The sequence below is a fragment of the Stenotrophomonas maltophilia group sp. SKK55 genome, assembly GCF_057179845.1.
In genome coordinates this window covers 55,478-109,987 of record NZ_JBXUHP010000003.1, presented here as the reverse complement: position 1 = coordinate 109,987, position 54,510 = coordinate 55,478, and the positions used below count along the sequence as shown (strand labels likewise).

Sequence of the window (54,510 nt, the reverse complement as noted above, 5' to 3'; positions counted from 1 at the left end):
GATACGCCGCTCGAAATGTCCCCAGCTCTCGCCGTTCGGCGGCGGGAACGCATGCGGATCGGCGTGGAAGGCGGCCAGCGCATCTTCCGGCAGGTCGAACAGCGACTGCCCGTCCCAATCGCCGAAATCCAGCTCTTCCCATTCCTCGTCCGCTTCGACGTCCAGCCCGCGTGGGGTGGCCAGCGCCATCGCCGTGTGCAGCGCGCGCAACCGCGGTGAACTGATCACCCGCTCCCAGCGTTGCTCGGCATAGGCCTCGACCAGCTCTTGCGGCAGGCCGGCCAGCTGCGGTGGATCGCTGCGGCCATCAAGGAACTCATCGCGACCGTTGCCGGCGTGGCGGACCAGGTCGAGGATCATGCGTGCGTCCCGGACGGGCGGCGCAGGTACAGCGGAGAACGGGCAGACATCGGTAACGGCACCACGGGATCGAGCAACCATTCTAAAGGCACAGCAAAGGCAGCCGCGCAGGCGCGACGCAACGGGACGGCCTGCGATGCCGTAGACTGCGCGCACTTCCAGGTGACCTGCGGCCGTGGCCGGCAGGTTGAAACGGGAAGCCGGTGACGCGTGATGCCACGCCAGGCCGGCGCTGCCCCCGCAACGGTAAGCACGTCAGTTCCAGGCAACACCGCCACTGTGCCGCAGGCATGGGAAGGCGCCTGGACGGTGGCCTCGCGCCACCCGGCGGCAAGCCCGGAGACCGGCCCGGAAGCCTCAGGTCGCGATGCGGTGGGCATGGCGCTGGATGACCGTGGCGTGCGCTGCGGCATCGGCGCGTGCCTGCCTTCGCGGCTCCTCCCCTTCGCCACGCGGGCGTGCGTGGCACCTGGAGTCCCCCCATGAAGCTGCAGTCCCGAATGCTGTCCCTGGCCGTACTGGCCGCCCTGCCCGCGCTGGCACAGGCCGCCGATGACACCACCGCGCTCGACCAGATCCTGGTCACCGCCACGCGCACCCCGATCGCCCTGCAGGACAGCATCGCGCCGGCCCAGGTGATCGACCGCGCGCAGATCGAATCCAGCCAGGCCACCTCGCTGCAGGAACTGCTGCGCGGCCGCGCCGGCATCAACCTGGCCAATGTCGGTGGGCTCGGCAAGCAGAGCTCGCTGTTCCTGCGCGGCACCAACTCGGGCCACACCGTGGTGCTGGTCGACGGCGTGCGCATCAACAGTGCCGACCTCGGCCTGGCGATGTACCAGGACCTGCCGCTGGCGCAGATCGAGCGCGTGGAAATCGTGCGTGGCCCGCAGTCGAGCCTGTACGGCGCCGATGCCATTGGCGGCGTGATCCAGATCTTCACCCGCCGCAACCAGGGTGATTTCGCCCCGCACTTCCAGCTCGGTGGCGGCAGCAACGGCCTGCGCGAAGCCAGCGGCGGGATCGGTGGCGGGACTGAACGCGGCTGGTTCGGCGCCGACATCGCCTACCAGCATTCCGATGGCATCGATGCCTGCCGCGGCTCGGCAACGCTGTTCACCGGCTGCTTTGCCGACGAACATGACCGCGATGGCTACCGCAACCTGTCCAAGAGCCTGCGCGGTGGCTACACCTTCAACGACCAATGGAACGTGGAAGGCAGTGCATTGCGTGCCGACGGAAAGAACCATTACGACGGCTACTACAACTATTCGGAAACCCGCCAGCAGGTGCTGGCCGGCAAGGTGCGCTACACCCCGTCCGAACGCCTGGCGTTCACCGCCAATGTCGGGCGCGGTGACAACGAGTCGGACAACTTCGGTGACTTCGGTGCCCGTGGCAGCGCTCAGACCCACCGCGACAGTGCCTCGCTGCAGGGTGACTTCGCCTTGGCCGAAGGCCAGCTGCTGAGCACCGGCGTGGACTGGAGCGAAGACAACCTGGATGGCAGCAGTGCCGGATATCGGGTCGACAGCCGCCGCAACACCGGCGTGTTCGTGCAGTACCAGGGACGCTTCGGCCGCCACCAGCTGCAGGCCAGCGCGCGCAACGACGACAACCAGCAGTTCGGCAATCACGCCACGGGCAGCCTCGGCTGGGCGATGGAACTCGGCCACGGCCTGCGTGTCAATGCCAGTTACGGCACCGCGTTCAAGGCGCCGACCTTCAGCGACCTGTATGACCCGTGGAGCGGTGTGCCGACGTTGAACCCGGAGAAGTCCAAGAGCGCCAACCTGGGCGTTTCGCAGCAGGGACAGGGCTGGCACTGGGGCCTGGACGTCTATGAAACCCGCATCGATGATCTGATCACCTACGATGCGGCGACCTTCAGGATGCAGCAGGTGGAGAAGGCGCGCATCCGCGGTGCCGAACTGACCGGTGGCGTGCTGCTGGCCGGCTTCGACATCAACGCCCAGCTGAGCTACACCGACCCACGCAACCGCACCGGCGGCAGCACGCAGTTCGACAACTGGCTGCCGCGTCGTGCACAGCACACCGCGCGCTTTGACATCGACCGGCGTTTCGGGGACTTCCGCGCAGGCCTGACGGTTCAGGGTGCGGGCAAGCGCTATGACGATGCCGCCAACGCGGTGAAGGTGGGGGGGTACGGCACGCTGGATCTGCGCGCCGAGTACGCGCTGACGCCGTCGTGGTCGCTGCTGGCGCGTGCCGCCAACGTGTTCGACCGCAGGTATGAGACGGTGGCGTGGTTCAACCAGCCGGGCCGTGAGTACCAGTTGAGTGTGCGTTACCAGGCGAAATGAAAGAGGGCGCCGGGCATTGCCCGGCGCTTTCTCTGTAGAGCCGAGCCCATGCTCGGCTCAGGCAGCAAAGCAGCCGAGCATGGGCTCGGCTCTACACCGGGACGCCGGCGGTCAACCCCGGCAGTTCACGCAGGTCGTCGATCACCGCCACCGCATGCGCGGTGGCCAGGTCCAGGCCGCGCGGATAGCCGTAGCGCACCAGCGCGATCGGCATGCCCGCAGCTTCGGCGGCGCGGTAGTCGGTCAACGAATCTCCCACCATCAGGCACGCCTGCACCGGCAGCCCGAAGTGCGCAGCGATATGCCGCAGCGGTTCGCCGCTGGGCTTGCGCTGCGGCAGTGAATCGCCGCCCAGTACCAGCGCGAACGCATCACCGATGCCCAGGTGCTGCAGCAGCGGCGGCACCAGTGCTTCGGGCTTGTTGGTGCAGATCGCCAGTGGCACGTCGCGCGCGCGCAGCTGCGCCAGTGCGTCGGCCACGCCATCGAACAGGCGCGGGCTGCGCAGCAGGCATTCACGGTAGTGCACCATGAACACCGGCATCACCTCGGCCAGGTCGACCTCACGACCGGCGGCGTGCACGGCCTGTTCGACCAGGCGGCGCACCCCGTCGCCGATCCAGCCGAGCACGGTGGCTTCCGGCACGCGCGCCATGCCGATGGCTTCCAGCGTGCGGTTCAGCGCTTCGGCGATGTCAGCTGCGCTGTCGACCAGCGTGCCATCGAGATCGAATACGACCAGCGGATAGGGATACGACAAGGGACGACGCCTGTACAACGTGGGGCGGCCATTGTACGCCGCGTTTTTTTCCAGGATCCGCCTCAGCCGATCCTGCGTGCGCGGGTGGCCAGAAAGGTGGGCAGGTAACGGTCGATCAGGAAGCGCGGCTTCGGCTGCCAGTCTTCCATGAACCGATCAATCACGAAGCCTGCATCCAGCTGCCCGCCGATCAGTTCGGTCAGGCTGTGGCCAAAGGCCAGCGCATCACCGCGGGCGAGTTTCGCCTCACGCTCTGCGGCGGGCAGGTCTTCCAGGTCCGAATAGGGAATGGCGTACTGCGGCCGGATCAAACCCTGTGCGTCCAGCTGCGGATCACGTGCACCGACGAACAGCACCGGGTTGTAGAAACTGGCCATCAACATGCCATCGCGCGCCAGCACGCGGCGGCATTCGGTCCACACCGGGCGCACGTCGGGCACGTACAGGTTGGAGATCGGATGGAACACCACGTCGAAACTGTCGTTGGCGAATACGTGCAGGTCGCGCATGTCGCCCTGCACCGTGCGCAGCTGCAGTCCATCACGCGCAGCGACCCGGCGGTCCTGTTCCAGCTGCCCGTCGGACAGGTCGAACACGGTGACGTCGGCGCCCGCAGCGGCCAGCACGGGGGCCTGCTGGCCACCACCCGAGGCCAGGCACAGGATGCGGCGGCCGCGCACGTCGCCCAGCCAGTCCAGTGGCAGCGCGCGTGGGGTCAGGTGCACCTGCCAGCGGCCTTCGCGCGCGGCGGCAATGGTTGAACTCTCCACCGGGCGCGACCATTCGCGCACTTCGCTGGCCTGGCGGTCCCAGGCAGCACGGTTGTGGTCGATCAAGGCCTGTCCATGGTTCATGTGTTCTCCTTGCCCGGTGGGCGCCAATCCAGATCCTGGAAGGCCGGGCTGGCGAAACACTCGGCCAGGTAATCCAGGAATCGCCGCATGATAGCGGGCTGCTGGCGCCGTGACGCGTACACGGCATGAATGCCGAGCTCGTCCAGACTGAATCCGGGCAGCAGTTCGATCAGCTCGCCGCTGCGCAGCAGTGGCGCCACCTGGTAGGTCGGCAGCATGGCGATCCCGGCACCGGCGCGTACCGCCTCCAGCAGCAGCGAGGCCTCGTTGGCGCTGATGTTGCCGCCCACCGCCACCGACAGCGAACGGCCATCGCGGTGCAGCTGCCACAGGCTCTTGCCGACGTAGTGGTGGGTCAGGCAGTTGTGCGCGGCCAGGTGCTCCGGCGCGGTCGGCGTGCCACGCGCCTGCAGGTACGACGGCGTCGCGCACAGCACCGAGCGGCAGGTAGCCAGCCGCCGCGCGATCAGGCTGGGGTCGATCTGGCGCGCGATGCGCACGGCCAGGTCCACGCGCTCCTCGACCAGGTTCACCGTGCGGTCGACCAGCAGCAGCTCGATGCGCGCCGCCGGATGGCGCGCGACGAAACCGGCCACCGCCCGTGCCAGGTGGCTCTGCCCGAACGACACGCTGGCGGTCACCCGCAGCGTACCGTGCGGCTCGGGATCATCACTGGCCAGCTCCCCCTGCAGTTCTTCGCCGATCGCCAGCATCTGCCGGAAGCGCGCCAACGCCGCCTCGCCCGGGCCGGTCAGGCTGACCCGGCGCGTGGTCCGGTGCAGCAGGCGTGCACCCAGCCAGCCCTCGACCTCGGCCAGGTAGCGGCTGACCATCGCCCGCGACATGTCCAGCACTTCCGCGGCGGCGGTGAGGCTGCCGCGCTCGGCCACCTCGACAAACACGGTCATGGCGGTCAATCGGTCCATATGCTCGATCCACGCAACAAACAAGCGCGTTATACGCTGTTTTTCGAGCGACTGCAGCGGCCTAGAGTGGCCCCATTCCCAGCCCACATCGCCCCACGGAGTCCTGCCATGAAGATCGCCCTCGTTGGTTCCACCGGCAACATCGGCCGCCAGATCGCCCGCCACGCGCTGGCCCACGGCCACGAACTCACCGTCATCGTGCGCAGCGCGCAGGACCTTCCGGCCGAACTGGCCGGTGCCCATCCGGTGATCGCCTCGTTGGATGACCAGGACGCGCTGGTCGCCGCCATCGCTGGCCACGACGTGCTGGCCAGCGCCTACGGCCCGCGTCCGGGCGATGACATCGGCCGCGTGGGCGAGATCGCCGCGCAGCTGGCGGCCGCCGCGCGCAAGGCCGGCGTACCGCGCCTGGTGGTGGTGGGTGGCGCCGGCAGCCTGGAAGTCGCGCCGGGCGTGCAGCTGGTCGATACCCCCAACTTCCCGGAAGCCTACAAGCCGTACGCGCTGGCCCATCGTGAGGCATTCAACCGCCTGCAGGCAGTGGACGACCTGGACTGGACATTCTTCTCGCCGGCCGCCGAAATCGGCCCGGGCGAAGAGCGCGGCCAGTACCGTGTGCAGCCCAAGGCCTTCCTGGCCGACGCCAGCGGCCACAGCCGCATCAGTTATGCCGACTACGGCGCCGCGTTCGTCGCCGAGCTGGAAGCGCACCAGTACCCGAAGCAGATCATCACGGCCGCGTATTGATCGACGCGCGAGCCCTGTAGGGCCAAGCCCACGCTCGGCTCCCTATCCGACACAAGGAATTCCCCATGCGTACCGCTGCCCTGCTGCTTCCCCTCGCCCTGGCCGCCACGTTCACCAGTGCGCCGCTGCTGGCCGCACCGGCCACCGCGGCGCCGACCACCGCGACGAAATCACGACTGCACCTGCAGACCTTCCATCCCGGCCCGCAGGCGATGTTCTCGGTATCCTCGGTGCTGATCGAAGGCCGCCATGACGCGATCCTGGTCAACGCGCAGTTCGGCGCCAGCGACGCGCGCAAGCTGGTCGAACGGATCCGCGCCAGTGGCAAGCAGCTGACCACGATCTACATCAGCCACGGCGATCCGGACTACTACTTCGGCCTGGCCACCCTGCAGGATGCCTTCCCGCAGGCACGCATCGTCGCCACTGCGCAGACCGTCGCCCACATCCAGCAGACCCAGGCCGGCAAGCTGGCCTACTGGGGACCGAAGATGGGCGCCGACGTGCCGGCACGCATCGTGGTGCCGCAGGTACTGGACGGCGATGCCCTGCAGCTGGAAGGCCAGCGCCTGCCGTTGATCGGCCTGGATGGCCCGACCCCGGACCGCACGGTGCTGTGGGTACCGTCGCTGCGCGCGATCGTCGGCGGCATTCCGGTGGTAGCAGGTGAGCACGTGTGGATGGCCGACACGCAGACGCCGAAGTCGCACACTGACTGGCTGCAGACCCTGCAGCGGTTGCAGGCACTGAAGCCGAAGGTGGTGGTACCGGGGCATTACGCGCCGGGTGCGGCGCTGGATGCCAGTGCGCTGCGCTTCACTGCGGACTACATCCGCGCGTTCGACGCCGAGGCGGCAAAGGCCAAGGACAGTGCGGCACTGGTGAAGGCGATGCAGGCGCGCTACCCGACGCTGGCCGGTGTGGCGTCGCTGGAGCTGAGTGCGAAGGTAGCCAAGGGCGAGATGCAGTGGCCATGAGGTAGGGAGTTTTCTTTTGCAGGGCTGCGCCCTGCACCTGCCCAATGCAACGGCAACAGCCGAAGCAACAGCAAAAGCTGGTCTCCTGAGGGTTGGCGGGGTGGGTCCGGTTGCGGGGGCGCTGCAAGTACGTCCATGTAAGCTCGGTCGCCGCATCCATGCGGCTCACGCCCCCGCAACCGGACCCACCCCGCCTTCGACAGTTTCCCGCTATCTGTCGGAACCTGCTGCTGATGGTGGGTGCCGACCGTTGGTCGGCACGGGGTCAGAGCCCGTTGCTGCGCAACGGGCTCTGACCCCACTGTTTGATGATTAGGTATCTGTGGGTTTGTTCATGTCGTGCTCGAACAATTCCCCCTGCACCACCGGCTCCTTTTCGCGGAAGCCACCCAGCCCGACACCCACCAGCCGATAGCGCGTCTCCGCCGGCAGGTCGACGCGGGCGCGCAGGGCCAGTGCGATGTCGCGCAGTTCTTCCATCGACTCCGGCGGACGTTCCGGGGTGAAGCTGCGGGTGAGAATGCGGAACTGCGCGGTTTTCAACTTCAGCACCACGGTATGGCCGACACGCTCGGTCTTGCGGGTCGCCTTCCAGGTCTTCTCTGCCAGCTGCACGATGGCCTCGGTCAGGTCTTCCAGCAGCAGGTCTTCGGCGAAGGTGTCCTCCGAGGAAATCGACTGCACCTGCTGGTCCGGTTCCACCGGCCGCTCGTCGATGCCGCGTGCGCGGTTGTACAGGCTGCGGCCGAAACTGCCGAACGCTTCTTCCAGATCGATCAGTGCCCACTGCCGCAGGTCGCCGCAGGTGGCGATGCCGCGCGCGGCCAGCTTGCCTTCCATCACCTTGCCGACGCCAGGCACCCGGCTTACCGGCAACGGCAGCAGGAAGGCGTCCACCCGCTGCGGTGGAATCACGAACTGGCCATCGGGCTTGCGCCAGTCCGAGGCGATCTTGGCCAGGAACTTGTTCGGCGCGATCCCAGCTGAAGCAGTCAGGTTGGTCTCCTCACGGATCTGCATGCGGATGGTACGGGCGATGTCGGTCGCCAGTTCGATGCCGCTCTTCGGCTCGGTCACGTCCAGGTAGGCTTCATCCAGTGACAACGGTTCAACCAGGTCGGTGTGGCGCAGGAAGATCTCGCGCACCTGGCGTGACACCGCCTTGTAACGTGCGAAGTCGGGCGGCACGAAGATCGCATCCGGGCACAGGCGTTCGGCCCGCACTGCCGGCATGGCCGAACGCACACCGAACACGCGTGCCTCGTACGATGCCGCGCACACCACCGAGCGTGCGCCGCGCCATGCCACAACCACCGGCTTGCCGCGCAGTGACGGATCGTCGCGCTGCTCCACCGACGCGTAGAACGCGTCCATGTCAACGTGGATGATCTTGCGCAGTCGGGTCATGTCAGGTGGAAAAGGCGGGGCCGGGCCGGGTGGGCCACACGCCGAAGTATGGTCGTTGCACATCAACAGGATGCGCGTATTCCCTTGAAAACACTACGGTTGCGTACGGTTGAAATGTTTGATCGGCGCAGTTTCCACGGGCATTCTCGGGCGCTTGTTTCCCTGTTCTCCGCTTCCAGGATTGTGCTTCATGACCCGTCTCCACGCGTTCAACCGCGAACAGCTGCTGGCCAGCGCACGCGGTGAACTGTTCGGCACCGCCGCCGGCCGTTTGCCCAACGACCCGATGCTGATGTTCGACCGCATCACCGACATCCGAGAGGACGGCGGACCGCATGGCAAGGGCATGGTACGCGCCGAACTGGATATCCGCCCGGACCTGTGGTTCTTCGGCTGCCACTTCATCGGCGACCCGGTGATGCCAGGCTGCCTGGGCCTGGATGCCATGTGGCAGCTGACCGGCTTCTTCCTGACCTGGCTGGGTGCACCCGGCAAGGGCCGCGCGCTGGGCTGTGGCGAGGTGAAGTTCACCGGCCAGGTACTGCCGGACGCCAAGCTCGTACGCTACGAGATCGACATCAGCCGGGTCATCAACCGCAAGCTGGTGATGGCCCAGTCGGACGCCCGCATGTACGTGGACGACCGCGAAATCTACAGCGCGCGCGACCTGCGCGTCGGCCTGTTCACCGAAACCGGGAGCTTCTGATGCGTCGCGTCGTCATCACCGGCATGGGCATCACGTCCTGCCTCGGCAATGATCTGGATACCGTTTCGGCCGCGCTGCGTGAAGGACGCTCGGGCATCACCGCATTGGCCGACCACGCCGAAGCAGGCCTGCGCAGCCAGGTCGGTGGCCGCGTCGACCTCGACCTGGACGCCTTGATCGACCGCAAGCAGAAGCGCTTCATGAGCGACGCGGCGGCCTTCGCCTACCTGGCCATGCGCGATGCCATCGCCGATGCCGGGCTCAGCCCCGAGCAGGTCAGCAGCCTGCGCACCGGCCTGATCGCCGGTTCCGGTGGCGGCTCCAGCGAATGGCAGATCGGTGCCGTCGACCTGCTGCGCGAACGTGGCGTGCGCAAGGTCGGCCCATACATGGTGCCGCGCACGATGTGCTCGACGGTCTCGGCCTGCCTGGCCACGGCCTACCAGATCAAGGGCGTCAGCTACTCGCTGTCGGCTGCCTGCGCGACCTCGGCGCATTGCATCGGCGCCGCTGCGGACATGATCCGGCACGGTGCGCAGGACATCATGTTCGCCGGCGGTGGCGAAGACCTGCACTGGTCGATGAGTGTGATGTTCGATGCGATGGGTGCCCTGTCGACCAGCTTCAACGAAACCCCGGCCAGCGCCTCGCGCCCGTACGACAAGGACCGCGACGGCTTCGTCATCGCTGGTGGCGGCGGCATGCTGGTGCTGGAGGATTACGACCACGCCGTCGCACGCGGTGCCCACATCCATGCCGAGCTGATCGGCTATGGCGTCACCTCCGACGGTGCCGACATGGTGGCGCCCTCCGGCGAAGGTGCGGTGCGCTGCATGAAGATGGCGCTGCAGGGTGTCGATCGCCCGCTGGACTACCTGAACACCCACGGCACCTCGACCCCGCTGGGCGATGTCACCGAGCTCAACGCGATCCGCGAAGTGTTCGGCGATGCGGTGCCGCCGCTGTCCTCGACCAAGGCGTTGTCCGGGCACTCGCTCGGTGCAGCCAGCGTGCACGAGGCGATCTACTGCCTGCTGATGATGCGCGATGGCTTCGTTGCCGGTTCGGCCAACATCGGCGAGCTGGACCCGAAGGTGGAGAGCTTCCCGATCCTGCGCGAGAGCCGCGAGCAGAAACTGGATACGGTGATGTCCAACAGCTTCGGCTTCGGTGGCACAAACGCCGCCTTGGTGTTCGGACGGGTGTGATGGGGCAGGTGTGCCGACCAACGGTCGGCACCCACCCACGGATGTAGAGCCGCGCCATGCTCGGCTCAGTGCCAACCAAGGTTGGCACCTACCGGGGCACTGGGCCGACCAACGGTCGGCACCCACCGTTACCCCGGCAGCAACGGCAGCAGCAGCGCGTGCGCGTCCACCAGGGATCCAACGATGCGGTGTCCCAGGGCACGCAGCTCTTCATCCGGATGCACCAGGTCAGGCACCTGGATCACGGTCATGCCGGCCGCCAGCGCCGCGCGCGTACCGGCCGGTGAATCCTCCAGCGCCAGGCAACGCCCGGGCACCTGCCCCAATCGCTGCGCGGCCAGCAGGTAGATATCCGGCGCCGGCTTCGGCCGCGCCACGTCGCCACTGGTGATCACCGCATCGAAATACGGCAGCAGGCCAGCAGCGGCCAGCTTGCGGTTGGCCCGCGGCTGCCGCGTGGTGGTGGCCACCGCCCGCGGTACCGCGTGCACTTTCAGCAGCTCCAGCAGTTCCAGGATGCCCGGACGCAACGGCAACCCGGTCTGTGTGCGTGCCTCGTACAGGTCGTGGCAACGTGCGGCCACCGCATCGATCACGCTGTCCTCGATGCCCTGCGCGCGCAGCAGCGCGTGCGAATCGCGGTCGCCGAGGCCGACCATGCGCAGGAACACCGCCTCGTCCAGGCCCAGCCCGAATTCATCGGCGGCCTGGCCCCAGCAGGCCAGCGAGACACGCTCGCTGTCGATCATCAGGCCGTCCATGTCAAAGATGACGGCGTCGGGAAGAAACGGCAGCGCAGCGATGGGGGTCATGGAGCGAACAGCGTATCCAGGTCGGTAGGGGTGAGCTGCCGCCATTGCCCTTCGTCCAGCCCCTGCAGGTCCAGCCCGCCGACGCGGCTGCGGTGCAGGGCCTGCACGTGGTTGCCGGTGGCGGCGAACATGCGGCGTACCTGATGGTAGCGGCCTTCGTGCAGCACCAGCCGCGCACGGCGCGCATCCAGCACTTCCAGTTCAGCCGGCAGCAGGGGCGTCTTCTCCGATTCCAGCATCAGCGTGCCGCTGGCGAACAGCGCCACCTCGTTGCCGCGCAGGTCCTCGCTCAACTCGACCTCATAGACTTTCGGCAGCTTCGACTTCGGCGAGATGATCCGGTGCAGCAGGCCACCATCGTCGGTCAGCAACAGCAGGCCACTGGTCTCGCGGTCGAGGCGGCCAACCGTGGACAGCACCGGATCGCGGTCGCGGAAGCGCGGCGGCAACAGGTCGTAGATCAGGCGCCCGGTGTCCTTGGTCGAACAGGTGTAGCCAGCCGGCTTGTGCAGCGCGATCGACAGCCCCGGCGGTGGGTCCAGCGGCTCGCCATCGACCCGGATGGCGTCATGCGGCACCTGGTCGTCGGCATACAGCACCTCGCCATCGGCGTCGGTGACGCGGCCTTCGCGGAACATCCATTGCACCTGCTTGCGGCTGCCATAGCCCAGGTTGGCGATGTGCTTGACCAGCTTCACTTGCCCTTCCCCTTCACGGCTTCCACCAGCTTGAAACCGTCGCGCTCGGCGATTACGCGCACCGCGCCGAAGCTGTCGTTGAGGGTGTGCTCGTAAGGCAGGTGGCGGTTGGCCACCACGTACAGGCGCCCGCCCGGGCGCAACGCCTGCGCAGCCACGGCGATGAAGCGCTGGCCGATGTCCGGGCGGTCAGCGCGCGAAGGCGTGTGGAACGGCGGGTTGCTGATGATGACGTCGTAGCCCGGCTCGATGCCGGCGGTGACGTCCTGCCACAGGAAACGCAGCGGCAGCGGTCGCGGCGGCGGCGCCAGATTGAGCTCGGCCAGCGCCAGTGCGCGCTGCTCGGCCTCGTACAGGTCCAGCGCGGTGATCTTCGGGCAGCGTTCCAGAAGTTCGCGCGACAGATAGCCGTAGCCGGCACCGAGGTCGGCGGCGCGTCCGGCCAGGTCGGCCGGCAGGTGCTCGGCCAGCAGCGCCGACGCCGGATCGATGCGATCCCAGGCGAACACGCCCGGGCGGCTGAGGAAGCGACCGCCCACGATCGGACGCACCGCATCCAGCGCCGACCAGCGCTTGGCCAGGTCAACGTCGTGCTGGCCCTGCAGCGGGGCGGTCCAGTACACGCGGCAGTGGTTCTTGGTCAGGCAGCCACCGAGGCCGGCCAACTGCTTGAGGTCGCCCTCGCCCGAACGCGCACCTTCGTTGTTGGACTGGCAGGCAACGATGCGGCCGCCATCGGCGACCAGCGCCAGCGCACGGGCGAACAGCGCACGGGCTTCTTCGCGCTGGCGCGGCGGCAGCACCAGCACCAACGGGTAGCGGCCCTTGCCGGCCGCGTCATCCAGCTGGCCGCTGACGGTCCAGCCGGCAGCCTGCTGCAGCGGTTGCGCGAACGGGGCGAAGCTCTGTTCGCAGTGCACCTCGCGGTTGCCGGCCACTTCGCGCAATGGCCAGCCATCGCGGGCACGCAGGAAGGCCACCGGGCCCTCCGGCCAGCGCAGGGCGCCTTGGGAGAACGGCAGGAGCAGGGTCTGCAGGGGGGCGTCGTCGCTGGAGGCCATCGGCGCGGGTACTTCAAGCGTGAGGGCCGTCCATTGTACCGGCTTGGCCGGGCCGGCCCCGGCGGCCCGCTTTGCGAAACCCGAACGGGGCCTTGATCCGCCAGAAACATTGAAACGTTCAGGGTAGAGGCTCCCCCCGGAAACCCAGGAGAACCTGCATGCGAGCCTTGTTCGTCGGTGGCGTGGTCGACAACAGTGAAATGGACCTGGAAGGCAGCCATCCGCCCGTGCACTACCCCGAGGATACCGGCGGCGGCCACTCGCGCTACCGGCTGCACCAGATCGGTCATGGTGCCGACGGCAGCGTGGCCTATGCGGTGTACGGCGCGCCGGACCTGGCTGATGACGAGGTGGCGAGGGTTGCAGAGGAGCGGGCGTACGCACGTCGATTCGAGGCGACGCCGACGTTGTTCGAGCACTGACACATCTGTAGCGCCCGAGCCCACGCTCGGGCGACGGCGCAGCCGCGCAGACCACAGCCGAGCGTGGGCTCGGCTCTACATCAGGATCAAACCGGCGGTTCGAGGCCACGCCGACGGCGTTTCGGATCAAGGCGCCTTGGGTGGCAGGCGGTTGATACTGGCGATTTCATCCAGCCACACATGGTGCTGCTGCACCGGCGTGTCGTAGTCATCCAGGCGCAACTGGCCGTTGCTGCCTTCATCACCAGCGGCGTTGCGGTATTGCTGCACAGTTGGCCTCACCGCCACCGTGCCGAGCAGGCGGCGGCCATCGTGCAGAATCAGTTCCACCTGCGTTTCGCCATCCAGCTGCGGCAGCAGGGCTTCCAGGCGCGCGATCTGCGCCGGATCGGTGTGGATACGTGGAGCTATACGGGACATCGGCGACCTCCTGACTGCAGGGTCGCCGATCGGCCGTGAATGTTCAGTGCAGCGCGCTGTCCGCGCGCGGCACCTGCACTTTGCGCACGGCAGCCACCAGCTGCGCTACCGAGTACGGCTTGGCCACATGCTCCTGGAAGCCCGAGGCCAGCGCGCGGCGACGGTCGTCGGCACGCGCCAGTGCAGTCACCGCCACCGCAGGCAAGGTCGCCGCATCCACGCCCATGTCCTCGCGCAAGGTGCGCACCAGCCCATAGCCATCCATGCCCGGCATGCCGATGTCGGTCAGCAGCACGTGGTATTGCAGGTGGCCGGTGTCGGCCAGCAATGCCAGCGCTTCGCCGGCCGAGCTGGCCGCAGACACGCTGGCGCCCTGCTCTTCCAGCATGCGCCGCAAGTACTCCAGCACTTCCGGCTGGTCTTCCACCGCCAGCACATGCATGCCGCGCAGCGGATACGGCTCGACGATCACCGGCTCCAGGATCGGCCCGCTGATCACTTCGCGCAGCGGCCGCCGTTCGGCATCGGGAACATGCTGGGGCAGGCGCACGGTGAAGGTCGCGCCGTGGCCGTGGCCCTCGCTGGCCGCAGTGACCGTGCCACCATGCAGTTCGACCAGCTGCTGCACGATCGCAAGGCCCAGGCCCAGGCCGCCATGGCGGCGGGTGGTGGTGCCGTCGGCCTGGCGGAAGCGGCTGAACAGATGATTGAGGAATTCGGGTGCGATGCCATCACCGCTGTCACGCACGGTGATCTCCCAGTAGTTGCCGTCGGCCCGCAGCTGCAGGTCGATGCGGCCTTCAGCCGGGGTGAACTTGATCGCGTTCGAGAGCAGGTTCCAGAACACCTGCTGCAGGCGCGTGGCGTCGCCCAGCACCAGGCTGGGTTGCGTGGGCAGCTGCAGGTGCACGTCCAGCGCCTTGCCTTCGGCCACCAGTTCCTGCGCGCCGATCGCCTCACCCAGCACCGCGCACAGGTCCAGCACTTCCACCTCCAGCTGCACCTTGCCCAGCAGCATGCTGCTGAGGTCGAGCATGTCCGAGATCAGCCGCTTCTGCGCACCGGCGCTGTTGGCGATCACGTTCAGGCCCTTGTACAGCGGACTGGTGTTGTCCACGCGCTGCAGAAGCAATTCGCTCCAGCCGAGGATGGTGGTCAACGGCGTACGCAGCTCATGCGACAGCGTGGCCAGGAATTCATCCTTCAGCCGCGCCATGTTTTCCGCAGCACTGCGCGCGGCACGCTCGGACTGCAGCAGTTCCTCGCGGGCCAGCTCGATCTCGCGGCGTTCGGTCACGTCCGGGCTGCTGCCGGCCAGGCCGATGAAGCGGCCCATGCGCGAGAAGCGCGGGCGGGCGTTCATCTCCAGCCAGCGCCACTGGCCATCGGCACGGCGTGCGCGCACGAGCGCGTGCATCGAGCGCTGCGCCTTCAATGCTTCCTGCAGTTCGTACTCGAAGACCGATGCGTCGTCCGGATGCACCAGGCCGCGCCAGACGTCCTCCGGCACGCGCGTCTCGTCACCGCCAAAGAACTCGCTGAAGGCACTGTTGACGAAACGGGCATGGCCGCGCTCGTCCAGCACCCACACCGGCATCGGCAGGCCGTCGGCCAGCGCGCTGAAGCGGGCTTCGCTTTCGCCCAGCTCCACTTCCATCTGCTTGCGTGCGGTGATGTCGAAGAACAGGATGCCGACCTTGTCCTCGCCCGGCCGGCCCACGCGCACCGCATCCACCGCGAACGAGCGGCCCAGCGCACGCGCCTCCATCTCGAACTGGGCCGGGCGGCCGCTGCGTGCGACCTCGCCATAGATGCGGAACCAGTCCTGCTCATGGCCGGGCTCCAGCGCCGTCATGCGCTTTCCACGCGCATCCTTCAGCCCGGTGTGGCGCTCGAAGGCATCGTTGACTTCGATGAAGCGGTAGTCGACCGCACGATCACCCTCGAACAGCACCTGGATCACGCAGAAACCGGCGTTGATGCGCTCAAGCACGCCATGATGCAGGTCGGGTTCGGGCGCCGGCACCGTCATCGGTGGGCGCTCCACGAGGGGCGGCAGTGTGGACAAGGGTGTCTGTGCAGGCCAGGTTGGAGGCACAGCATGTTCCAAAGGGCGTATTCACAGCGTCAAGCGCCGTCAGTCATGGTTGACGTCGATGAATTGGCGGCAACCGCTCTTGCAGACGACGCATGCGGCCATTGCCGATACCGGGAAGCAGGATCACACTCGATCTGTGATCAACATCGCCCCCATCGAGGGGACGCAGGAGACCGTGATGAAACGCTCACTCGCGATTGCCCTGTTGGCAGGCGCCCTGGCGGCGGGCGGCGCCAGCGCGGCCCCGCGCACCGTGACCGACCCGGAAGCTCCCCGCGCATTGCAGGCCGATGGCCCGGTCAGCGTGAAGTGGGACGATCCGGCCCAATTCACCGAGATCCGGCAGAGTACCAACCGCTTCGAAGCCGAGCGTGGCGACTGGGTGCAGCAGCTGGCACGCTACCTGCAGACCGCTGCCGCCAAACCGCTGCAACCGGGACAGACGCTTGATGTGACCCTGGTCGACATCAAGCGCGCCGGTGACTACGAGCCGTGGCACGGCCCGCGCGGTCGCGACATCCGGATCATGCGCGACATCTACCCACCGCGGATCAGCCTGCAGTACACGCTGAAGGACGCCAGCGGCCGCATCGTCAGCGAGGGCGACGCGCGCCTGAGCGATACCGGCTACCTGCACAACATCGGCCTGAAGAGCGACAGCGATCCACTGCGCTACGAGAAGCGCCTGATCGACGACTGGGTGAAGCGGCAGCTGACAGCGCAGGCCACCGCAGCACGGTAGGCCGTAGGCCCATCGGCAGGTGTCGACCTTGGTCGACACGGATTCACAGCGCCGACCAGGGTCGGCCGCTACGGAAGCCGAGCGTGGGTTCGGCTCTACACGTACACCTTCGCCACGCGCTTGACCGCGCACGGCAGCTGGTAGGCACTGACGCCACAGCGCGGCGCCAGCTCTGACAGCGTCGGCGCGGAACCCCACAGCTCCACCACGCTGCCGATGCCGGCCTGCGGATGCGCGGTCAGGTCCACCGTCAACATGTCCATCGACACGCGCCCGATCAGCCCGCCGGGCTGGCCGTCGATCAGCACCGGGGTGCCGTTCGGGGCGAACTGCGGGTAACCGTCGGCATAGCCAAGCGCGACCACGCCCACGCGGGTGCGCGCCTTGGCCACGAAGCGCGCGCCATATCCCACTGGTTCACCGGCTTCAATCCAGCGATCGGCGATCACCTTGGACTGCATCGTCATCACCGGGCGCAGTCGCGCGGTCAACGCGGTGTCATCCGGCAGCGGGTTGGCGCCGTACAGCATCAGGCCCGGGCGCACCCAATCGCTGCGCACCTCCGGCCAGCCCAGCAGCGCGGGCGAGTTGCACACGCTGGTCTCGCCCTCCAATCCATCAATGGCGCGCGCGAAGGTTGCGGCCTGCTCGCGGGTGCGCTCGCTGTCCAGTTCGTCGGCACGTGCCAGGTGGGTCATCAGCACGATGCGCTCGACCTGCGGCAGCGCCGACAGGCGTGCATGCGCGGCGCGGAAGCTGTCCACGTCCAGGCCGAGGCGGTGCATGCCGCTGTCCAGCTTCAGCCACACCGTCAACGGGCGCGGGCTGTCGAACGCCGCCAGTGCCTCCACTTGCCACGGCGAACCGACGGCGAACCAGAAGTCATGCTCGGCCACCAGCGCCATGTCGCTGGGCTCGAAGATGCCTTCCAGCAGCAGGATCGGCGCACGGATGCCGGCCTTGCGCAGCTCCAGTGCCTCTTCGATGGTGGCCACGCCGAATCCATCGGCCTCGCCCTCCAGCGCCTGCGCACAGCGCACCGCGCCATGCCCATAGGCATCAGCCTTGATGATCGCCAGGGCCTTGCCACCGCCCAGTTCACGGGCGAGCCGGTAGTTGCTGCGCAGGGCGTCCAGATCGATCAGCGCGCGGGCAGGACGCATGTGCGGTTCTCGTGTTGCGGCGCGTGACCGTACTGGCCGTAGCGGAAAATATCCAGGCCTTCGGTGCTGATCTGCGGCTGTCGCGCGCTCATCAGGTCGGCCAGGTAGCGGCCTGAGCCGCAGGCCATGGTCCAGCCCAGCGTGCCGTGTCCGGTGTTGAGGTACAGGTTGCGGAACGGCGTGACGCCGATCACCGGCGTACCGTCCGGCGTAGCCGGGCGCAGGCCGGTCCAGAACTGCGCGCGCGACAGGTCGCCGCCCTTCGGATAGAGATCCCTGACCACCAGTTCCAGGGTCTCGCGGCGGCGCTGCGACAGCGACAGGTCGAAGCCGGCCACTTCGGCCATGCCACCGACACGGATGCGGTCGTCGAAGCGGGTCACCGCCACCTTGTAGCTCTCATCGAGGATGGTCGAGGTCGGCGCCATCGCCGGGTCGGTGATCGGCAGGGTCAGCGAGTAACCCTTCAGCGGGTACACCGGCAGGCGCATGCCCAGCGGTGCGACCAGCGCCGGTGAGTAGCTGCCGAGCGCAACCACGAAGCGGTCGGCGGTTTCCAGCTTGCCGTCGATGCGCACGCCGGTGATGCGGTCGCCATCGAACTCCAGGCCGGTGATGTCCTGGTCGAAGCGGAATTCAACGCCGGCATCCACGCACATCTGCGCCAGGCGGCGGGTGAACAGCTGGCAGTCGCCGGTCTGGTCACGCGGCAGGCGCAGCGCGCCGACCAGGCCATCGACGTGGGCCAGGGCCGGTTCGGCCTGGATGATGCCGGCCCGGTCCAGCACCTCGTACGGCACGCCGTACTGGGCCAGGATCTCGATGTCCTGCGCCGAGGCATCCAGCTGCTGCTGGGTGCGGAACAACTGGGTGGTGCCCAGGTCGCGGCCTTCGAATTCGATGCCGATCTGCGCGCGCAGCTCGTTCAGGCAGTCGCGACTGTACTCGGACATGCGCACCATGCGCGCCTTGTTGATCGCATAACGCTCGTGGGTACAGTTGCGCAGCATCTGCCACAGCCAGCGGTACTGGGCCAGGTCCATGCCCGGCTTGATCGCCAGCGGCGCGTGTTTCTCGAACAGCCAGCCGATCGCCTTCTTCGGCACGCCCGGCGCCGCCCACGGCGAGGTGTAGCCGAACGACAGCTGGCCGGCATTGGCGAAGCTGGTCTCCAGCGCTGGGCCGGGCTGGCGGTCGATGACCGTGACTTCAAACCCGGCCTGTCGCAGGTACCAGGCACTGGTAGTGCCGATCACGCCGCTGCCGAGAACTAGGACTCGCATGGGACTTCTCCAACCCGATCATTCCCTGCACTGGAGCGTGCCGGGGCCATAATTGGGGAAGTATAGACAGCCAATACCAGTTGATTTGCCTGAATTGAAATCAACCGGCAGGATGTTCTCCTGCAATTCATTCCCCAAGGTTGACGGCCATGGCCACCCGTACCCGCGAACTGGACAAGATCGACCGCAAGATCCTGCGCATCCTGCAGGCCGAAGGCCGCATCTCCTTCACCGAGCTGGGCGAGCGGGTCGGCCTGTCGACCACCCCGTGCACCGAGCGGGTACGCCGCCTGGAACGCGAAGGGGTAATCACCGGCTATCACGCCCACCTCGACCCGGCCGCGGTAAAGGCCAGCCTGCTGGTGTTCGTGGAGATCAGCCTGGCCTACAAGTCCGGCGACATCTTCGAGGAATTCCGCCGCGCCGCGCTGAAGCTGCCCAACGTGCTGGAATGCCACCTGGTGTCGGGCGACTTCGATTACCTGCTGAAAGCACGGATCAGTGAAATGGCCTCCTACCGAAAGCTGCTCGGCAGCACGTTGCTGACACTGCCGCATGTACGTGAGTCGAAGAGCTACATCGTGATGGAAGAGGTGAAGGAGACGCTGAGCCTGCCGATTCCGGATTGAAGCCGGCGATCAGGTCAGAGCCCGCAACGCGGGCTCCGACGCCGGATCCGTCAGCGTTGCTGCGGATGCTTCTGCGAGCGCTGCTCCTGCTGCTTGCCGCCCTTGTGCGGCAGCTGCGGCTCCATCTGTTGCTGTTGCTGTTGCTGCTGCGGGTTGCGGCCCTGCGGTTCCTTGCCGGGATGACGGTTCTGCTGGTTTTTCATGGTCGCGATCCAGTGGACGAAGGACATGCGGCGGCGGGATGCCGACGCAGGGCCACGGTGGTCCCGGAACGGTTAATCGCAGGCGAAAAAGCAGTGATCGGCTGGATGTTGTTTTCGTGCGTTCAGCCCGCTCAGCGCCAGGTAGCAGCCAACCTTGGTGGCCCCGGACTCAGCGCTTGATCTGTTGCCCATCGCCGGCCGGCACGCTGTCGTAATAGCGGCCGGTGCGAGAATCGAACACGCGGTTCGGGCCGGCCGGGCGCACGCCCGGAACGATGCGGCCATTGCGGTCATAGACCTTGTCGGCCGGCTTGGGCACCGGCGCCGGCGCGACCCGGGCCGGACCGGTGGATCTGATCGGCTGCGCCGGCTGCGGCGACGGCAGCACCTGCGGTTGCGGGCGGGCAGCCTGTGGCGGTGGTGCCACGGGTTGCGGCGCCACGGTGGTCGCGCTGCGGGTCGCAGTCGGGTCGACGGTCGGCACCTGCGCCGGCGCCACGATGGGCAACAGGGCCAGCAACAGGGGAAGGATCGGTTTCATGGCGCGCTCCGGCGTGGATCGCGTTCACCTTGCGCCTGCCCCTGTGTGCCGCCCATGAACGGCCATCACACTTGCAAGGTCGCGTCTTCACCCCCACGTTTTCCGCCATCCCCAGGCCATCGACCCCACGGAGCGCCGCCATGACTGCCTTCGACCTGACGCCCCCCACTGCCACCCAGACCGAGGCGCTGATCGCCGGCCTCAGCAGCGAGGAGCGCCGCGTGCTGCTGCAGCACGGCACCGAGGCGCCGTTCTGCGGCGTGTTCCTCGACAACAAGCGTGAGGGCGTCTACTGCTGCAGGCTGTGCGCGCTGCCGCTGTTCCGCTCCAGCACCAAGTTCGATTCCGGCACCGGCTGGCCCAGCTTCTTTGCGCCGTTTGACCCGGCGCACGTGCGCGAGATCCGTGATACCAGCCATGGCATGGTCCGCACCGAGATCACCTGCGCGCGCTGCGGCAGCCACTTGGGCCACGTGTTCCCGGACGGCCCGCCGCCCACCTACGAGCGCCACTGCCTGAACTCCGTCTCACTTTCGTTCACCGGCAATGGCGAGCCCTGGCCCGATCCGTTGCAGCGTGGCGGCGCCGAAAGCGGCGTGGCGGGCTGAAACACCCCGCTGACCGATTTCACAGAATTCCCTCTTCAGAAAACCGGGCGACGGGCCGACAAGGAGATATCCCCTCTCCTTGCGTCACCCCATGCTCATCATCGTTGGATTCCTGGTCGTCATCATCAGCGTGATCGGGGGCTACCTCGGTGCCCACGGCCGCCTGGGTGCCCTCTGGCAGCCCTATGAGCTGGTCATCATCGGCGGCGCCGCGCTCGGCGCCTTCCTGGTCGGTACCCCGGCCAAGACGGTCAAGCAGACCCTGCAGGCTATGGTGGGTGTGTTCAAGGGCCCGCGCTACAAGCAGCAGGACTACATTGATGTGCTCAGCCTGCTCTATGAACTGCTCAACAAGGCCCGCCGCGAGGGCTTCATGGCGTTGGAAGACCATGTCGAGCGCCCGGCCGAAAGCGCGCTGTTCGGCAATTACCCCAAGGTGCAGGCCGACCACCACCTGATCGACTTCATCACCGACTGCCTGCGCCTGATGATCGGCAGCAACATCGAGCCGCATGAGCTGGAGCCGCTGCTGGAACTGGAGCTGGAAAAGCACCACGCCGAGGCCATGGCACCCTCACAGGTGCTGACCAAGGTCGCCGACGGGCTGCCCGGTTTCGGCATCGTGGCCGCGGTGCTGGGCATCGTCATCACCATGGGTTCGATCGGCGGCGACATCGTCGAGGTCGGTGGCCACGTGGCCGGTGCGCTGGTCGGCACCTTCCTGGGCATCCTGCTTGGCTACGGCTTCGTCGGCCCGATGGCAGCGGCGATGGAGGCCCGCGCCGAGCAGGACAGCCGCATCTACGAATCGGTCAAGACCGCCCTGCTGGCCTGCCTGCGCGGCTACAACCCGAAGATCGCGTTGGAATTTGCCCGCAAGACGCTGCCGTCGAACGTGCGCCCGGCCTTCTCCGATTTCGAGCAGCACCTGAAGACGGTCAAGTAAGCCATGGCCGAGACCAAGCCCACCGTCATCGTCCGCCGGGTCAGGAAGGCCGGCCACGCCGCCCATCATGGTGGTTCGTGGAAGGTGGCCTATGCCGACTTCGTGACCGCGATGATGGCGTTCTTCCTGGTGCTGTGGCTGATGGCCACCACCAACAAGAACGACCGTGCGGCCATTTCCGAGTACTTCCGCAACCCCAGCCCGCTCAGTGGGCAGAACGCCACGCCGGCGCCCGGCATGGCCGGCCCGGGCGGCGCCAGCACCTCGATGATCAAGCTGGGGGGTGCCACCGACATCTCGCGTGGCAGCAGCAACGACCCGTTCCAGAACCAGAAGGAAGCGGTACCGCAGCCGGTGGACCAGCAGCAGCGCGACAAGCAGCAGCTGGAAGCGCTGATGAAGGAACTGCAGGAGGCGATCAGCAAGAGCCAGGCGCTGGAGCCGTTCAAGGACCAGCTGCTGCTGGACCTGACCCCGGAAGGCCTGCGCATCCAGATCGTGGACAAGCAGAACCGGCCGATGTTCGACCTCGGCAGCGCCACGCTGAAACCGTACACGCAGCAGATCCTGCACGAGCTGGCCAACTACCTGAACCACGTGCCGAACCGGATCAGCCTGACCGGCCACACCGACATCACCGCCTATTCGGCTGCACGTGGCTACGGTAACTGGGAACTGAGCGCCGATCGTGCCAATGCCGCCCGCCGCGCGCTGGTGGACGGCGGCCTGGAGGACAACAAGATCACCCGCGTGGTCGGCCTGTCTTCATCGGTGCTGTTCGACAAGGCCGACCCGCAGAACCCGATCAACCGCCGCATCAGCATCGTGGTGATGACCCAGGCCGCCGAAGCGGCCGCTCTGGCCGGCGCCGGCCCGCAGGTCGGGCTGTCGGCACCTGCCGCTGACCCCGACGTGCAGGCCGCGCAGGGTGAGGCGCACTGAACCGGGGTCAGATCCCTTTCCCCTGGAAAGGGATCTGACCCCACCTGCGTGCGGCCGCTACAATGGCGGTCTTTCCGTTTCCAGGTGACCCCACCCCATGTCCCAGAACTCCAAGGCCAAGCGCGACAAGCGCAAGAAGCAGCAGGGCAAGCGCCCGTTCCTGCGCCTGAATGCCCAGCAGCAGGTGCAGAACCATGCCGTGCTGACCAACGAAGACGGCCAGGTGGTCGCCGCCATCGGCCTGCAGGGCCGCGAATGGCTGCTGGCCATCGGTGGCCAGACCATGGGCAACGCCGAGAACCCGGTGCCGATGCTGGCCATGCTCAAGCACCTGTCCAACGTGCAGGAAAAGGAAGGCCGCAAGGTCAACCTGGAGTATTCCGAGCTGCTGCAGAAGCTGCTGGACACCCTGGCCGCTGAATCCGGCCAGACCGCTGACGAGTATCTGGACAAGCTGGTGTCCGAGTTCGAGACCGTGGAAGCCGAAGAAGGCGAAGAAGCCACTGAGGCCGCCGAAGGCGATGTGGTTGAAGCTGCTGCCGACGCCGAGGCCAGCCCGGCCGCTGACAGCGACAGCAAGCCGCAGGCCTGAACCGGCCGCGGCGGTGACGGTCTACGTCGATGACGCGGTGCATCCCTGGCGCGGACAGCGCTGGGCGCACCTGATGGCCGACACCCTGGCCGAGCTGCACGCGATGGCGGCGCAGCTCGGCATCCCCCCGCGGGCCTTCCAGAACAAGGCCAGCGGTGCCCATTACGATGTCACGGTCGAGCTGCGCGCGCAGGCGATCGCGCTTGGCGCGCGAGCGATTTCCCGGCACACCGAGCGCGAACTGGTCAAGGCGGTGATCGCCAACGCCCGGGCGCAATACCGGCCATAGGCTCGGCTGCCGTTTGCCTCCTGTAGAGCCGGGCCGATGCTCGGCTGCTCTTCGCGGACTGCAGCCGAGCGCGGGCTCGGCTCTACAGGCCCGATCAGAACGGGTCGCTGCCCAGGCGGATTTCCACGTTCAGCAGCGAGCACAGCGCCAGCATCGCGTCGTCGTCACGGGTCAGCGCCATCACCCCGGTGAAGCCGTCGCTGCCGGCATCCACGCTCCACAGCGTGTAGTTGTGCTCGCGCAGGCGGTCGAAGGCGGTGGCCATCAGCTGCACGCCGTCCAGGCCTTCGGCAAAGTCCTCGTCGTCCAGGTCGCCACCCCAGTCCAGCTGCAGGTTGAAGCGCGCCGACAGCTCGTTGACCGCCGACTGCAGCGATTCCAGGTCGTCGCGCTCCACATCGAAACCGGACTGCCAGGCGATGGCGGTGAACAGCGCCGGCAGCCAGTCGCTGTCCGCTTCCAGCGGCTGCCCGTCCTCGGACAGGTGCTCGCGCCAGCGGTTGAACTGCTGCAGGGCCAACTCTTCGTCGCCCGGGTTGATCAGCACCAGCAGGTTCCAGACCCGCGCCTCGAATCCATCCTCGTCGAAGTCGTGGATGTCTTCCTCGAAGTCGAAATAGTCGCTGTTGTCGGGCATGGCGGAACGTCCTCTGGGGCAGGCCGGCATTCTACGGTTTATCCTGTGCCGCTGAAGCCGGCCTTGGTGGCCGTCACTGTGAATGAAGCGATGAGCGATACCCCTCCCGACCACCTGGCGATCAACCCGGCCAGCCCCTTCCATGATGCACAGGCGCTGGAGCGCGGCGTCGGCGTGCGTTTCAACGACGTCGAGCGCGACAACGTCGAGGAATACTCGGTCAGCGAAGGCTGGATCCGCGTGCAGGCCGGCAAGGCCCGCGACCGCCGTGGCAACCCGATGACCATCAAGGTCAAGGGCAAGGTCGAGGTGTATTTCCTGGACCAGAAGCCGGAATAACCGGCACCGGCATGTAGAGCCGAGCCTGTGCTCGGCTGCTTTTCGTTCCGGGTTCATGACGCCTGAAGCAAGCGCAGCCGAGCATGGGCTCGGCTCTACATGCCAGGGCGGAATCCGCGTCAGCGTCTGCAACGCCCGGTCCCAGGCGTCATTCGCGCTTGCGCGATTCCAGCAGGTCCAGGTTGCGGATCAGGCGCCGCGAGATCTCGTCGGAGATCACCCCGCGCCGGGTCAACCGGAACAGTTCCTCGCGCTCGGCATTGAGGCCGGCGCTGCGCAGCTGGCGGTAGCCCAGTTCCATGCGCCGCACCTTCTCCGGGTCCACATCGGGCCCGTCGCTGTCCTTCTCCAGGTGGCGCTGGTACAGCAGGCTGACCCGCGAGGCGGCGTCGTTGTACAGCTGCACGTTCTCGGTGTTCTGGTTCATCACCAGCTGCTGGCGCATGCGCTCGACCCCGGCCAGCGCGGCCTTGGACGACAGCCGGCGTGCCAGGTCCTCTTCCTTGCGCTCGCCCGAATCGGCCGGCAGCTGCAGGCCCTTCAGCAGCTGCGGCAGCGCCACGCTGGCGCCGACCAGCGAGAACAGGATCACCGCCGCGGCCAGGAAGATCACCAGGTCGCGCGCCGGGAACGCGCTGCCATCAGGCAGGAACAACGGCAGGGTCAGCACGCCGGCCAGGGTGATCGCGCCGCGCACGCCGGCCACCGAGGTCGCCACCACGATGCGCCAGTTCGGTGCCTCGCCGCGTTCCAGGCCTCGGCGACGTGCACGCAGCAGGTTCCAGCGCAGCGACAGCCATACCCACAGCAGGCGCAACAGGATCAGCGCCAGGTTGATCACCACCACGTACACCAGCAGCCACCATGCACTCTGGTGGCCGGACTCGTTCATGGTGGTTGTGGCGCGTTCGACGATGCCGGGCAGCTGCTCGCCCAGCAGCACGAACATGATGCCGTTGAAGCTGAACTGCAGCATGTTCCAGACGCCCGCGCGCTGTACGCGCATGCTGCCGGAGACACGGCCGGTCAGCTCGACGTAGCTCATCGCGATGCCGGCCGCCACGGCAGCCAGGATGCCCGAGGCATGGATCTCTTCGGCCAGCAGATAGGCCGCGAACGGGATCAGCAGGTTGACCAGCATCGCCGCACCCGGTTCCTCGCCGAAGCGGCGCCACAGCCAGCGCTGGAACGTGGACACGCCGAGGGTAACCGCCACGCCCACGGCCAGGCCGGCCACCGCCACCCACACGAAGGTCAGCGAGGCCGTGGCCAGCGAGAAGGAACCGGTCATCACCGCCGCCACCGCGAAGCGGAAGCAGACCAGGCCGGACGCATCGTTGAGCAGCGACTCGCCTTCCAGGATGTGCATCAGTCGCTTGGGAATCGGTGCCTTGGAAGCGATCGCGCCGACCGCCACCGGATCGGTCGGCGAGACGATGGCGGCCAGCGCGAAGCACACCGCCAGCGGCATCACCGGAATCATCCAGTGGATCAGCAGGCCGGCACCGATGACGGTGAACACCACCAGGCCGAACGCCAGTTCGAGGATCGCGCCCTTGTCGCGGAACAGGCCCTGCTTGGGGATGCGCCAGCCATCAAGGAACAGCAGCGGCGGCAGGAACAGCAGGAAGAACACTTCCGGCTCCAGCGCGTGGCCGCGGTTGAACACCCCGGCGATGACCGCGCCCAGGCCGATCTGCACCAGCGGCAGCGGCAACGAGAACGGGAGGACGCGAACCAGGTAGCCGCTGGCGACAACGGCCACCAGCATCGCCAGGACGACTTCAATGGTATGCATGCTTCTTCCAGGAAGCGGCGCGCGGGGAGGCTCGAAGGCCAGCGCCGGAAACCCGGAAAAAACTACCACATGCGGCCATGAGCGCGACGGCCGGGGCGGTCGCGCGTCAGCCCCGGCTCATGCCCCGTCGAAGCGGTACAGGTCCATGGCGAGGAAGCCGGCGTCGATGCCGGCATCGATGCGCCGCGCACCGAAGCTGTCCTCGCCGGCTGCGCCCATCGCGAAGAACAGCGGCAGCAGGTGCTCGTCGGTCGGGTGCGCGCGGTCGGCGAACGGCGCCTGCCGGCGGTAGTCGAACAGGGCCTGGCGATCATCGGCGGCCAGGCGCTGCTCGACCCACTCGATGAAGGGCCGCACGTACGGCGCTTCCTTGCCGTCCTGGTAGTCGCCCCAGTCGTGCAGGTTGTGGGTGATGCTGCCCGAGCCGACCAGCAGCACGCCCTGCTCTCGCAGTGGCGCCAGCGCGCGGCCCAGCGCGAACTGGTGCCCGGGGCCGAGCAGCGGCTGGATCGACAGCGGCACCACCGGGATGTCGGCTTGCGGGCGCAGCAGCCGCAGCGGCACCCACGCGCCATGGTCGAGGCCACGCTGAGGGTCGAGCGCCACCGGCAGGCCGGCAGCGGCGATGCGGCCGGCCACTTCTTCGGCCAGCGCCGAATCGCCCGGCGCCGGGTACTGCAGTTCGAACAGTGCGCGCGGGAAGCCGCCGAAGTCATGGATCGTCGGCGGCTGCGGATGCGCGCCGACCTGCGGCTGCCGGCCCAGCCAGTGCGCCGAGGCCATCACGATGGCGCGCGGGGTTGGCAGATCCTGCGCCAGCTCGGCCAGGCGCACGCCGACCTGGCCCGGATGCAGGGCGGTCATCGGCGAACCATGGGAGATGTACAGCGAAGGCAGGCGGGACATGGAATCCTCCGGTTGCAGGGTCAGGCGGCGATCAGCGCGAGCGCAGGGTCCACTTGCCATCGCCGACCAGGAACAGCACCACCAGCGCCAGCGCCCAGAACGCCGGGTATTCCCAGCCGCCGCCGGCATTGGCGAAACCGAAGCCGTTGGCGCCGTGCACGGTGACGATGGTGCCCAGCAGCAACGGGACGCCGGCCAGGCCCACCCAGCGCGCGTAGATGCCCAGCAGCAGCGCAGTGGTGATCACCAGCTCGGCGCCGATGGTGAGGTAAGCCAGCACGCCGGGCAGGCCCAGCGATTCGAAAAATGCCGCCGTACCGGCCGGGGTGAATACCAGCAGCTTGATCAGCGCATGGACCAGGAACAGCACGCCCAGGGCCAGGCGCAGCAGGGTGGCACCGTACGGGGCCAGCGGCGAGACAGGAGCGGTCGTGGTGTGCATGGCAAAGCACCTTGAAGGGAGTGGAGACAGGTTATTGCGCCTTTACGAGCCGATAAATACGATCGCTTGACCGTATTTATTTCAGAAGACGCAACAATGGACACCCTCGAGGCGATGCGCGTGTTCGTAGCGGTGGTCGAGCGCAACGGCTTCAGTGCCGCGGCACACGCCCTGGACATGTCGACCGCCGGCGTCACCCGCCAGGTCGCGGCACTGGAAAAGCGCCTGTCCACCCGCCTGCTCCACCGCACCACGCGGCGGGTCAGCCCCACCAGCACCGGCGCCGCCTATTACGCCCAGTGCGTGCGCCTGCTGGCCGAGTTCGACGCGCTGGAGGCCAGCATCGGCGCGCAGGCGCTGGAACCCTCCGGCACGCTGCGCATCAACGCACCGGTCAGCTGGGGCATCGCCCGCCTTGGCCCGTTGCTGGCCAGCTACCGCGAGCGCTTCCCGCAGGTGGAACTGGACCTGGCCCTGTCCGACCGCCTGGTGGACATGGTCGAGGAAGGCTACGACGTGGCCATCCGCATCACCCGCGAGCCGAGCCCGGCGCTGATCGCGCGCCGGCTGGGCGAATCGCGGGTGAGCCTGTGCGCGGCGCCGTCCTACCTGGCTGCACGCGGTACCCCACAGACGCCGCAGGACCTGCAGAATCACGCGTGCCTGAGCTACAGCTACTGGGCCGCTGGCGACCACTGGCCGCTGCAGGGACCCGGCGGTGAAGTGAAGGTGGCGGTGAACAGCCTGCTGCACGCCAACAACGGCGACGTGCTGCGCGAAGCGGCGATCGCCGGCATGGGGGTGATCCTGCAACCCGACTTCCTGCTGGAAGACGCGCTGGCCGATGGCCGCCTGGTGCGCGTGCTACCGGAATGGGAGGCCTCGCCGATCGGCATCTTCGCGGTGTATGCCAGCCGTAGCCACCTGGCGCCGAAGGTGCGCAGTTTCATCGACCACCTGGTGGAGGCCGGGGTGTAGCCGAGTCTCGCGCTGGCCGGCAAATACGAAGCCCCGATCAGGCAGGGACTTCATCCAGCGCGTCGATGATCCGCTCCAGCGGCGCCGGCCGCCCCAGCAGATAGCCCTGCACCTGGTCACAGCCGTGCGCGGCCAGCCAGTCCAGCTGCCCCGGCGTTTCCACGCCCTCGGCGATGATGGTCAGGCCCATGCTGTGCCCCAGCGACAACAGCGCGCGGCAGATCGAGGCATTGCGTGGGTTGGTTTCCACGTCGGCGACGAAACTGCGATCGATCTTCAGGATGTCCAGCGGCAGGTGCTGCAGGTAGGACATGCTGGAATAGCCGGTGCCGAAATCGTCCAGCGACACGCTGATGCCCTGCTCGTGCAGGCGTTGCATGGTCTGCATCGCCTGCGCCGGCTTGCGCATCAGGCTGCTCTCGGTCAGCTCCACGTGCAGTGCGCCGCGGGCCAGTCCGAACTCCTGCTGGACGCGGGTGAATTCGGCCACCAGGTCGCTGTTGAAGAACTGCACTGCCGACACGTTGACCGCGATCGGCAGCTCGCCCCAACCGGCCTCGACCAACCGGCGCTGTGCCTTCGCCGCAGCGCGGATCACCCAGCGGCCCAGTGCCAGGATCAACCCGGTGTCCTCGCACAGCTGGATGAACTCGTTGGGCGGGATGAAGCTGCCATCGGCCTGCGGCCAGCGCAGCAGGGCCTCCAGCGCGGCCGGGCTGCCATCGCTGGCGTGCCGGATCGGCTGGAAGTACAGCTGGAACTCGTTGTCGATGGCGGCGTGGATGCGCCCGGCCAGGCGCAGGCGGTCGGCCAGCCGCGTGGTCACTGCCGCATCGAACCAGACCACCACGTTGCCCTCGGCACGCGCCGCGTGCGCGGCCTGTGCGGCCATGCCGATCACCTGCTCGGCGCTGTGGCCGTCGCCGGCAGTGTGCACGGCCACACCGATGCGCGGTTCGAACTGGTGCAGTGAATCCTTGCCACGCATCGGCGCTGACACGATCTGCAGCAGGTCATCCAGCACGCGCTGGGTATCGTGCTCGGCCCCGATCGCGAACACGAAGTCTTCCGCCGGCTGGAATGCCAGCGTGCCGCAACGCGCCCCCAGTCCACCGAGCCGGGTCGCCATCGACTGCAGCACCGCATCGCCGATCTCGCGGCCCAGCGTATCGGCCACAAGCTGCAGGCCACGCAACTGCACGAAGGCGATGGTGTAGCCCTGCTGCTGCTCGTCCAGCTGTTCGGTCAGGGCGCGCACGTTGAGCAGGCCAGTGGCCGGGTTGTGCCGTGCCCGATAGGCCAGGTCACGCTCGTAGGCCAGCCGTTCGCTCACATCCTCGGCCAGCACGAGGCACGCCGGCTGTCCATCGAAATCGAGTTTGGACAGGTGTGCGCGCACCTCGAACACACTACCGTCCTTGCGCCGGTGCAGGCGCACGGTCGCGTCCGGAGGATCGCCCACCTGTGCGCGCTGGATGGCACCACGCACTTCGTCCCAGCCTTCGCGCGGGCGGATGTCGAGGATGCTCATCGCCAGGAACTCGTCGCGGCTGTAGCCGTACTGGCGCACCGCAGCGTCGTTGACCTCGATGAAGCGCAGCGTATCCGGGTCGAACACCCAGAACGGTGCAGGATTGCGGTCGAACAGCAGCCGGAAGCGCCGTTCCACTTCGCTCACCTGCTCGCGCGCCTGGTAACGCTCGCTCAGGTCGGTCAGCGCGCCGATCATGCGCCGCTCGCTGTCGGCCACTTCCACCCGCTGCCCACGCGCGCCCACCCAGCGCACCTCGCCCCCGGGCAATACCAGGCGGAACACCTGGTCGAGCACGGCGCCGCCGGCGAATGCCTGGTCAAAGGCATGCTGCAGGCGCGCGGCATCGTCGCGGTGCACGCGTGCGAAGAAATCGGCCACCGGCAGCGCATCGGTCTGCACGCCAAAGATCTCGCGCGCCAGCGGCGACCAGCGCAGCAATGCGGCGTCCTCATCCACATACCAGGTACAGACACGACCGACCTGGTGCGCAAGACGCAGCTCCGCGTGGCCTGTTTTCAGCTCCTCGGCCATCGCCTGCTGGCTGCGGGTGCTGCGCCGCACGGCGTACAGCAGCACCAGCAACACCGCGATGTAAGCCAGTACGATCGCCACCGACGCCTGCAGGTACGGCCACCACGGCGCCAGTACGTCTTCGTCGGCCAGGCCGACCTGCACCGCCAGCGGGCTGTGTTCCAGCGTGCTGATGGTCATGATGCGCGGTACGCCGTCGACCACACCCGGCACGCTGCCCAGCTCGACCACCGCCTGCGTGCCGAGCAGGTCACGGCGCGGCAGGCCGTAGCGGCGGCCCACCGTGCCGTGCGGATCAGGCACGCGGGCCAGCATGTAACCCTCGGCATCGCTGATCGAGACCAGTCCGTTGGGGCCGACATCGAGGCCGCCGACGATGCGTTGCAGTTCGCCACAGCGCAGCCGTGCCAGCAGCCAGCGTTCGCCGGCCATCGGCAGCGCCAACGGCACCACCCAACCGCCATCGCTGGCCCGCTGCGGCGGGCCGATGTACAGGGCGCTGCCCTGGCCACGACGCTGCGGGTCGGTCCACAGCGGCAGCTGCAGGTCGCCCTCGCCGGCCGTCAACGGTCGGCCATGGCGGTCGAGCACGGCGATGCTGTGCAGTTCGGCATGCCGGCCCAGCACCCCGCCGATGGAGGCATCCATCAAGGCCGGCGCCTGCGCCGGCACGCTGCGGAACAGCTCGGCGGCGTCGGCCGCGATGCCGGACATGGCGCGCTCCAGGTTGCGCAGTTCCAGCGCCAGCAGGCGCTCGCTGCCCACCGCCAGCGCCCGGCTCTGCCGCTGTGCCGCTTCCAGGCGGCGGTGGTAGTCATTGACCAGCATGAGGGTCAGGCCGGTTACCAGCAGCACGCCCAGCAGCACTCCGCCCCAGGTAATGGCGCGCAGCGGGCGGGCCAACGCGCGTTTCAGCGCGGGCATCGGCGGGTGTTCCTTGTGCAGTCGGCTGGCTTCATGCGCGAACGAATCCTCCACGTCCCCGACCTCAACGGCCGGTGGACGCCATTCTTGACGCCTGACCCGCCCCCGCATGGCCACCTCCCCGTGTCCGCGCAGGGCTCCAGGGTCCAGCATGCACCACCCCGGTGACGGCGTGAAGATCGCGTCTGCGCGTTCAGCCAGATCCTGCACAGGACGGGCGGCGCAAGGACGCGGCCAGTGGCGCCGGAGCGGATTAGACTTGGGGTTTTCCGCTGCAAGAGAAGTCCATGTCCAAGCTGCGCCGTCCCACCCTGGCGCTGGCCATCGTTGCCAGCCTGTCCCTGGCCGCCTGTGACCGCCCGGCCGAACCGGCCGCCGGTGCCACCGCGCCGGCCGATGCCGCCCCCGCTGCGGCCAAGCCGATGCTGGGCAGTTTCGGCTTCGATGCCAGCGGCATGGATCGCAGCATCGCCGCCGGCGACGACTTCTTCGGCTTCGCCAATGGCGCCTGGGTGAAGAACACCGAGATTCCGGCCGACCGCTCGCGCTTCGGCAGCTTCAACGTCATTGCCGAGAAGACCCTGGCCGATACCCGCGCCATCCTTGAAGGGGCGGCGGGCAACACCAAGGCCAGCGGTGACGACAAGCTGATCGGCGACTACTACGCTGCCTACATGGACGAAGCCGGCATCGAGCAGCGCGGCGTTGCACCCGTGGAGCCGCAGCTGAAGGCGATCGATGCGATCGCCGACAAGGCCGGCCTGGCCCGCGCCCTCGGCGGCGACCTGCGCGCCGACGTCGACCTGCTCAATGCCACCAACTTCTACACCGACCGCCTGTTCGGCCTGTGGGTGTCGGTGGACCTGCTGCAGCCGGACCGCACCGCGCCGTACCTGGTGCAGGGCGGGCTGGGCATGCCTGACCGCGATTTCTACCTGGGCGGCGGCCGCATGGCCGAGCTGCGCAAGCAGTACCAGGCCTACATCGCGCAGATGCTGCAGCTGGCCGGTGTGGCCGATCCGGCCGGCAAGGCACAACGCATCCTGGCGCTGGAGACGAAGATCGCGCAGGCGCATGCCACCCAGGAAGAAACCAATGATGTGACCAAGGGTGCCAATCCGTGGACCCAGGCCGACTTCAACGCCAAGGCGCCGGGCATGGACTGGAACGCCTTCCTTGACGCGGCCGCGCTGGGCAATCAGCAGGACTTCATCGTGTGGCAGCCCAAGGCCGTGGCCGGCCTGTCCAGGCTGGTCGCCACCGAGCCACTGGAGGTGTGGAAGGACTACCTGGCCTTCCACGCGCTGGACCGTGCCGCCGCCTACCTGCCGAAGAAGTTCGCCGATGCCCGCTTCGCCTTCCATGGCACCGCGCTGAGCGGCACGCCGCAGCAGAGCGACCGCTGGAAGCGCGCCGTGGACGATGCCAACCATGCCGTCGGCGAAGCCATCGGCAAGCGCTATGTCGAGAAGCACTTCGACGCGAAGACCAAGGAACGCGCGGACGAGATGGCAAAGAACATCATTGCCGCCTTCGCCAAGCGCATCGACGCGCTGTCGTGGATGTCGCCGCAGACCAAGGCGAGCGCCAAGGCGAAGGTGGCCGGCCTGACCGTGGGCATGGGCTATCCGGAAAAGTGGCGCGACTACACTGGCCTTGAGATCCGCCGTGATGACCCGCTGGGCAATGCGCAGCGCGCCGAGCTGTTCGAGTACCAGCGCAACATCGCCAAGCTGGGCAAGCCGGTCGACCACAGCGAGTGGGCGATGCTGCCGCAGACCATCAACGCGATGAACGTACCGCTGGAGAATCGCCTGGTGTTCCCGGCCGCGATCCTGCAGCCGCCGTTCTTCGACGGCGCCGCCGACGACGCGGTGAACTACGGTGCGATCGGCGCGGTGATCGGCCACGAGATCAGCCATGGCTTCGACAACGCCGGTGCGCTGTTCGATGAAACCGGCAAGCTGCACAACTGGTGGACCGCCGAGGACCTGAAGCAGTTCAACGCCGCCGGTGATGCGCTGGCCGCGCAGTTCAGCAGCTACGAGCCGTTCCCGGGCGTGCATGTGAACGGCAAGCTGACCCTAGGCGAGAACATCGCCGACGTGGCCGGCCTGGGCACCGCCTACGATGCCTACCAGCTGTCGCTGCAGGGCAAGCCGGGCCAGACCCTGGAAGGCTTTACCCCGGACCAGCGCTTCTTCCTCGGCTTCGCCCAGGCGTGGCGCAGCAAGAGCCGCGAGCAGGCGCTGCGCAACTCGCTGCTGACCGATGTGCATGCACCGGGCCAGTTCCGCGCACTGACCGTGCGCAACATCGACGCCTGGTACCCGGCGTTCGAGGTGAAGGAAGGCCAGAAGCTGTACCTGGCCCCGGACAAGCGGGTCAAGGTGTGGTGATGTAACCGGAACGGGCGCCGCAAGGCGCCCGTTTCACTTGCGGGTAGCTGCCAACCTTGGTTGGCGCTTCCGCGGCACCGCGAAAAGCGTGCCAACCAAGGTTGGCACCTACCAGGCAACCGCGGGCCACTCGCACAGGATCTCCACCGGCGCGCCCATGCGTGCACAGGCGCGGCTGGCCAAGCCGTCGGGCAGCGCACGGCGGAACAGCGGCGCCATGCCCTGCATCAGCTTCGCAGACGCCGCAGCCTGGGCGCGCTGACGGCCACTGCGTGCAAGCATGCCTTCGGCCCAGTCCGGCAGCAGCGCCGCGCCCGCACCGAGGAACACCTCGCGCGACAGCCCCGGCACCGGTACCGGCAGGCGCACGCCGGACAGCACCTCCAGCACCTCGCGCGAGCGCTCATCCACACGCAGCTCCGGCTGACGTGCACAGAAGTACGCCGCCACTTCCGCTTCGCTGCGCGGCACATCCACCGCGCCCAGTGCCTCGGCCACGCAACGGTACTCGTCGTAATAGCGATCGGCGATGTGCGCCGGCACCTCGCGCCCGTAGCGTCGGAACCCCTGCAGGAAACCGAAGGCTTCGGTAACGTGCACCCAGGTCAGCAACTGCGGATCGTCGGCGGCGTAAGGCTCGCCCTGCGCGGTCTGGCCGCGGATCTGCGCATGGATGCGGCGCACCCTGGCCACCAGCGCCTCCACCTCGCCGCTGGGCGCATAGCTGGTGCCGGCAACGAAGGCCGTGGTGCGGCGCAGCCGACCCACCAGGTCCTGGCGGAAATTGGAGTGGTCATAGACCCCGGCCAGCGCACGTGGGTGCAGGGTCTGCAGCATCAGCGCGCACAGGCCACCGGCGAGCATCGAGGGAAATTCGGCGTGCAGCCGCCAGGTGACGCTGTCCGGGCCGAACCAGCCCGGGTCGCCCTGCGGATGGTCGTAGTCGATACCACTCTGGCCGCGCGGGAAGGCGTCCAGTACCCAGCGTCGGATCGGCGCCGTGACGGGGCGGGAGAGTCGCTGCAGCAAAGCCGGCATCACAGGTCCAGGAGAGGCGGAAGAACAGTCGCGTCTTGCGCGGTTGGCTCCGATTCTCGGCGATCACGCCTCCGGCGGCGAGCCTCCCCGCTCAGCGACGGTTTCATGTGCGGCCGCAGCACGTTTCACCCTGCGACATCCTGTCGCAGGCCGTGACTGCGATGCTGCATCGCATCAATTTTCACTCCCACCGGTCAAACCCTTGCGCCGCTTGGCATTGCCCCCATTGCACGGCTCGCTGGAAGTGCTAGAACTGGATCCGCCACACCGTCCAATGCTGATCGACGCACGTTCCACAAGGAGCCAGCCATGATTGCCTTGTTCAAGGGTTTGGGAATTCTGCTTCGCGACAACGAGCTCTACAGCAGCCCGTTCGACAAACAGGTGGCGCACTGGCGCAACCTCAGCGAGCAGCAGATCCGCGATGAAGTGGCTGTGCTGGCCCAGGCCAAGTGCCAGTGGCTGATCGCCTCGATCGTCGGCTGGCAGGCGGCCTCGCTGCTGATCCTGGGCCTGATCGCCAACTACCTGTGGCGCGACGACTTCCATATCACCTTCACCCGCGTGGTGATCGTGTTCGGCTCGTGGGTGTCGATCCTGTTCGTGATCTGGTTCATGGCCAACATGTTCGATCAGCAGGCCGGCTTCGAGCGCTGGATGAAGGCGTTCAACAGCCGCGCCCGCATCAGTTCCAAGGCCGACAGCGTGGAGCACGTGGCCGAGGCGCTGGACCTGGCCGAGCACTACCCGGAAGTGCTGGACTACAAGCAGGCGGTCACCGCCAAGCGCGAACTGCGCCACGAGGACATCCGCATCATGACCGAGATCGGCCGGATGAAGCAGCACTCCGAACTGGTCGGCCGCCTCAACCATGTGGGCGAGACCGAGCACCATCACGACCTGACACTGCAACCTGCCTACTGAGCCTTCAGGGAAGCGGGGGGACCCACACTGCCACCGTGATCACTCACGGTGGCAGTGTTCCATCGGGTCCTGGCTGACGCACTGGCGGAAGCCGTCGGGTAGCCCACGCATGGCCTCGGTCTTGCCTGCTGCAACGGCGAACCGGCGCAGCGGCGGTGTGGTGCACGCGGCATCGGAGCTGCACGCTGGGTCCAGCACCAGGTAATGGCAGTGGCCACTGCTGCTGGCAATGCACTGGAAGCGCGCCTCGCCATCGACCACCGTACTCTTGCTGTACAGCGTGTCCACGCCGTTGGCATGGGTGCGGGTGATCGAGGTGTTGCGGGATTTTTCGCAGCCGGCCAGTGCCAGCACGGCCACGCACGCAATCAGCAGACGGGACATGTTCATTCCTCGGTGCAGGGGGATGCGGCTGCGGCTACATGCCGCGGAACAGGCTCATGAACGGCTGGCTGACCACCAGCGTCTCCGTCCGCCCGCGCAGGCGCAGCACGCCGCGCCCGGTATCGTCGCGGCTGACCGCCGCCACTGCCTTCATGTTGACGATGGTCGAACGATGGATCTGGCGGAAGTGCTGCGCATCAAGCACTTCCAGCAGCTCGCGCAATGGCGTGCGCAGCAGGCTTTCGCCGCTGGCGGTGACCACGGTGGTGTACTTGTTGTCCGCGCGGAAGTACGCCACGTCTTCCAGCATGATCAGCTGCGTCTCGCGGCCGTTGCTGGCGGTGATCCAGGCCAGTGGCGGGCGCTCGGCTGCGCCCTGCGATGGGCCCAACCGCTGCAGCAGGCGCTCCAGCACGGCATCGTCCTGGCGCGTCGATGGCAGCCGCGACAGGATGCGTTCGCGGGTGGCCAGCAGGCGCTCGTCGCTGACCGGCTTCAACAGGTAATCCATCGCGCCCTGCTCGAACGCATCGATGGCGTACTGGTCGTAGGCGGTGACGAACACTACCTGGGTGCGCGGGCTCAGCTCGGACAGCGAGCGTGCCACCTCGATGCCGCTGATGCCAGGCATGCGGATATCGAGAAAGGCGATGTCCGGCTGCTTCTCGGCCAGCTGCTCCAGCGCGCTGGCGCCGTCCTCGCACTCGGCCACCAGCTTCAGGTCCGGCCACAGCCGGCGAAGTTGCTCCACCAGCGACTGCCGCAGCAGTTCTTCGTCTTCAGCGATCAGTGCCTCAAGCGGCATGGCTGCGCTCCTTGTGCGACTGCGGCAGGGTCATGGTCGCTGCCACGCCGCTGGGGAAGTTGGCGACGATCGCCACGCCGGCCTGCTCACCACAGGTCAGGCGCAGACGCTCGCGCAGGTTCTTCAGGCCGATGCCGGTACCACTGGTGCCCTGGCCGAAGCCGAGCCCATCGTCGGCCACGGTCACCGTCACGTGGTCATCGAAGCCGCGCGCCAGGATCCAGATCGTGCCTCCGCCGGGCTTGGGTTCAAGGCCATGCTTGATCGCGTTTTCCACCAGCGTCTGCAGCGCCATCGCCGGCAGGTGCACGCCATGCAGTTCGTTGGGCACCTGCACTTCCACCGCCAGCCGTGCGCCCATGCGGATGCGCAGGATCTCCAGGTAGGCGCGGGTGCGTTCCAGCTCCACGCCCAGCGTGGACACCGATTCGTCCACCTGTGGCAACGAGCTGCGCAGGTACTGGATCAGGTGGCCGAGCATCTGCTCGGCCCGTGCCGGGTCGGTGCGGGTCAATACCTGCGCGTTGGCCAGCGTGTTGTAGAGGAAGTGCGGTTCCACCTGCGCATGCAGCAGGTTCAGCCGCGCCACCGACAGTTCCTTTTCCACCTGGGTCTGTTCGGCTGCAGCCTGTTCGTCGCGGCGCTGGTCGGCGACGCGGCGACTGATCGCACGGGTGACTGCTTCGGCGTTCTCGAAGTTGCTGCCCTCGTCCAGCGCCAGCAGGTCGGCCCACCAGCCGGCATCGGGTTCGAACAGCAGGGTAACGGTGCTGGTGCCCTGCCCCGGCGTGACCGTTGCCAGCACGCTGTTGCGCTTGATCGCCAGCCGCGCAGGCAGGTTCCAGCGCGACGGCTGGCGGCCATTCCAGAGATCGACCCGGCGCACATAGGCGCGCACCTGCAGGCTGCCGGCCGAGCTTTCCACGTCTTCCACGCGGGGTAGTTCGGAGATCGCCGCCTCCACCACCGAGAAGGCGTGGCCGGCGTCCATCGGCAGTTCGATCTGGCGGCGCTGGCGACCGGACAGGGTGGTGGCGTCCAGGCGACCGGCCACCAGCCAGACCCGGCGGATGTGGGTGATGGCACTGCCCAGCGCGGAAATGATCAGGAACATCGCCAGCAGGCCGAAAATCCAGCCTGGGCCATCGTTCATGCCACTGAAGATGCCGCTCCAGACCATGCCAGCGACGAACAGCGCCGCAGCCCAGGCCAGCAGGTGACGGAACAGAAGTGAGAGGCTGGCGAACACGGCGGCGCCTTGGAGGAAGGGGGTGAGCCGAGCATAGGGCGGCCGGCCGGGCAAGCAAGCGGCCTGCGACGAAGGGCCGGAAAGCGGGGATGGAAGCCTTCAGTGCAACGCCGGGCATGGCCCGGCGCTACCAGGGCTGGCGGGGCAGCGCGCCCCGCATTCCCTTATTTGCGCTGGTCGGCGCTGGCGTCGCGTACGGCGCGGAACGACTCGTCCTTGCTCCAGTTCGGCCAGGCACGGGAGTTGGCCAGCTGGTTGCCCAGCGTGTACAGCACTTCCAGGTCGCGGGCGGCACCGGCGAACACCCAGTCCGGCTGCCATTCGTCGCCCTGCTGGTGGTAACGCTTGGCGGTGTAGTCCTCGGAGGCCTTCTTGCCTGCGGCGACGCCACCGTCCACCCAGTCCTGGCCGGCCGACCAGGACAGCGCCGGCACGCCACGCTTGGCGAACGGGAAGTGATCGGAGCGGAAGAACAGGCCCGCTTCCGGCTTCGGGTCCGGCGTGTAGCGGATGTCCCAGCCCTTGGCCACGTCCTTCAGCTGGTCCAGCAGCTCGAAACGCGCGGCGCCGTAGATGCCGAAGTCACGCGACGGGCCGAACGGCGCCATGCCGTCCATGTTGATCACCGCCACGGTCTTTTCCAGCGGGTACAGCGGATGGGTGGCGTAGTACTCCGACCCCAGCAGGCCCTTTTCCTCGGCGGTGACCGCCAGGAACAGCAGCGAGCGCTGCGGGCGCTTTTCCTTGGCGAAGCCACGGGCAAGCTCGATCAGCGAGGCGGTACCGCTGGCGTTGTCCAGTGCGCCGTTGAAGATGCGGTCGCCGCGCGCGTCCGGCTCGCCCACGCCGATGTGGTCCCAGTGCGCGCTGTAGATGATCGTCTCGTCCGGGTGGCGGCTGCCTTCCAGGCGTGCGGCCACGTTGTGCGAGGTGATCACTTCGGTCTTCACCGCGTACTTGGCGTCCAGGCTGGCGCCGATCAGCGGCACCGGGGTGAAGTCGCGCTGCTGCGCCTTCTTCTTCAGCGCCTCGAAGTCCTGCCCGGCGGAGCGGAACAGCTCCACCGCCAGGTCGCGCTGGATCCAGCCTTCCAGCAGCGGGTGGCTTTCGGCCGGGTTGTCGCGCACCACGTCGAACATGGTGTTGGTGTTGGAACCGGCCACGGTGGCCCAGCCATAGGAGGCCGGTGCGGTCTCGTGCACGATCAGCACGCCCAGTGCCCCCTGGCGCGCGCCTTCCTCGTACTTGTAGGTCCAGCGGCCGTAATAGGTCATGCCCTTGCCGTCGAAATCACCCTGGCCGGTCTCAAAGTCCGGATCGTTGATCAGTACGACGGCGATCTTGCCCTTCAGGTCCACGCCCTTGAAGTCGTCCCAGTTGCGCTCCGGCGCTTTCACGCCATAGCCGAGGAACACCAGCGGGGCCTTGCTGATGTCGACGTTGCTGGCGCCGTTCATGGCGGCGCGCACGGCAATCTGCTTGCCCTGCTCCAGCGCAACGGTCTTGCCGCCCTGGTGCAGCGCCAGCTGCGGTGTGCCGACGATATCGCCCTTGCGCAGCGGAACGGCCTGGGTCCACAGGCGCTTGCCGTCCTTGAGGTCGCCGCCCGGCTGCAGCCCGGCATCGGCGAACTGCTTGCTGAGATAGGCGATGGTCTTCTCTTCGCCGGCGGTGGCCGGCGAGCGGCCTTCGTAGGCGTCGGAGGCCAGTTCCTTGACGTCGGCGGAGATCCGCGCGCCATCGAATTTCGGGGTGGCCGCCATCAGTGCGCTCGACACCGACAGGGCCAGCACGCCCAGTACCACTCGTTTCATTGCTCTCTCCAGCAGGGAAATCCTTCTGGAGTGTAATGGGATTCGGCAGGGCTGCGCCCTGCGCCTGCGGTAGTGCCGGCCGCTGGCGGCGACCTCGGAAGCCACAGCCAAGACCCTGGTCGACACGCCGCTGTTGGCAGGTATCGACCTTGGTCGACACGGACGGAAACAAGAAGGGGCCAGATCCCTTTCCCGGCAGGAAAGGGCTCTGACCCCATCTGTGTGTTGCTTGGGCGTGTTACCAGTTCGGGTCTTCGGCCGGGGCGGCAGCAGGCTTGGGCTTCGGCTTGGCCATCGGGCGCGCGGCGGTAGCCGGTGCTGCCGAGGCCGTTGCGCCAGCAGCAGCGGCAGCCGGCTTGCTGCCCAGCTTCTGGCGCAGTTCGATCTGGCCCGGACGGAAGCCGCCGCGCATCGCGTCAACGCCATCTTCGATGGTGCCGTACGAGGTCTGCGCAGCCACGCGGTCGATGCGGATGGTGCAGCACGGGTGTTCGCTGCGGCCCAGCGAACGGCCGGTCTGCGGGTCCTTCAGTTCCTCGCCCAGGCGCACGGCCTGCCAGCGCTGGCCGGCCTGCACGGTGTCACCGCCCTGGCTCAGCACCACCTGGTCACCGTCCACCGACACCACCGATACCGGGAACAGCGTGGTGACGATGCTGGTGCCGATCTGGCCGGACAGCGATTCCATCATCGCCGCGGCCATGTTGCGGCCGTTCACCACACGCGGCAGCGTGCTCGGGCCGGTCGAGGCCAACTGGTGGTCGAAGCTGTCGGACATCACCACCTGGCCGGTGGTGGCGTTGACCAGGCGCAGGGTGATGCGGCCGCCACCGGAGTATGAGGTCACCTGACGGTCGGACATGCGCAGGTTGCGCACGCTGCGCGGGTACTCGAAGCGTTCGATGGTCGGGATCAGGATCAGGTCGGTCGCCAGCTGCTGGCCGACGCGGGCAGTGTCCTGCAAACGCACGTTGCCGCTGTTGATGTGGTCGATCTCGGCCTGCAGTTCGTCGCCGAACTCGCGATCCAGCACGATGAAGCGCTGGGTCTGGGTCAACGTGTCGGACAGGCGTGCGCGGATCGCGTCGGCCACTTCATCGGCGCTCACACGGCCGTCGCCCACGGCATAGCTGCCGGCCTTGGTACGCGGCAGCGCGACCACGATCTTCGGCTTGCCCTGCTCGTCCGGTGCGCGGTACTGGGCGATCTGGGCACGCACGCGTACCTTCCAGTAGCTGCGCATGCTGCGGTGGGTCACGTCGGAATCGAACGAGCTTGCGCCACGCTTGGCATCGACGCTGACCTTCTCGTCGTAGCGCTCCTTGACACTGGCCGAGGCACCGCCGCCCTTGGCCGTGGCTTCGCCAGAGGCGCTGGCAGAGGCCGAACCCTTGAAGCTCCAGCCTTCATCGCTGGCGCGCACGCGGGCGATGGTTTCCTCGTCCAGCTGCCGCACTTCGTCCTGCGACAGGATTTCATAGCCCAGCACCGCGCCCTGCGAGCCGGCGATCATCTGCTGGGTGAACGCGTCGGCGCGGATATCGCCGACGTGTTCATCATCCACGTCCACATGCAGGCCTGCGCGCAGGCTCTGCATCTGGCTGGCCACGCGTACGCCGTTGACCTGCGCCACCGCCGACTGCAGCGCCGCCAGCACCGCCAGTTCCGGGGTGCTGCCGATGCCGTCGGCCTCGCGCGCGACCTGGGTGGTGCCGCCGAAATCCGGCGTGCCACGCAGGGGCGCGGCTTCCACCGGCGCATTGCTGGCCAGTGCACTGGTTGCCTTGTCCTTGGCGGGTGTGGGCGCATCGGCGGCCGGGGTGTCCTGCTTGCCGCAGGCTGCAAGCAGCACGGCAGCCAGGCCCAGGCCGATCAAACGGGAGGTCGTACGCATGGGGTTGATCCTCGGATCAGATCGAGTCGAGCATCGAATCGGCGTTCGACGGCACCTTCACCTTGCTCTTCTTGGCGAAGGTCACGGCCGACTTGGTCGAGCCGTACAGGCCCTGGATGAAGCCCGGCGATTCCTTGGCCACCCATGCACCGGCAGCCAGCTTGCGGCCGACGGTGGCCATCTGGGTGGCGCCCAGGTTCTTCATGCCGGCGGTGAAGTTGCTGGCTTCGCCGCCCAGCTTCTGCGCTTCGGCAGCCGACGCCAGCAGCGAGACCAGGCCTTCGGCGTAGTGCTGCTTGGATTCAGCGTTCAGCTCCGGCTGCGCGGCCTGGCGCTCGTCGATCGCGGCCTGGGCGGCTTCGCTGACCGACACCGACTTCTTCATCGCATCGACGCTGACCGAACCCGACGACAGCGCCTGGCGCTCGGCTTCCAGCAGCTGCACCTGCTCGGCCAGGCCGAAGGCACGGGCGAACGAGGTCTGGGCCTGCAGCGAGTGCGACTGCGAGCTGACGAAACGACGCACCAGTGCTTCCTGCGCGGCTTCATCCGGTGCGGCGGCGCTGGAGGCGCTGCTGCTGGAGGTACCGGTGGCGGCGCCGGCCAGGTCCTTCAGCTTGCCCAGGCCAGCGTGCGCCGGCATCGACAGGGTGGCGGCCGCGATGGCCAGGACAAGAGCGGTATTGCGGATCATGTGAGAGTCCTTTGGGAGAGACGGCCGCGGTGCGGCACGTGGGGAATCGGTAACCCCGGTGGATGCCGAGCGCGCTCGGTACCCACCGGGGTGGCGGATCAGCGGACCGCCTTGACGTTCAGTTCGTTGATCATCTGCTGGGCGGCCTTTTCGGCAGCCAGCTGCAGGGCATTGGTACGGGCCACGGTTTCATTCGGGCCGGTACCGGAGAACTGCACCGGGCCGACCGACGACACGGTGCGCGGGAAACGACCGGTCACATCCAGCACCTTGCCGGTGACGGTGACGAACACGCGGGTGTTGCCACTGGCCGGATCACGGTCGCGCATGCCGATGTCGAGGGTGCCGACGGCGATGTACGGAATGTTGGCCGCACGGATGCCGTTGGCGGTGTCGCGCAGGGTGGCCGGGGCCAGGTCGTTGCCGGTGCTGAAGTCCTTGCGGATGCGCTCGATGCTGAGCAGGCCACGCGACTCGCCTTCCACGTATTCGGCTTCAACCACTTCGTAGCCGGCGGCGCTGAAGGCCCCGGTCATCGCGGTGTTGACCTCGGCGGCGTTGGCCACCTTCCAGGTGATGTTGTCGGCGCGCGCGGTGGTGCTGCCGCCGCTGGTGACCGACACCGAACCATTCTGGTTGATGCTGCCGTTGGTGCTGACCGAGTTGCCGCGGAAGCTGTCACCCTCACGGGTGTTCTCGCTGTAGCTGCTGCTGGCGTCGACGCGGCGGTATTCCTTGTCCTGGAACGACTGCACGGTGTCCTGCGAGCGCGCCATGAACAGGAAGGTCAGCAGCGAGCGCTGCGCGGCGGTGGCACCGGCCACGGCCGAACCCGCATCCAGCTTGGTCTGCAGCAGGGTGGTGTTGATCTCGGCACGGACGGTGACGGTGTAGGTCTTGGCCTTCTTGTCTTCGGTGTCCGACAGCGGCACGGCACTGAGCACGTAGCGGTCGATCTCGCCGATGAACTCGGCGCGACGCGCTTCGAACAGGCGCAGCTTGGCCGCACCGGTTTCGGCGATGTACGCCTCCAGGGCATTGACCTTGGCCTTGTTCAGGGCCTGGGCACGGGTATCGGCACTCAGGCGCAGGCCGTAGCTGGCCGAGCCGGTGCCGCGCGAACTCGCGGTCTGTGCAGCGACCGGCGAGGCCACCACCAGCGCGATGAGGATGAGCAGGATGGTACGCATCAACGACATGACTTGATCAACTCCTGGAGGGCTTGGGTCTGCTGTTGCAACGGGCGGCCGCCCGGCTTCTGTTCGTCCAGCCAGGCGCGCGAATCGGCACGCTTGGCGGCGGCGCCGGCGAAGGCGTCGAGCCCGGCCAGCAGGGTTTCGTAGCTGGCCGACCACTGGTCGACCTGCCACTGCGTGGCCGGCACCACCTTGGTGGCGCCCTTGCGCAGCGGCTGTTCGAAATAGACCTTCCCCGAGAACGGCTCAGTCACCCTGGCGGTGAAGAAGGCGCCGAACAGCATCGTCTTCATCGCCGGGGTTTCCTGGATCACGCCGTTCTTCAGCGCATCGACCTGCAGGTTGATGACGTAGTCGGGCTCGGGAATCTTCAGCTGGTAGACCTTGCCGTCGGCAAAGCGGGCAGCCATCGCGCCACCGATCGCCTGGCCCGAGGCCGGCGGCAGCAGCCCGACGCCGGTGTTGGACGACAGCGTCTTGGACAGTTCATGGGCCAGGGTGGCGCGCAGCGGCGCTTCCCACTTCGGGTCGGGCAGCTTGGCGCGCACCGCGTCGGACAGCGTTACACCACCGACCTGCAGACGGCGCACCGCCGCGTCGGGCAACCTGGCCTGGGCAAGGCTGGCCGCCAGCACCTGCGACAGGCTGGTATCGGCCCCGCCATACAGCAGATCGGCGACGATCGCGTCGATATCGTCGTTGTCCGGTCGGTAATCCTGCACGTCGATGCGCTGCAGCGTGAGCGGATAGGACGCGATCACCTGGCGCTCGCGGAAGTCGAAGAACAACGCCTGCAGCGCCACTTCCACCAGCACTTTGTACTGGTCACCGATCGGCTCGACCGAGACCAGTTCGCGGTCCAGCGCGGCGGCCAGCACGGTGGCGCTGGTGGTGCCGTCGAGCATCGCCACCGGCTGGTCGATCAGCTCCAGGTGGGCCGGTGCGCGGCGCTTGAGCGACTGCGCCAGCGTCTGGTTCAGCGGGACCAGGCCACGCCGTTCCAGCACCGCATGCGCATGCGGGGTGGTCGCCTGCACGGCGGCAGCATCAGCGGTATAGGCAAAACCGGCCCAATAGGCCTGCTGCGATTTGTCCGCGGCCTGCACGGCCATCGGCCATACGGCCAGGCACAGGGCACAGGCAAGCAGGCGCGCAAAAGCGCGCGATGCGCTCTTCGTCCTTGAATACATCCAACCGCTCCTCGGTCAATACGCACGGAACGCGGGCGCTGATGCGTCCGCTGGGCGCGAAACATAGCCGCTAAGGCGCGCGGCGACAAGTGCTGTCCTTGTCGGCTCAGTCCGTGGGGGGCAGGCCCGCCCGTTGCCGCAACAGTCCGCGCTCGGCCTGGTTCTGGCTGAGCCGAGCCGCCTCGCCAAAAGCGTCACGCGCATCCTGCTCGCGCCCCAGTGCCTGCAACAGCTCGCCACGCACCACCTGCAGCGGCGCGTAGTCACGCAGGCGCGCGTCGACCAGCAAGGGCTGCAGCTGCGCCCAGGCGGCAAAGGGACCGTCGCTGCGCAGGATCGCCACCACCCGGTTCAATGCCACCACTGGCGAAGGCTGCACCTGCAGAAGCTGTGCATAGAGCGCAGCAATGCGCGGCCAATCGGTATCCTCGGGGCGGCGCGCCGCTGCATGGCAGGCCGCAATGCGCGCCTGCAGCACGTAGGGATCGTCGCCACCACCCGCGGCCAGCGCACGCGCCAGCACCTGCTGCCCACGTTCGATCTGCAGCCAATCCCAGCGTGCGCGGTTCTGCTGGTCCAGCAGCACCGGCACGCCCTGCGCGTCCACCCGCGCCGCTGCGCGCGAGGCGTGCAGCTCCATCAGCGCCAGCAGGCCCAGTACCGGCGGCACCGGCAACCGATGGGCCAGGATGCGGGCCAGCCGCAGCGCTTCCTCGCACAGCGCCGGGCGCATCCAGTCGTCGCCGGCGCTGGCCGCATAGCCTTCGTTGAACACCAGGTAGATCGCCTCCAGCACCGAGGCCAGGCGCTCCGGCATCGCCTCCGCGCGCGGCACTTCATAGGGCACCTGCTTCTGCGTCAGGGTGCGCTTGGCGCGCACGATGCGCTGGGCGATGGTCGGTTCCGGCTGCAGGAACGCGCGCGCGATCTCCACGGTGGTCAGGCCACCGAGCAGGCGCAGGGTGAGCGCCACGCGCGCATCGGCCGGCAGCACGGGATGGCAGGCCACGAACATCAGCCGCAGCAGGTCATCGCCCAGGTCGTCCTCCAACGCCTGGCTGTCATCGGGTGCCGGCAGCGCCGCCGGATGCAGTTCCTCGCCCCATTGCGCGTGCTGCTGAGCCACGCGCTGGTGCTGGCGCAGCACATCGATGGCACGGTTGCGCGCGGTGGTCATCAGCCAGGCTCCGGGGTTGTCCGGGATGCCCTGCTCCGGCCAACGCTCCAGCGCGGCCAGCCAGGTGTCCTGGGCCAGTTCCTCGGCACGGCCGACATCGCCACCGAGCAGCCGCGCCAGGCGCGCGATCAGCACTGGCGACTCCATCCGCCAGAGGGTTTCCAGACGCTGCGTCAGTGCGGGCTCGAGCATGCGCCGATCACAGCACGCACGCCCGGCCCGCACAAGCGCCGCAGCTCACGCTTCAACAATCGGCTTGAAGCCGCCCCAGAACATGCGCTTCGTATCGAACGGCATGTCCTTCGGGCCCAGCGACGCCAGTCGCGGGTCGGCCATCACCTTTGCGTTGATGCGGTCGCGTGCCGCGCGCGAGCGGAACACCACGAAGGCGACGATCACCGTCTCGCCCGGTTTCGCCTTGACCGCGCGCGGGAACGAGGTGCTCTTGCCCGGTTCCACATCGTCGGCCACGCATTCCATGTACTGCAGCGCGCCATGGTCCTTCCACACCGCGCCGGCCTTGCGGGCAAGGCGGCGGTAGGCCGCCACCTTGTCCTGCGGGCACGGCAGCACGTAAGCGTCCACGTAAGCCATACGGATTCTCCTGCGGCGGCCGTCAGCCCGGCTCGCCATCCATGTGTGCGATCTCCCAGAGATGGCCGTCCAGGTCCTGGAAGCCACGCTGGTACATGAAGCCGTAGTCGCGCGCCGGCTGCGGTTCGCTGGCGCCGGCGGCCAGGGCCTTGTCCACCAACTCGTCAACGGCCTTGCGACTGGGTGCCGAGAGTGCGTTGATCACTTCGGTGTGGGTGTGCGCGTCGGCAATCGGCTTGTTGGTGAACTGCTGGAAAAAGGGCTGGGTCAGCAGCATCACGTAGATGCTTTCGCTGATGACCATGCCGGCCGCGTCGTCGTTGGTGTAGGTCGGATTGAAGCTGTAGCCCAGCGCGGTGAAGAACGCCTTGGACTTCTCCAGGTCCTGCACGGGCAGGTTGACGAAGATCATCTGCGGTTGTGGTGCACTCATCGTTGAAGCTCCTTGTGGATGACAGAGGCGGGATCAGGGCTGCTTCATGCAGTTGACCATCCACGGCTTGCCGTAACGGTCGATCAGCATGCCCCAGCGATGTGCCCAGAACGTTTCGCCGATCGGCATCTGTACCTGGCCACCTTCGGCCAGCGCGGCGAACACGCGTTCGGCTTCTTCGATGCTGTCGACATCGACATTGATGGTGGTCGAGCCTCCCTCGCCACCGCCGGGGCCGTCGGCTGCCATCAGGATGGCGTTGCCGATCTCGAGCTGGCTGTGCGCGACGTGGTCGAGGGTTTCCGGCGGCATTTCGTTGCAGCCCGGCGAGCCATCGGAGGGCGGCATGTCGCGGTACTTCATTTCCGAGGTGACCTGGCCACCGAGTGCCTTGGCATAGAACGCCATTGCCTCGTGGGCCTGGCCGCTGAAGCCGAGGAAGGGAATCAGTCTCATGGCAATACTCCGTTGTGCGGTTCAGGGTGGTAGTGCCGGGGCGTGCCCGGTTGGGAGAGGAATCGGGTCAGCCTTCCAGCTGTGCACGCAGACGCTGTTCCTGCTGCTGTAATTCGGGGGTGAAGGCTTCACCAAAGTCTTCTGCGGAGATCAGGGGACGCAGTTCCAGCGTGCCGCCCTCGCCGAACGGCGCACGGCTGGCCCATTCAACGGCCTCGTCCAGCGACCGCACCTCCCACAGCCAGAAGCCGGCGATCTGTTCGCTGGCAGGACCGAACGGACCGGCCTCGACCCTGGGTGCCCCAGCGCCGAAATGAATGCGACGGCCGCGCTGGGTGGCGTGCAGGCCTTCACCGGCCAGCATGATGCCGGCGGCCACCAGTTGTTCGTTGAAGGCGCCCATTTCGGACAGTTCCTGTTCGCTGGGCATGCGGCCGGCTTCGGAGTCGGCGTTGGCCTTCACGATCACCATCACTTTCATTTTGGTCTCCCGTGGGACGCGTGGTGCGTGCCCTTCACTGGGTACAACGAACCAGGGGACTGGGAATCGACACGTCTGTTGGAATTTTTTTTCTTCCGCGGAAAGCACGCCTTCGGCGGGAGTCGGCGAACGGCGGAGCCCCTCCGTGGTGGGGTGGGTTGGTCGCTGAAAGCTCGGTTCATGGGTTTGGCCCGGCCCTGGACAGTTTCCAGCCTCCGGTACCCACCACGGGAAGATCAAGAGAAAAGGCAACAGCAACAGCAATGGCGGTTGGCTGGCGGGCTCGGCTTTGCGAGCGAAGCGACCCGCTTTTGCTCTTGTTGTTGATTTCCCGTGGTGGATCGGCCGCCGGAATCTGTCTGGGGCCGGGCGGGTGGGGTTGGCGGGGTATCCGCGCCATGGATGGCGCGGCTAAGCCTCCAGGGACGGATTCACGGCGTCCCCGCCAATCCCACCCGCTCGGCCCACCCTCAGGAAACCCGCTTTCAGCGACCAACCCCACTCCACCACGGAGGGGCTCCGCCGTTCGCCGATCCCCGCCGAAGGCGCGCTTCTGCGCTGCAACATGCCCGTGCGCAATCCTGCGCGATCATGGACCCCCGCCCCCGCCAGGACCATGCCATGCAGCAGTACCTGCTTCTGATCTACATCGAGCCTGCCCTGCTGCAGGCCCTGCCCACCGAAGAATTCAACGCGCTGATGCGCGACTGCCTGGCCCACGCCGACAAGCTGCAGGCCGAAGGCAACCTGCTGGCCGCACAGAAACTGCAGCCGGTCGACACCGCGCAGACCCTGCGCGTGCGTGATGGCCACAGCCGCGTACTGGATGGCCCCTTCGCCGAGACCCGCGAACTGCTGGCCGGCTTCAACCTGATCGTCGCCCGCGACCGCGACGAAGCCATGCGCATCGCCCGCGATTTCCCGTGGGCGCGCTTCGGCAGCATCGAAGTGCGGCCGCTGGAAGACATGGACGCCGAGCGCGAACGCTGCGGCGCCCCGGCTGCGGCTATGGCAGCAGCCGTACCCTGATCTCGCGCGGGCCGACGCCTTCGTTGCCGCTGTAGTCGCGCACGCTGGCGCGCACGACGTACTCGCCCGGCGGCAACGCCGCCGGCTGCCAGCGTCCGGTTTCCATCAGGCCATCACGCACGGTGTTGGTGGCCAAGTAGCGGAACCGGGTCACCGCGCTGCCATGCACGGTGATGCCGCTGTCCGGTGCGTAGGCCACGCGCACTGCTTCCCGCTGCGGCGGCATGCGGTTGAACACGATGTTCCAGCGCGGCTGCTCGTAGCCCTGCAGCGGTTGTCCCGTAGCATCGAGGATCTGGTAACCCACCTGGTACATGCCCAGGCGGCGGCGTGGCAGATTGTTGTCGACCTGGTCCCAGGCCTCCACCACGATCTGCACGCCACGCCCCTGCCGCGCAACCATCACCACGCCACCGCTGCCTGCGGCCATCGGCTGGTCGTTGTCGTCCAGCAGTGCTACATCAGTGATGCGCGGTGCGAAGTGATCGGCGTAGTTATGGAAGCCAAGCGCCACCGCATTGGTCTCGAACCCCCCGGTGCCCACCGCCAGGTGCACGTGCGCCTGGTTGTTGATGCTGCCCAGGCGGTCACCCACGTGGATGCGCATGCCACGGCGCACGCGCATCCGCTGCAGCTTGCCCTGCTCGTCGTACAGCGCCTGCCAGCGCGCGTCGAACGGCACGTCGCGCGGGGTGCGGCCGACGCGCATGTGGATGTACTTGAGGCGGTCCACCGCAAGGCCCTCGGCCTGCTCGCCCAGGTTCCAGGCCGCCACCGGGCTGCTGATCTTGCCATCGGCAATCGCCAGCACGGTCTGGCCCACATCACCGCGCACGTCGAAGCCGCCATGCAGGTGGTGGCGGCTCTCACCGCTGAAGTTGCCGCGCACTTCGCCCAGGGTGCCGACCACTTCGTGCCAGCCGTCCTGCGGTGCGAGCGGCCAACGGCCCCCCGTCTTCGGCAGCGCGGCATCAGCGGCCGGGCCGACCAGTGCCGGTGCCGGCAGTTCGCCCACCGGCAGCGGGCGCAGGCGATGCAGGCGGTAGCCTGCGGCGTCGGCCACCAGCACGCTGCCATCGGCATCCATCGCCAATCCACTGGGGCGGGCCAGGCGCGGCAGGCGACCATTGCCGACCAGCGCGATCTGGTGGCCCTGCGGCGTCACCTGCACGATGCGGCCATCCAGATCACCCACGTACAGCACGCCGTCGTGGGTGGTGGCCAGCGACAGCGGCCCATTGATCACGCCACCGGCGGCGACCACGGTGCTGACCGTGCCATCGGCCCCCACCCGGCGCACGGCGTTGTTGAACAGATCGGCCACCAGCAACGCACCCTGCGCGTCGAAGGCCAGCGCCACCGGCGTATCGAAACGCGCAGCGGCGCCCACGCCATCGGCAAAGCCTGGCCGATCACCACCAGCCAGGGTGCGCACACTGCCATCGGTACCGATCACCCGGATGCGGTCATTGAACGTGTCCGCCACGTAGACCTGGCCCTGCGCGTCCACCGCAACGCCCATCGGTGCATCGAAGCGGGCCTGCGTGGCCGGGCCGTCGGCGTGGCCCTGTTCGCCACCGGCCAGCGTGGTCACCTGGCCATCGGTGCCGATGCGGCGGATCGCATGGTTGCCGGTGTCGGCCACGTACAGGTTGCCCTGCGCATCGCCGGCAATGCCCGAGGGCGTATTGAAGCTGGCCTGCAGCGCAGGACCATCGACACGGCCCTCACCCTGCCCGGCCACGGTTTCAACGCGGCCATCGGGCAGGCGGCGGCGGATCCGGTTGTTGTCACCGGCATCGGTGAAATAGACACTGCCATCGGTGCCGCGCAGCAGTGCATACGGGTCGGCGAAGCGCGCCTGCGCGGACGTACCGTCGCGGTCGCCGGGGTGACCATCGCCGGCCAGCGGCTCGATCTGCGCGGTCCAGGCCAGTGGCGTGGGCACCGGGCCGGCAGGGCCGGCCAGCGTTTTCAGCGGGGGGTCCCACCAGGTTGCAGCCAAGCCCACCGCCGTTGCCAACGCCACCCCTGCCGCCATCCATTGCCACCGTGCCATCGTGTTGCGCTGCCTCTGCCTGCCGCTTGAAGAGGCACCGACAATAGACGCTGCGCGTGCGATCCGCCACGGCCGATCATGCGGCTGAAGGCCAGATTCGCTTCGTCGTGCTTGTCCTCGCTGGCCGTAGCAGGTTCAATGCGGTTCCCACGGATGGAGATTCTCCATGCCCCGCGCTCTCCCCCTCACCGCACTGCTGCTGGCCGCATTGGCCAGTGCACCCGCCTCCGCTTCGATCACGGTGGCCCCGCAGAAGCCATCGGCCACCGCCGATGCACTACACGCGGCGTACGCCACGCGCTGGGATGAAGCCATCCAGCAGGCACGCGGCGGCAACACGCTGGGTGCACTGATCAGCATGGAGCGGCTGATGGAGGATCCTTTGCTGGACGACTTCGATGCCGAGCGTCGCGGCCGCGCCTCGCAGGTCGCCGGCTGGACCGCTCTGATGCAGAAGAAGCCGGATCAGGCCCGCCGCTACCTGCAGCGGGCGCAGGAGGCCCTGCCGGAGGATGCACAGATCCTGCTCACCCTGGTGTCGGTGGAACTGTCGGACAACCAGCCGGCCGCAGCCACCACCTTGCTGGTGAAGGCACTGCAGCACGCCGACGCGCCCCTGCCGATCGATCACCACGCGGTCAACTACCTGCAGTACCGCCTGCGTGACCAGCCGCAGAAGCGCATGGACCTGCTGCAGGCGCTGTTTGACAACGGCTGGAAGAGTGGCGGCCTGGAACCCACCGGGCTGTGGCTGGCGCTGGCCACGCTGCAGGCCGACAACGGCCGTGGCGCCAGCATTCCGGCCACGCTGGCGCGCATCGACAGCCCGGCCGAGATCATCCGCCTGCGCAGCGACAAGCGCTTCGATCGCTATGTCGATCGCGGTGACGCGCGTTTCGATCCAGTGCAGGCGGCACAGCGCCACCTCGATGAACTGCGTGTTTCCGGCCTGCTCGACCGCGCACTGGACGCGCGCATGGCCGAGTTCAGCACCACCTTGCTGATGCTGGACCGCAACGAGGAAGTGCTGTCGTTGACCGAGGGCATGGCCGCTGCCGCCAGCAACGGCGAATCGCCTGCCGCCACAGAAGCGGAATGGGTGGCCTGGCTGCTCAACAGCCGGCTCACCGCACTGCGCCGGCTGGGCCGCAACGATGAGGCACTGGCCACGGCGAAGCAGGCCGCCCGCATCGGCGCGCTCGGCCCGGATGGTGTCGAGCACCAGATGAATGTCGGCTTCGTGTTCAGTTCGCTGGGGCGCATGCAGGACGCTGCGCAGGCAGTGAATGACATGCCGGGCCTCGCCGGTTACGGCAAGGCCGCACAGGCGCTGCTGCAGTTTGCCGCCGCCCGCGAGCGCGGTGATGCCAAGGCGCGCGATGCAGCACGCGCGGTGATCCTGGCCCAGCGCGACGATGCCCGCCTGTTCCACCGCGAAATGCTGCTGGAAGAAGGCGACCTGGACGGTGCCGCCGCCGTGCTGATCGAACAGCTGCGCTCGCCGGTTGAACGCGGTGAAACCCTGGCCAGCCTGCAGGACATGCGCACCTATCCGTCATTGCCGGGCGATGTGCGCATCGATGCCGCGTGGCGTGCACTCAAGCAGCGTGCCGACGTGCAGGCCGAAGTGGCACGCGTCGGCCGCATCGAGCGCTACGACCTGGTCAGCACTTCCACCTCGCGCTGAGCGGCTTTTGTGTAGAGCCGAGCCGATGCTCGGCTGCAATTGGCGCAGCCGAGCGTCGGCTCGGCTCTACAACGCCACGTGCAGGCAGCACCGTCCGCTAGCGGGCTGGCACTTCGGTGCGGATGCCCATCGCTTCGCGGTAGCGCGCATACAGCGCCATCACCTTGTCCACATAGGCCAGGGTTTCGGCGTAGGGCGGCACGCCCTTGTAGCGGGTGACCGCACCGATGCCCGCGTTGTAGGCAGCCGCCGCCAACGGGCGATCGCCGTTGTAACGGCGCAGCAGCGCGCGCATGTAGCGCGCGCCGCCCTCGATCGACTGCTGTGGCGAGAACGGATCGCGCACGCCGTATTCCTGTGCGGTCTCCGGCATCAACTGCATCACGCCCTGTGCGCCCTTGGTCGAGACCGCCAGCGGATCGAAATTGCTTTCGGCATGGGCGATCGCACGCAGCCAGGCATCGTCGACGCCGGTAGCTTTGGCCGCGGCCTTGAACTGCCTGGCGTGCTGCGCGAGCTGCGGCTTGCCGACCTTGCCCAGGCCCTCATGCGCCGGCTCGCCCGGCGGCGTGGCCACGGTGAACTTCAGGAATACCCGCGAGCCGGGCAGGTTGCGGGTGGAATAGACCAGCACGCCGTCCTGCTCGCGCTCGTACAGCACACCACTGAACACGCCCATGTTGCCCCACAGGTTCGGGGCCTGGATGGCGTTGTCGTCGATCTCCTTCGGCGTGCACCGCGATCCCGGCTCCGGTGCGGTGGCCAGGCTGACGGTGTTGCCCTGCACGCAGCGATAGACCGTGCGCGCGGCAGCCATCCCGGGCCACAGGGTGGGCAGCAGCACCAGTGCAAGCAGGAGAGGTCGATGGGACATGGCGGCCGGATGATCCGGCCGCGCCCGCGAATGTTGGGTGAACGGGGGTCGGCAGGGCTGCGCCCTGCACCTGCAGAGGCCAGATCAAGAGCAACAGCAGTTGGCTGAAGGATGGCGGGGTGGGTCCGGCTGTGGGGGACGCTGCAAGTACGTCCATGTAAGCTCGGTCGCCGCATCCATGCGGCTCACGCCCCCACAACCGGACCCACCCCGCCTTCGACAGTTCCCAGCAGCTGGCGGTAGATCCACGCCATGCGTGGATGAAACTCTCTGGAGACGATGGATCAATCGATGAAACGGAGACGTTGGATCACTTCGCGGCCTTC

The 54,510-nt window shown here is 67.6% G+C and carries 55 protein-coding genes and 1 riboswitch (2 of these 56 only partly in view); of the genes, 19 read left to right on the top strand and 36 right to left on the bottom strand.

Annotation, left to right across the window (positions count from 1 at the left end; all coding sequences use genetic code 11):
• Positions 1–360, bottom strand: partial view of a histidine phosphatase family protein gene (locus AC2A1N_RS02010; protein WP_005415139.1) — the 5' portion only. The gene continues 219 nt to the left of window position 1, outside the view; 360 of the gene's 579 nt are visible here — the first part of the coding sequence; it begins with the start codon at positions 358–360; its stop codon lies off the left edge, out of view.
• A gap of 143 nt (positions 361–503) precedes the next feature.
• Positions 504–726, top strand: a riboswitch (cobalamin riboswitch).
• Positions 727–842: 116 nt separating this feature from the next.
• Here AC2A1N_RS02010 and btuB point away from each other — a divergent pair.
• Positions 843–2,684, top strand: coding sequence for a TonB-dependent vitamin B12 receptor (btuB, locus tag AC2A1N_RS02005; protein WP_242894364.1), 1,842 nt, complete (start codon positions 843–845; stop codon positions 2,682–2,684).
• Between the two features lie 91 nt (positions 2,685–2,775).
• On the opposite strand, the gene gph is transcribed toward btuB, so the two are convergent.
• The 3 genes from gph to AC2A1N_RS01990 form a co-directional block, all read right to left on the bottom strand.
• Positions 2,776–3,444: a phosphoglycolate phosphatase gene (gene gph / locus AC2A1N_RS02000; RefSeq protein WP_242894362.1), complete on the bottom strand. Its 669-nt coding sequence runs from the start codon at positions 3,442–3,444 to the stop codon at positions 2,776–2,778.
• A gap of 62 nt (positions 3,445–3,506) precedes the next feature.
• Positions 3,507–4,298, bottom strand: a complete 792-nt coding sequence (locus AC2A1N_RS01995) for a class I SAM-dependent methyltransferase (RefSeq protein ID WP_061478644.1) — start codon at positions 4,296–4,298, stop codon at positions 3,507–3,509.
• Positions 4,295–5,224 (bottom strand): LysR family transcriptional regulator, encoded by a 930-nt coding sequence (locus AC2A1N_RS01990; protein WP_005415135.1) that lies wholly within the window; start codon positions 5,222–5,224, stop codon positions 4,295–4,297. The genes AC2A1N_RS01995 and AC2A1N_RS01990 overlap by 4 nt, the downstream gene beginning before the upstream one ends.
• Before the next feature lie 108 nt (positions 5,225–5,332).
• Here AC2A1N_RS01990 and AC2A1N_RS01985 point away from each other — a divergent pair, with 108 nt between their 5' ends.
• Both AC2A1N_RS01985 and AC2A1N_RS01980 read left to right on the top strand, forming a co-directional pair.
• The gene (locus AC2A1N_RS01985) at positions 5,333–5,971 is read left to right on the top strand and encodes an NAD(P)-dependent oxidoreductase (protein ID WP_154350177.1); all 639 of its coding nucleotides are present in this window, start codon (positions 5,333–5,335) and stop codon (positions 5,969–5,971) included.
• Positions 5,972–6,036: 65 nt separating this feature from the next.
• Complete coding sequence (locus AC2A1N_RS01980; RefSeq protein ID WP_242894360.1) at positions 6,037–6,948, top strand: MBL fold metallo-hydrolase; 912 nt, start codon at positions 6,037–6,039, stop codon at positions 6,946–6,948.
• A 312-nt stretch (positions 6,949–7,260) separates the two neighbouring features.
• Here AC2A1N_RS01980 and dinB read toward each other — a convergent pair whose 3' ends face one another.
• On the bottom strand, positions 7,261–8,355 hold the full coding sequence (dinB, locus tag AC2A1N_RS01975; RefSeq protein ID WP_111201842.1) for a DNA polymerase IV: 1,095 nt from the start codon (positions 8,353–8,355) through the stop codon (positions 7,261–7,263).
• A gap of 190 nt (positions 8,356–8,545) precedes the next feature.
• On the opposite strand from dinB, the gene fabA reads away from it, so the two are divergent.
• Positions 8,546–9,061 carry a 3-hydroxyacyl-[acyl-carrier-protein] dehydratase FabA gene (gene fabA, locus AC2A1N_RS01970; protein WP_005415130.1) on the top strand — a complete coding sequence of 172 codons (516 nt, stop codon included), beginning with the start codon at positions 8,546–8,548 and terminating at the stop codon, positions 9,059–9,061.
• Positions 9,061–10,269, top strand: coding sequence for a beta-ketoacyl-ACP synthase I (gene fabB / locus AC2A1N_RS01965; protein WP_005415129.1), 1,209 nt, complete (start codon positions 9,061–9,063; stop codon positions 10,267–10,269). The genes fabA and fabB overlap by 1 nt, the downstream gene beginning before the upstream one ends.
• 128 nt (positions 10,270–10,397) lie before the next feature.
• On the opposite strand, the gene AC2A1N_RS01960 is transcribed toward fabB, so the two are convergent.
• Genes AC2A1N_RS01960 through AC2A1N_RS01950 form a run of 3 tightly spaced genes read right to left on the bottom strand, consistent with a single transcriptional unit; the run spans position 10,398 to position 12,840 of the window.
• Complete coding sequence (locus AC2A1N_RS01960) at positions 10,398–11,081, bottom strand: HAD family hydrolase (RefSeq protein ID WP_061478640.1); 684 nt, start codon at positions 11,079–11,081, stop codon at positions 10,398–10,400.
• A complete protein-coding gene (locus AC2A1N_RS01955; RefSeq protein ID WP_111201840.1) occupies positions 11,078–11,779 on the bottom strand; it encodes a pseudouridine synthase in 702 nt (233 codons plus the stop codon). Before AC2A1N_RS01955 ends, AC2A1N_RS01960 begins: the two co-directional genes overlap by 4 nt.
• Positions 11,776–12,840 (bottom strand): class I SAM-dependent methyltransferase, encoded by a 1,065-nt coding sequence (locus tag AC2A1N_RS01950; protein ID WP_061478638.1) that lies wholly within the window; start codon positions 12,838–12,840, stop codon positions 11,776–11,778. Before AC2A1N_RS01950 ends, AC2A1N_RS01955 begins: the two co-directional genes overlap by 4 nt.
• Positions 12,841–12,998: 158 nt before the next feature.
• On the opposite strand from AC2A1N_RS01950, the gene AC2A1N_RS01945 reads away from it, so the two are divergent.
• The gene (locus AC2A1N_RS01945) at positions 12,999–13,262 is read left to right on the top strand and encodes a hypothetical protein (protein WP_005415125.1); all 264 of its coding nucleotides are present in this window, start codon (positions 12,999–13,001) and stop codon (positions 13,260–13,262) included.
• Between the two features lie 126 nt (positions 13,263–13,388).
• Here AC2A1N_RS01945 and AC2A1N_RS01940 read toward each other — a convergent pair whose 3' ends face one another.
• Both AC2A1N_RS01940 and AC2A1N_RS01935 read right to left on the bottom strand, forming a co-directional pair.
• Complete coding sequence (locus AC2A1N_RS01940) at positions 13,389–13,682, bottom strand: DUF3247 family protein (RefSeq protein ID WP_019660923.1); 294 nt, start codon at positions 13,680–13,682, stop codon at positions 13,389–13,391.
• 43 nt (positions 13,683–13,725) lie between these two features.
• The gene (locus tag AC2A1N_RS01935; RefSeq protein ID WP_005415123.1) at positions 13,726–15,714 is read right to left on the bottom strand and encodes a hybrid sensor histidine kinase/response regulator; all 1,989 of its coding nucleotides are present in this window, start codon (positions 15,712–15,714) and stop codon (positions 13,726–13,728) included.
• A gap of 244 nt (positions 15,715–15,958) precedes the next feature.
• Here AC2A1N_RS01935 and AC2A1N_RS01930 point away from each other — a divergent pair, with 244 nt between their 5' ends.
• On the top strand, positions 15,959–16,522 hold the full coding sequence (locus AC2A1N_RS01930) for a DUF3016 domain-containing protein (protein ID WP_061478653.1): 564 nt from the start codon (positions 15,959–15,961) through the stop codon (positions 16,520–16,522).
• A 95-nt stretch (positions 16,523–16,617) separates the two neighbouring features.
• Here AC2A1N_RS01930 and alr read toward each other — a convergent pair whose 3' ends face one another.
• The gene (gene alr / locus AC2A1N_RS01925; protein WP_061478637.1) at positions 16,618–17,685 is read right to left on the bottom strand and encodes an alanine racemase; all 1,068 of its coding nucleotides are present in this window, start codon (positions 17,683–17,685) and stop codon (positions 16,618–16,620) included.
• Positions 17,664–18,968 (bottom strand): D-amino acid dehydrogenase, encoded by a 1,305-nt coding sequence (locus AC2A1N_RS01920; protein ID WP_061478636.1) that lies wholly within the window; start codon positions 18,966–18,968, stop codon positions 17,664–17,666. The genes alr and AC2A1N_RS01920 overlap by 22 nt, the downstream gene beginning before the upstream one ends.
• Before the next feature lie 149 nt (positions 18,969–19,117).
• On the opposite strand from AC2A1N_RS01920, the gene AC2A1N_RS01915 reads away from it, so the two are divergent.
• On the top strand, positions 19,118–19,597 hold the full coding sequence (locus AC2A1N_RS01915) for a winged helix-turn-helix transcriptional regulator (RefSeq protein WP_005407919.1): 480 nt from the start codon (positions 19,118–19,120) through the stop codon (positions 19,595–19,597).
• Positions 19,598–19,647: 50 nt separating this feature from the next.
• Here the strand turns inward: AC2A1N_RS01915 and AC2A1N_RS01910 are convergent, their stop codons facing one another.
• Both AC2A1N_RS01910 and AC2A1N_RS01905 read right to left on the bottom strand, forming a co-directional pair.
• Positions 19,648–19,827, bottom strand: a complete 180-nt coding sequence (locus AC2A1N_RS01910) for a hypothetical protein (protein ID WP_061478635.1) — start codon at positions 19,825–19,827, stop codon at positions 19,648–19,650.
• A 142-nt stretch (positions 19,828–19,969) separates the two neighbouring features.
• On the bottom strand, positions 19,970–20,341 hold the full coding sequence (locus AC2A1N_RS01905) for a classical arabinogalactan protein 4 (RefSeq protein ID WP_484371361.1): 372 nt from the start codon (positions 20,339–20,341) through the stop codon (positions 19,970–19,972).
• 140 nt (positions 20,342–20,481) lie between these two features.
• Between AC2A1N_RS01905 and msrB the strand changes: the two genes are divergently transcribed.
• The 5 genes from msrB (at position 20,482) to AC2A1N_RS01880 (ending at position 23,718) form a co-directional block, all read left to right on the top strand.
• Positions 20,482–20,949, top strand: coding sequence for a peptide-methionine (R)-S-oxide reductase MsrB (gene msrB, locus AC2A1N_RS01900; RefSeq protein ID WP_005415117.1), 468 nt, complete (start codon positions 20,482–20,484; stop codon positions 20,947–20,949).
• A 91-nt stretch (positions 20,950–21,040) separates the two neighbouring features.
• On the top strand, positions 21,041–21,895 hold the full coding sequence (gene motA, locus AC2A1N_RS01895) for a flagellar motor stator protein MotA (protein ID WP_005407915.1): 855 nt from the start codon (positions 21,041–21,043) through the stop codon (positions 21,893–21,895).
• A gap of 3 nt (positions 21,896–21,898) precedes the next feature.
• Positions 21,899–22,837, top strand: a complete 939-nt coding sequence (gene motB / locus AC2A1N_RS01890) for a flagellar motor protein MotB (protein ID WP_484371360.1) — start codon at positions 21,899–21,901, stop codon at positions 22,835–22,837.
• A gap of 97 nt (positions 22,838–22,934) precedes the next feature.
• Entirely contained in the window at positions 22,935–23,429 is a 495-nt protein-coding gene (locus tag AC2A1N_RS01885; protein WP_065179270.1) for a hypothetical protein, read from the top strand.
• Between the two features lie 13 nt (positions 23,430–23,442).
• Complete coding sequence (locus AC2A1N_RS01880; RefSeq protein WP_061478631.1) at positions 23,443–23,718, top strand: DUF4031 domain-containing protein; 276 nt, start codon at positions 23,443–23,445, stop codon at positions 23,716–23,718.
• Positions 23,719–23,812: 94 nt separating this feature from the next.
• On the opposite strand, the gene AC2A1N_RS01875 is transcribed toward AC2A1N_RS01880, so the two are convergent.
• The gene (locus AC2A1N_RS01875) at positions 23,813–24,355 is read right to left on the bottom strand and encodes a DUF6630 family protein (RefSeq protein WP_061478630.1); all 543 of its coding nucleotides are present in this window, start codon (positions 24,353–24,355) and stop codon (positions 23,813–23,815) included.
• A 90-nt stretch (positions 24,356–24,445) separates the two neighbouring features.
• On the opposite strand from AC2A1N_RS01875, the gene AC2A1N_RS01870 reads away from it, so the two are divergent.
• Positions 24,446–24,694: a DUF3297 family protein gene (locus AC2A1N_RS01870; protein WP_005415112.1), complete on the top strand. Its 249-nt coding sequence runs from the start codon at positions 24,446–24,448 to the stop codon at positions 24,692–24,694.
• Positions 24,695–24,842: 148 nt separating this feature from the next.
• On the opposite strand, the gene AC2A1N_RS01865 is transcribed toward AC2A1N_RS01870, so the two are convergent.
• The 3 genes from AC2A1N_RS01865 to AC2A1N_RS01855 form a co-directional block, all read right to left on the bottom strand.
• Positions 24,843–26,492, bottom strand: a complete 1,650-nt coding sequence (locus AC2A1N_RS01865) for a Na+/H+ antiporter (RefSeq protein ID WP_061478629.1) — start codon at positions 26,490–26,492, stop codon at positions 24,843–24,845.
• Between the two features lie 117 nt (positions 26,493–26,609).
• Positions 26,610–27,398: a dioxygenase family protein gene (locus AC2A1N_RS01860; RefSeq protein ID WP_484371357.1), complete on the bottom strand. Its 789-nt coding sequence runs from the start codon at positions 27,396–27,398 to the stop codon at positions 26,610–26,612.
• Positions 27,399–27,429: 31 nt separating this feature from the next.
• Entirely contained in the window at positions 27,430–27,840 is a 411-nt protein-coding gene (locus AC2A1N_RS01855; protein ID WP_061478627.1) for a DoxX family protein, read from the bottom strand.
• 96 nt (positions 27,841–27,936) lie between these two features.
• On the opposite strand from AC2A1N_RS01855, the gene AC2A1N_RS01850 reads away from it, so the two are divergent.
• Positions 27,937–28,818: a LysR family transcriptional regulator gene (locus tag AC2A1N_RS01850; RefSeq protein WP_061478626.1), complete on the top strand. Its 882-nt coding sequence runs from the start codon at positions 27,937–27,939 to the stop codon at positions 28,816–28,818.
• Positions 28,819–28,855: 37 nt separating this feature from the next.
• Here the strand turns inward: AC2A1N_RS01850 and AC2A1N_RS01845 are convergent, their stop codons facing one another.
• A complete protein-coding gene (locus tag AC2A1N_RS01845) occupies positions 28,856–31,918 on the bottom strand; it encodes a bifunctional diguanylate cyclase/phosphodiesterase (protein ID WP_242893469.1) in 3,063 nt (1,020 codons plus the stop codon).
• A gap of 176 nt (positions 31,919–32,094) precedes the next feature.
• On the opposite strand from AC2A1N_RS01845, the gene AC2A1N_RS01840 reads away from it, so the two are divergent.
• Positions 32,095–34,206 carry a M13 family metallopeptidase gene (locus tag AC2A1N_RS01840; RefSeq protein ID WP_242893467.1) on the top strand — a complete coding sequence of 704 codons (2,112 nt, stop codon included), beginning with the start codon at positions 32,095–32,097 and terminating at the stop codon, positions 34,204–34,206.
• 108 nt (positions 34,207–34,314) lie between these two features.
• On the opposite strand, the gene AC2A1N_RS01835 is transcribed toward AC2A1N_RS01840, so the two are convergent.
• A complete protein-coding gene (locus AC2A1N_RS01835) occupies positions 34,315–35,244 on the bottom strand; it encodes an oxygenase MpaB family protein (RefSeq protein WP_061478623.1) in 930 nt (309 codons plus the stop codon).
• Positions 35,245–35,553: 309 nt separating this feature from the next.
• Here AC2A1N_RS01835 and AC2A1N_RS01830 point away from each other — a divergent pair, with 309 nt between their 5' ends.
• Entirely contained in the window at positions 35,554–36,168 is a 615-nt protein-coding gene (locus AC2A1N_RS01830) for a hypothetical protein (protein ID WP_005415104.1), read from the top strand.
• Positions 36,169–36,207: 39 nt separating this feature from the next.
• Here the strand turns inward: AC2A1N_RS01830 and AC2A1N_RS01825 are convergent, their stop codons facing one another.
• From AC2A1N_RS01825 to AC2A1N_RS01765, 13 genes are all read right to left on the bottom strand, one after another.
• Positions 36,208–36,552 (bottom strand): hypothetical protein, encoded by a 345-nt coding sequence (locus AC2A1N_RS01825; RefSeq protein ID WP_134968928.1) that lies wholly within the window; start codon positions 36,550–36,552, stop codon positions 36,208–36,210.
• A 34-nt stretch (positions 36,553–36,586) separates the two neighbouring features.
• Complete coding sequence (locus tag AC2A1N_RS01820) at positions 36,587–37,357, bottom strand: LytR/AlgR family response regulator transcription factor (protein ID WP_134968927.1); 771 nt, start codon at positions 37,355–37,357, stop codon at positions 36,587–36,589.
• Positions 37,347–38,606 (bottom strand): sensor histidine kinase, encoded by a 1,260-nt coding sequence (locus AC2A1N_RS01815; RefSeq protein WP_061478621.1) that lies wholly within the window; start codon positions 38,604–38,606, stop codon positions 37,347–37,349. Before AC2A1N_RS01815 ends, AC2A1N_RS01820 begins: the two co-directional genes overlap by 11 nt.
• A gap of 164 nt (positions 38,607–38,770) precedes the next feature.
• Positions 38,771–40,420 (bottom strand): M28 family metallopeptidase, encoded by a 1,650-nt coding sequence (locus tag AC2A1N_RS01810; protein WP_242893465.1) that lies wholly within the window; start codon positions 40,418–40,420, stop codon positions 38,771–38,773.
• Between the two features lie 238 nt (positions 40,421–40,658).
• Positions 40,659–42,314, bottom strand: coding sequence for a CsgG/HfaB family protein (locus AC2A1N_RS01805; RefSeq protein WP_242893463.1), 1,656 nt, complete (start codon positions 42,312–42,314; stop codon positions 40,659–40,661).
• Positions 42,315–42,330: 16 nt separating this feature from the next.
• Complete coding sequence (locus tag AC2A1N_RS01800) at positions 42,331–43,008, bottom strand: hypothetical protein (RefSeq protein WP_005415096.1); 678 nt, start codon at positions 43,006–43,008, stop codon at positions 42,331–42,333.
• Positions 43,009–43,106: 98 nt separating this feature from the next.
• Positions 43,107–44,207 (bottom strand): hypothetical protein, encoded by a 1,101-nt coding sequence (locus AC2A1N_RS01795; RefSeq protein WP_061478618.1) that lies wholly within the window; start codon positions 44,205–44,207, stop codon positions 43,107–43,109.
• Positions 44,198–45,394, bottom strand: a complete 1,197-nt coding sequence (locus tag AC2A1N_RS01790; protein WP_061478617.1) for a hypothetical protein — start codon at positions 45,392–45,394, stop codon at positions 44,198–44,200. Before AC2A1N_RS01790 ends, AC2A1N_RS01795 begins: the two co-directional genes overlap by 10 nt.
• Positions 45,395–45,500: 106 nt before the next feature.
• Complete coding sequence (locus AC2A1N_RS01785) at positions 45,501–46,763, bottom strand: RNA polymerase sigma factor (RefSeq protein WP_061478616.1); 1,263 nt, start codon at positions 46,761–46,763, stop codon at positions 45,501–45,503.
• A 45-nt stretch (positions 46,764–46,808) separates the two neighbouring features.
• A complete protein-coding gene (locus AC2A1N_RS01780; protein WP_032128771.1) occupies positions 46,809–47,165 on the bottom strand; it encodes a DUF1428 domain-containing protein in 357 nt (118 codons plus the stop codon).
• Between the two features lie 22 nt (positions 47,166–47,187).
• Entirely contained in the window at positions 47,188–47,598 is a 411-nt protein-coding gene (locus AC2A1N_RS01775) for a VOC family protein (RefSeq protein ID WP_005415091.1), read from the bottom strand.
• Positions 47,599–47,631: 33 nt separating this feature from the next.
• Positions 47,632–48,054: a VOC family protein gene (locus AC2A1N_RS01770; protein WP_061478615.1), complete on the bottom strand. Its 423-nt coding sequence runs from the start codon at positions 48,052–48,054 to the stop codon at positions 47,632–47,634.
• 67 nt (positions 48,055–48,121) lie between these two features.
• The gene (locus AC2A1N_RS01765) at positions 48,122–48,535 is read right to left on the bottom strand and encodes a YciI family protein (protein WP_061478614.1); all 414 of its coding nucleotides are present in this window, start codon (positions 48,533–48,535) and stop codon (positions 48,122–48,124) included.
• 621 nt (positions 48,536–49,156) lie between these two features.
• Between AC2A1N_RS01765 and AC2A1N_RS01760 the strand changes: the two genes are divergently transcribed.
• Entirely contained in the window at positions 49,157–49,564 is a 408-nt protein-coding gene (locus AC2A1N_RS01760; RefSeq protein WP_484371375.1) for a YciI family protein, read from the top strand.
• Here the strand turns inward: AC2A1N_RS01760 and AC2A1N_RS01755 are convergent.
• A complete protein-coding gene (locus tag AC2A1N_RS01755) occupies positions 49,542–51,623 on the bottom strand; it encodes an NHL repeat-containing protein (RefSeq protein ID WP_061478613.1) in 2,082 nt (693 codons plus the stop codon). The two genes, AC2A1N_RS01760 and AC2A1N_RS01755, sit on opposite strands and share 23 nt — an antisense overlap.
• 166 nt (positions 51,624–51,789) lie before the next feature.
• On the opposite strand from AC2A1N_RS01755, the gene AC2A1N_RS01750 reads away from it, so the two are divergent.
• A complete protein-coding gene (locus AC2A1N_RS01750) occupies positions 51,790–53,310 on the top strand; it encodes a tetratricopeptide repeat protein (RefSeq protein WP_242893461.1) in 1,521 nt (506 codons plus the stop codon).
• Positions 53,311–53,407: 97 nt separating this feature from the next.
• Here AC2A1N_RS01750 and AC2A1N_RS01745 read toward each other — a convergent pair whose 3' ends face one another.
• Together AC2A1N_RS01745 and cycA are read right to left on the bottom strand one after the other, a co-directional pair.
• Positions 53,408–54,184 (bottom strand): lytic transglycosylase domain-containing protein, encoded by a 777-nt coding sequence (locus tag AC2A1N_RS01745; RefSeq protein ID WP_061478611.1) that lies wholly within the window; start codon positions 54,182–54,184, stop codon positions 53,408–53,410.
• Between the two features lie 310 nt (positions 54,185–54,494).
• Positions 54,495–54,510, bottom strand: partial view of a D-serine/D-alanine/glycine transporter gene (cycA, locus tag AC2A1N_RS01740; protein WP_111177677.1) — the final stretch only. The gene runs 1,358 nt beyond the window's last position; only the last 16 of its 1,374 coding nucleotides appear in the window; its start codon lies beyond the right edge, outside the window; it ends in the stop codon at positions 54,495–54,497.

Excerpts from the sequence above, each read along its gene's own strand:
- btuB (WP_242894364.1), top strand. The coding sequence starts at position 843 with ATGAAGCTGCAGTCCCGAATGCTGTCCCTGGCCGTACTGGCCGCCCTG.
- AC2A1N_RS01995 (WP_061478644.1), bottom strand. The coding sequence starts at position 4,298 with ATGAACCATGGACAGGCCTTGATCGACCACAACCGTGCTGCCTGGGAC.
- AC2A1N_RS01990 (WP_005415135.1), bottom strand. The coding sequence starts at position 5,224 with ATGGACCGATTGACCGCCATGACCGTGTTTGTCGAGGTGGCCGAGCGC.
- AC2A1N_RS01985 (WP_154350177.1), top strand. The coding sequence starts at position 5,333 with ATGAAGATCGCCCTCGTTGGTTCCACCGGCAACATCGGCCGCCAGATC.
- AC2A1N_RS01980 (WP_242894360.1), top strand. The coding sequence starts at position 6,037 with ATGCGTACCGCTGCCCTGCTGCTTCCCCTCGCCCTGGCCGCCACGTTC.
- dinB (WP_111201842.1), bottom strand. The coding sequence starts at position 8,355 with ATGACCCGACTGCGCAAGATCATCCACGTTGACATGGACGCGTTCTAC.
- fabA (WP_005415130.1), top strand. The coding sequence starts at position 8,546 with ATGACCCGTCTCCACGCGTTCAACCGCGAACAGCTGCTGGCCAGCGCA.
- fabB (WP_005415129.1), top strand. The coding sequence starts at position 9,061 with ATGCGTCGCGTCGTCATCACCGGCATGGGCATCACGTCCTGCCTCGGC.
- AC2A1N_RS01960 (WP_061478640.1), bottom strand. The coding sequence starts at position 11,081 with ATGACCCCCATCGCTGCGCTGCCGTTTCTTCCCGACGCCGTCATCTTT.
- AC2A1N_RS01950 (WP_061478638.1), bottom strand. The coding sequence starts at position 12,840 with ATGGCCTCCAGCGACGACGCCCCCCTGCAGACCCTGCTCCTGCCGTTC.
- AC2A1N_RS01945 (WP_005415125.1), top strand. The coding sequence starts at position 12,999 with ATGCGAGCCTTGTTCGTCGGTGGCGTGGTCGACAACAGTGAAATGGAC.
- AC2A1N_RS01940 (WP_019660923.1), bottom strand. The coding sequence starts at position 13,682 with ATGTCCCGTATAGCTCCACGTATCCACACCGATCCGGCGCAGATCGCG.
- AC2A1N_RS01935 (WP_005415123.1), bottom strand. The coding sequence starts at position 15,714 with ATGACGGTGCCGGCGCCCGAACCCGACCTGCATCATGGCGTGCTTGAG.
- AC2A1N_RS01930 (WP_061478653.1), top strand. The coding sequence starts at position 15,959 with ATGAAACGCTCACTCGCGATTGCCCTGTTGGCAGGCGCCCTGGCGGCG.
- alr (WP_061478637.1), bottom strand. The coding sequence starts at position 17,685 with ATGCGTCCTGCCCGCGCGCTGATCGATCTGGACGCCCTGCGCAGCAAC.
- AC2A1N_RS01920 (WP_061478636.1), bottom strand. The coding sequence starts at position 18,968 with ATGCGAGTCCTAGTTCTCGGCAGCGGCGTGATCGGCACTACCAGTGCC.
- AC2A1N_RS01915 (WP_005407919.1), top strand. The coding sequence starts at position 19,118 with ATGGCCACCCGTACCCGCGAACTGGACAAGATCGACCGCAAGATCCTG.
- AC2A1N_RS01910 (WP_061478635.1), bottom strand. The coding sequence starts at position 19,827 with ATGTCCTTCGTCCACTGGATCGCGACCATGAAAAACCAGCAGAACCGT.
- AC2A1N_RS01905 (WP_484371361.1), bottom strand. The coding sequence starts at position 20,341 with ATGAAACCGATCCTTCCCCTGTTGCTGGCCCTGTTGCCCATCGTGGCG.
- msrB (WP_005415117.1), top strand. The coding sequence starts at position 20,482 with ATGACTGCCTTCGACCTGACGCCCCCCACTGCCACCCAGACCGAGGCG.
- motA (WP_005407915.1), top strand. The coding sequence starts at position 21,041 with ATGCTCATCATCGTTGGATTCCTGGTCGTCATCATCAGCGTGATCGGG.
- motB (WP_484371360.1), top strand. The coding sequence starts at position 21,899 with ATGGCCGAGACCAAGCCCACCGTCATCGTCCGCCGGGTCAGGAAGGCC.
- AC2A1N_RS01885 (WP_065179270.1), top strand. The coding sequence starts at position 22,935 with ATGTCCCAGAACTCCAAGGCCAAGCGCGACAAGCGCAAGAAGCAGCAG.
- AC2A1N_RS01875 (WP_061478630.1), bottom strand. The coding sequence starts at position 24,355 with ATGCCCGACAACAGCGACTATTTCGACTTCGAGGAAGACATCCACGAC.
- AC2A1N_RS01870 (WP_005415112.1), top strand. The coding sequence starts at position 24,446 with ATGAGCGATACCCCTCCCGACCACCTGGCGATCAACCCGGCCAGCCCC.
- AC2A1N_RS01865 (WP_061478629.1), bottom strand. The coding sequence starts at position 26,492 with ATGCATACCATTGAAGTCGTCCTGGCGATGCTGGTGGCCGTTGTCGCC.
- AC2A1N_RS01860 (WP_484371357.1), bottom strand. The coding sequence starts at position 27,398 with ATGTCCCGCCTGCCTTCGCTGTACATCTCCCATGGTTCGCCGATGACC.
- AC2A1N_RS01855 (WP_061478627.1), bottom strand. The coding sequence starts at position 27,840 with ATGCACACCACGACCGCTCCTGTCTCGCCGCTGGCCCCGTACGGTGCC.
- AC2A1N_RS01850 (WP_061478626.1), top strand. The coding sequence starts at position 27,937 with ATGGACACCCTCGAGGCGATGCGCGTGTTCGTAGCGGTGGTCGAGCGC.
- AC2A1N_RS01845 (WP_242893469.1), bottom strand. The coding sequence starts at position 31,918 with ATGCGGGGGCGGGTCAGGCGTCAAGAATGGCGTCCACCGGCCGTTGAG.
- AC2A1N_RS01840 (WP_242893467.1), top strand. The coding sequence starts at position 32,095 with ATGTCCAAGCTGCGCCGTCCCACCCTGGCGCTGGCCATCGTTGCCAGC.
- AC2A1N_RS01835 (WP_061478623.1), bottom strand. The coding sequence starts at position 35,244 with ATGCCGGCTTTGCTGCAGCGACTCTCCCGCCCCGTCACGGCGCCGATC.
- AC2A1N_RS01830 (WP_005415104.1), top strand. The coding sequence starts at position 35,554 with ATGATTGCCTTGTTCAAGGGTTTGGGAATTCTGCTTCGCGACAACGAG.
- AC2A1N_RS01825 (WP_134968928.1), bottom strand. The coding sequence starts at position 36,552 with ATGTCCCGTCTGCTGATTGCGTGCGTGGCCGTGCTGGCACTGGCCGGC.
- AC2A1N_RS01820 (WP_134968927.1), bottom strand. The coding sequence starts at position 37,357 with ATGCCGCTTGAGGCACTGATCGCTGAAGACGAAGAACTGCTGCGGCAG.
- AC2A1N_RS01810 (WP_242893465.1), bottom strand. The coding sequence starts at position 40,420 with ATGAAACGAGTGGTACTGGGCGTGCTGGCCCTGTCGGTGTCGAGCGCA.
- AC2A1N_RS01805 (WP_242893463.1), bottom strand. The coding sequence starts at position 42,314 with ATGCGTACGACCTCCCGTTTGATCGGCCTGGGCCTGGCTGCCGTGCTG.
- AC2A1N_RS01800 (WP_005415096.1), bottom strand. The coding sequence starts at position 43,008 with ATGATCCGCAATACCGCTCTTGTCCTGGCCATCGCGGCCGCCACCCTG.
- AC2A1N_RS01795 (WP_061478618.1), bottom strand. The coding sequence starts at position 44,207 with ATGTCGTTGATGCGTACCATCCTGCTCATCCTCATCGCGCTGGTGGTG.
- AC2A1N_RS01790 (WP_061478617.1), bottom strand. The coding sequence starts at position 45,394 with ATGTATTCAAGGACGAAGAGCGCATCGCGCGCTTTTGCGCGCCTGCTT.
- AC2A1N_RS01785 (WP_061478616.1), bottom strand. The coding sequence starts at position 46,763 with ATGCTCGAGCCCGCACTGACGCAGCGTCTGGAAACCCTCTGGCGGATG.
- AC2A1N_RS01780 (WP_032128771.1), bottom strand. The coding sequence starts at position 47,165 with ATGGCTTACGTGGACGCTTACGTGCTGCCGTGCCCGCAGGACAAGGTG.
- AC2A1N_RS01775 (WP_005415091.1), bottom strand. The coding sequence starts at position 47,598 with ATGAGTGCACCACAACCGCAGATGATCTTCGTCAACCTGCCCGTGCAG.
- AC2A1N_RS01770 (WP_061478615.1), bottom strand. The coding sequence starts at position 48,054 with ATGAGACTGATTCCCTTCCTCGGCTTCAGCGGCCAGGCCCACGAGGCA.
- AC2A1N_RS01765 (WP_061478614.1), bottom strand. The coding sequence starts at position 48,535 with ATGAAAGTGATGGTGATCGTGAAGGCCAACGCCGACTCCGAAGCCGGC.
- AC2A1N_RS01760 (WP_484371375.1), top strand. The coding sequence starts at position 49,157 with ATGCAGCAGTACCTGCTTCTGATCTACATCGAGCCTGCCCTGCTGCAG.
- AC2A1N_RS01755 (WP_061478613.1), bottom strand. The coding sequence starts at position 51,623 with ATGGCACGGTGGCAATGGATGGCGGCAGGGGTGGCGTTGGCAACGGCG.
- AC2A1N_RS01750 (WP_242893461.1), top strand. The coding sequence starts at position 51,790 with ATGCCCCGCGCTCTCCCCCTCACCGCACTGCTGCTGGCCGCATTGGCC.
- AC2A1N_RS01745 (WP_061478611.1), bottom strand. The coding sequence starts at position 54,184 with ATGTCCCATCGACCTCTCCTGCTTGCACTGGTGCTGCTGCCCACCCTG.